This is a genomic window from Paenibacillus sp. FSL H7-0918 (genome assembly GCF_038007025.1).
Taxonomy (GTDB): Bacteria; Bacillota; Bacilli; order Paenibacillales; family Paenibacillaceae; genus Paenibacillus_AQ; species Paenibacillus_AQ odorifer.
Window position 1 is genome coordinate 1,898,753 of record NZ_JBBOWJ010000001.1, and the last position, 57,671, is coordinate 1,956,423.

Annotated in this window: 54 protein-coding genes, 3 pseudogenes and 1 riboswitch (2 of these 58 running past the window's edge); of the genes and pseudogenes, 20 read left to right on the forward strand and 37 right to left on the reverse strand. The window is 47.0% G+C overall.

The features are described 5' to 3' along the window. The 3 genes from MHI15_RS08605 to MHI15_RS08615 form a co-directional block, all read right to left on the reverse strand. On the reverse strand, window positions 1–255 hold the 5' portion of the coding sequence (locus MHI15_RS08605) for a helix-turn-helix transcriptional regulator (protein WP_341164332.1). Its footprint begins 765 nt before the window's first position; 255 of the gene's 1,020 nt are visible here — the first part of the coding sequence; its start codon is at window positions 253–255; the stop codon falls past the left edge of the window. A gap of 200 nt (window positions 256–455) precedes the next feature. After that, window positions 456–1,217 (reverse strand): SagB/ThcOx family dehydrogenase, encoded by a 762-nt coding sequence (locus tag MHI15_RS08610; RefSeq protein WP_076130854.1) that lies wholly within the window; start codon window positions 1,215–1,217, stop codon window positions 456–458. A 166-nt stretch (window positions 1,218–1,383) separates the two neighbouring features. Further along, window positions 1,384–1,608 (reverse strand): helix-turn-helix domain-containing protein, encoded by a 225-nt coding sequence (locus MHI15_RS08615; protein ID WP_019908812.1) that lies wholly within the window; start codon window positions 1,606–1,608, stop codon window positions 1,384–1,386. Between the two features lie 215 nt (window positions 1,609–1,823). Here MHI15_RS08615 and MHI15_RS08620 point away from each other — a divergent pair, with 215 nt between their 5' ends. The 13 genes and pseudogenes from MHI15_RS08620 to nagA all read left to right on the forward strand — a co-directional run bounded on the left by MHI15_RS08620 (window position 1,824) and on the right by nagA (window position 12,707). Next, window positions 1,824–1,991: a hypothetical protein gene (locus tag MHI15_RS08620; protein WP_169744806.1), complete on the forward strand. Its 168-nt coding sequence runs from the start codon at window positions 1,824–1,826 to the stop codon at window positions 1,989–1,991. A gap of 751 nt (window positions 1,992–2,742) precedes the next feature. Continuing rightward, window positions 2,743–2,916, forward strand: a complete 174-nt coding sequence (locus tag MHI15_RS08625) for a transposase (protein ID WP_341164333.1) — start codon at window positions 2,743–2,745, stop codon at window positions 2,914–2,916. 1 nt (window position 2,917) lies between these two features. Next, window positions 2,918–3,061 (forward strand): hypothetical protein, encoded by a 144-nt coding sequence (locus MHI15_RS08630; protein WP_341164334.1) that lies wholly within the window; start codon window positions 2,918–2,920, stop codon window positions 3,059–3,061. Between the two features lie 11 nt (window positions 3,062–3,072). After that, window positions 3,073–3,936, forward strand: coding sequence for an IS3 family transposase (locus MHI15_RS08635; protein WP_256715073.1), 864 nt, complete (start codon window positions 3,073–3,075; stop codon window positions 3,934–3,936). A 510-nt stretch (window positions 3,937–4,446) separates the two neighbouring features. Further along, entirely contained in the window at window positions 4,447–5,334 is an 888-nt protein-coding gene (gene efeO, locus MHI15_RS08640) for an iron uptake system protein EfeO (RefSeq protein ID WP_341164335.1), read from the forward strand. Between the two features lie 182 nt (window positions 5,335–5,516). Then, window positions 5,517–6,158, forward strand: a pseudogene (locus MHI15_RS08645) (Dyp-type peroxidase domain-containing protein). Continuing rightward, window positions 6,104–6,256: pseudogene (locus MHI15_RS08650) on the forward strand (iron uptake transporter deferrochelatase/peroxidase subunit); the annotation flags it as partial. The pseudogenes MHI15_RS08645 and MHI15_RS08650, both read left to right, overlap by 55 nt. Window positions 6,257–6,408: 152 nt before the next feature. Further along, entirely contained in the window at window positions 6,409–6,675 is a 267-nt protein-coding gene (locus tag MHI15_RS08655) for a Dyp-type peroxidase (protein WP_341164336.1), read from the forward strand. A gap of 479 nt (window positions 6,676–7,154) precedes the next feature. Then, the gene (locus MHI15_RS08660; RefSeq protein ID WP_341164337.1) at window positions 7,155–8,516 is read left to right on the forward strand and encodes an FTR1 family iron permease; all 1,362 of its coding nucleotides are present in this window, start codon (window positions 7,155–7,157) and stop codon (window positions 8,514–8,516) included. A 197-nt stretch (window positions 8,517–8,713) separates the two neighbouring features. After that, window positions 8,714–9,694 carry a LacI family DNA-binding transcriptional regulator gene (locus MHI15_RS08665; protein WP_076130419.1) on the forward strand — a complete coding sequence of 327 codons (981 nt, stop codon included), beginning with the start codon at window positions 8,714–8,716 and terminating at the stop codon, window positions 9,692–9,694. A 234-nt stretch (window positions 9,695–9,928) separates the two neighbouring features. Beyond that, on the forward strand, window positions 9,929–10,807 hold the full coding sequence (locus MHI15_RS08670; RefSeq protein WP_076219325.1) for a MurR/RpiR family transcriptional regulator: 879 nt from the start codon (window positions 9,929–9,931) through the stop codon (window positions 10,805–10,807). Continuing rightward, a complete protein-coding gene (gene nagB / locus MHI15_RS08675) occupies window positions 10,807–11,535 on the forward strand; it encodes a glucosamine-6-phosphate deaminase (protein WP_076219324.1) in 729 nt (242 codons plus the stop codon). Before MHI15_RS08670 ends, nagB begins: the two co-directional genes overlap by 1 nt. Then, the gene (gene nagA, locus MHI15_RS08680; protein ID WP_076130422.1) at window positions 11,523–12,707 is read left to right on the forward strand and encodes an N-acetylglucosamine-6-phosphate deacetylase; all 1,185 of its coding nucleotides are present in this window, start codon (window positions 11,523–11,525) and stop codon (window positions 12,705–12,707) included. The genes nagB and nagA overlap by 13 nt, the downstream gene beginning before the upstream one ends. A gap of 81 nt (window positions 12,708–12,788) precedes the next feature. Here the strand turns inward: nagA and MHI15_RS08685 are convergent, their stop codons facing one another. Next, window positions 12,789–13,823 carry a YhcN/YlaJ family sporulation lipoprotein gene (locus MHI15_RS08685; RefSeq protein ID WP_076281923.1) on the reverse strand — a complete coding sequence of 345 codons (1,035 nt, stop codon included), beginning with the start codon at window positions 13,821–13,823 and terminating at the stop codon, window positions 12,789–12,791. 201 nt (window positions 13,824–14,024) lie between these two features. Between MHI15_RS08685 and MHI15_RS08690 the strand changes: the two genes are divergently transcribed. Then, entirely contained in the window at window positions 14,025–15,092 is a 1,068-nt protein-coding gene (locus MHI15_RS08690) for a glycosyltransferase family 4 protein (RefSeq protein WP_339281393.1), read from the forward strand. Between the two features lie 76 nt (window positions 15,093–15,168). On the opposite strand, the gene MHI15_RS08695 is transcribed toward MHI15_RS08690, so the two are convergent. Genes MHI15_RS08695 through wecB form a run of 8 tightly spaced genes read right to left on the reverse strand, consistent with a single transcriptional unit; the run spans window position 15,169 to window position 22,127 of the window. Beyond that, on the reverse strand, window positions 15,169–16,206 hold the full coding sequence (locus MHI15_RS08695; protein ID WP_341164338.1) for a glycosyltransferase family 4 protein: 1,038 nt from the start codon (window positions 16,204–16,206) through the stop codon (window positions 15,169–15,171). After that, complete coding sequence (locus tag MHI15_RS08700) at window positions 16,203–16,925, reverse strand: glycosyltransferase family 2 protein (RefSeq protein WP_076141520.1); 723 nt, start codon at window positions 16,923–16,925, stop codon at window positions 16,203–16,205. Before MHI15_RS08700 ends, MHI15_RS08695 begins: the two co-directional genes overlap by 4 nt. A gap of 33 nt (window positions 16,926–16,958) precedes the next feature. Next, window positions 16,959–17,534: a class I SAM-dependent methyltransferase gene (locus MHI15_RS08705; protein WP_076141519.1), complete on the reverse strand. Its 576-nt coding sequence runs from the start codon at window positions 17,532–17,534 to the stop codon at window positions 16,959–16,961. 5 nt (window positions 17,535–17,539) lie between these two features. Beyond that, window positions 17,540–18,256, reverse strand: a complete 717-nt coding sequence (locus MHI15_RS08710) for a glycosyltransferase (protein WP_076130428.1) — start codon at window positions 18,254–18,256, stop codon at window positions 17,540–17,542. Next, the gene (locus tag MHI15_RS08715) at window positions 18,253–19,224 is read right to left on the reverse strand and encodes an NAD-dependent epimerase/dehydratase family protein (RefSeq protein ID WP_341164339.1); all 972 of its coding nucleotides are present in this window, start codon (window positions 19,222–19,224) and stop codon (window positions 18,253–18,255) included. Before MHI15_RS08715 ends, MHI15_RS08710 begins: the two co-directional genes overlap by 4 nt. Next, window positions 19,221–20,060 (reverse strand): dTDP-4-dehydrorhamnose reductase family protein, encoded by an 840-nt coding sequence (locus MHI15_RS08720; RefSeq protein ID WP_076195129.1) that lies wholly within the window; start codon window positions 20,058–20,060, stop codon window positions 19,221–19,223. The genes MHI15_RS08715 and MHI15_RS08720 overlap by 4 nt, the downstream gene beginning before the upstream one ends. Then, window positions 20,057–21,043, reverse strand: coding sequence for a polysaccharide biosynthesis protein (locus tag MHI15_RS08725; RefSeq protein ID WP_036679704.1), 987 nt, complete (start codon window positions 21,041–21,043; stop codon window positions 20,057–20,059). The genes MHI15_RS08720 and MHI15_RS08725 overlap by 4 nt, the downstream gene beginning before the upstream one ends. Further along, window positions 21,033–22,127 carry a non-hydrolyzing UDP-N-acetylglucosamine 2-epimerase gene (wecB, locus tag MHI15_RS08730; RefSeq protein WP_076195127.1) on the reverse strand — a complete coding sequence of 365 codons (1,095 nt, stop codon included), beginning with the start codon at window positions 22,125–22,127 and terminating at the stop codon, window positions 21,033–21,035. The genes MHI15_RS08725 and wecB overlap by 11 nt, the downstream gene beginning before the upstream one ends. An 81-nt stretch (window positions 22,128–22,208) precedes the next feature. Here wecB and MHI15_RS08735 point away from each other — a divergent pair, with 81 nt between their 5' ends. Beyond that, window positions 22,209–22,673, forward strand: a complete 465-nt coding sequence (locus MHI15_RS08735; protein ID WP_341164340.1) for a hypothetical protein — start codon at window positions 22,209–22,211, stop codon at window positions 22,671–22,673. A gap of 180 nt (window positions 22,674–22,853) precedes the next feature. Here the strand turns inward: MHI15_RS08735 and MHI15_RS08740 are convergent, their stop codons facing one another. The 4 genes from MHI15_RS08740 to MHI15_RS08755 form a co-directional block, all read right to left on the reverse strand. Beyond that, window positions 22,854–24,254 (reverse strand): glycosyltransferase family 4 protein, encoded by a 1,401-nt coding sequence (locus tag MHI15_RS08740; protein ID WP_341164341.1) that lies wholly within the window; start codon window positions 24,252–24,254, stop codon window positions 22,854–22,856. A gap of 171 nt (window positions 24,255–24,425) precedes the next feature. Further along, window positions 24,426–24,596 (reverse strand): hypothetical protein, encoded by a 171-nt coding sequence (locus MHI15_RS08745; RefSeq protein WP_179086339.1) that lies wholly within the window; start codon window positions 24,594–24,596, stop codon window positions 24,426–24,428. 53 nt (window positions 24,597–24,649) lie between these two features. Then, on the reverse strand, window positions 24,650–25,765 hold the full coding sequence (locus tag MHI15_RS08750; protein ID WP_076134266.1) for a CgeB family protein: 1,116 nt from the start codon (window positions 25,763–25,765) through the stop codon (window positions 24,650–24,652). 54 nt (window positions 25,766–25,819) lie between these two features. After that, entirely contained in the window at window positions 25,820–26,920 is a 1,101-nt protein-coding gene (locus MHI15_RS08755; RefSeq protein WP_076098583.1) for a CgeB family protein, read from the reverse strand. A 253-nt stretch (window positions 26,921–27,173) separates the two neighbouring features. Here MHI15_RS08755 and MHI15_RS08760 point away from each other — a divergent pair, with 253 nt between their 5' ends. Continuing rightward, window positions 27,174–27,926, forward strand: a complete 753-nt coding sequence (locus MHI15_RS08760) for an AAA family ATPase (protein WP_341164342.1) — start codon at window positions 27,174–27,176, stop codon at window positions 27,924–27,926. Between the two features lie 329 nt (window positions 27,927–28,255). Here the strand turns inward: MHI15_RS08760 and MHI15_RS08765 are convergent, their stop codons facing one another. From MHI15_RS08765 to MHI15_RS08820, 12 genes and pseudogenes are all read right to left on the reverse strand, one after another. Further along, window positions 28,256–29,170: a phosphotransferase gene (locus MHI15_RS08765; protein ID WP_076280494.1), complete on the reverse strand. Its 915-nt coding sequence runs from the start codon at window positions 29,168–29,170 to the stop codon at window positions 28,256–28,258. Window positions 29,171–29,196: 26 nt separating this feature from the next. Beyond that, window positions 29,197–30,102, reverse strand: a pseudogene (locus MHI15_RS08770) (IS1595 family transposase); the annotation flags it as partial. Between the two features lie 176 nt (window positions 30,103–30,278). Further along, the gene (gene wsfD / locus MHI15_RS08775; protein WP_076187161.1) at window positions 30,279–31,694 is read right to left on the reverse strand and encodes a glycan biosynthesis hexose transferase WsfD; all 1,416 of its coding nucleotides are present in this window, start codon (window positions 31,692–31,694) and stop codon (window positions 30,279–30,281) included. 8 nt (window positions 31,695–31,702) lie between these two features. Beyond that, the gene (locus MHI15_RS08780) at window positions 31,703–33,601 is read right to left on the reverse strand and encodes an LTA synthase family protein (protein WP_341164343.1); all 1,899 of its coding nucleotides are present in this window, start codon (window positions 33,599–33,601) and stop codon (window positions 31,703–31,705) included. Between the two features lie 206 nt (window positions 33,602–33,807). Beyond that, complete coding sequence (locus MHI15_RS08785) at window positions 33,808–34,974, reverse strand: hypothetical protein (protein WP_076307423.1); 1,167 nt, start codon at window positions 34,972–34,974, stop codon at window positions 33,808–33,810. Then, window positions 34,974–35,546, reverse strand: a complete 573-nt coding sequence (locus MHI15_RS08790) for an RNA polymerase sigma factor (RefSeq protein WP_076307424.1) — start codon at window positions 35,544–35,546, stop codon at window positions 34,974–34,976. Before MHI15_RS08790 ends, MHI15_RS08785 begins: the two co-directional genes overlap by 1 nt. Before the next feature lie 140 nt (window positions 35,547–35,686). After that, a complete protein-coding gene (locus MHI15_RS08795; RefSeq protein WP_076130441.1) occupies window positions 35,687–37,024 on the reverse strand; it encodes a 5'-deoxyadenosine deaminase in 1,338 nt (445 codons plus the stop codon). A 70-nt stretch (window positions 37,025–37,094) separates the two neighbouring features. Then, window positions 37,095–37,193, reverse strand: a riboswitch (purine riboswitch). Window positions 37,194–39,490: 2,297 nt separating this feature from the next. After that, the gene (locus MHI15_RS08800; RefSeq protein WP_076179672.1) at window positions 39,491–40,021 is read right to left on the reverse strand and encodes a GNAT family N-acetyltransferase; all 531 of its coding nucleotides are present in this window, start codon (window positions 40,019–40,021) and stop codon (window positions 39,491–39,493) included. 142 nt (window positions 40,022–40,163) lie between these two features. After that, window positions 40,164–40,604: a hypothetical protein gene (locus MHI15_RS08805; protein ID WP_139330222.1), complete on the reverse strand. Its 441-nt coding sequence runs from the start codon at window positions 40,602–40,604 to the stop codon at window positions 40,164–40,166. Then, window positions 40,585–40,887 carry a hypothetical protein gene (locus MHI15_RS08810; RefSeq protein ID WP_051491084.1) on the reverse strand — a complete coding sequence of 101 codons (303 nt, stop codon included), beginning with the start codon at window positions 40,885–40,887 and terminating at the stop codon, window positions 40,585–40,587. The genes MHI15_RS08805 and MHI15_RS08810 overlap by 20 nt, the downstream gene beginning before the upstream one ends. Continuing rightward, the gene (locus MHI15_RS08815; protein ID WP_036679724.1) at window positions 40,884–41,228 is read right to left on the reverse strand and encodes a hypothetical protein; all 345 of its coding nucleotides are present in this window, start codon (window positions 41,226–41,228) and stop codon (window positions 40,884–40,886) included. Before MHI15_RS08815 ends, MHI15_RS08810 begins: the two co-directional genes overlap by 4 nt. 24 nt (window positions 41,229–41,252) lie before the next feature. Further along, entirely contained in the window at window positions 41,253–41,540 is a 288-nt protein-coding gene (locus tag MHI15_RS08820; RefSeq protein WP_036679726.1) for a hypothetical protein, read from the reverse strand. A 195-nt stretch (window positions 41,541–41,735) separates the two neighbouring features. On the opposite strand from MHI15_RS08820, the gene MHI15_RS08825 reads away from it, so the two are divergent. Beyond that, window positions 41,736–42,251, forward strand: coding sequence for a GNAT family N-acetyltransferase (locus tag MHI15_RS08825; RefSeq protein ID WP_076142552.1), 516 nt, complete (start codon window positions 41,736–41,738; stop codon window positions 42,249–42,251). Window positions 42,252–42,317: 66 nt separating this feature from the next. Here MHI15_RS08825 and MHI15_RS08830 read toward each other — a convergent pair whose 3' ends face one another. From MHI15_RS08830 to MHI15_RS08845, 4 genes are read right to left on the reverse strand one after another with little or no spacing between them, the layout of a single operon-like run. Continuing rightward, window positions 42,318–43,049 (reverse strand): sugar phosphate nucleotidyltransferase, encoded by a 732-nt coding sequence (locus tag MHI15_RS08830; protein WP_076130445.1) that lies wholly within the window; start codon window positions 43,047–43,049, stop codon window positions 42,318–42,320. Between the two features lie 47 nt (window positions 43,050–43,096). Continuing rightward, the gene (locus MHI15_RS08835) at window positions 43,097–43,834 is read right to left on the reverse strand and encodes a glycosyltransferase family 2 protein (protein ID WP_076280559.1); all 738 of its coding nucleotides are present in this window, start codon (window positions 43,832–43,834) and stop codon (window positions 43,097–43,099) included. Then, window positions 43,831–44,751, reverse strand: a complete 921-nt coding sequence (locus MHI15_RS08840; protein WP_143763963.1) for a glycosyltransferase family 2 protein — start codon at window positions 44,749–44,751, stop codon at window positions 43,831–43,833. The genes MHI15_RS08835 and MHI15_RS08840 overlap by 4 nt, the downstream gene beginning before the upstream one ends. After that, window positions 44,748–45,590, reverse strand: a complete 843-nt coding sequence (locus tag MHI15_RS08845; RefSeq protein ID WP_249267796.1) for a glycosyltransferase family 2 protein — start codon at window positions 45,588–45,590, stop codon at window positions 44,748–44,750. The genes MHI15_RS08840 and MHI15_RS08845 overlap by 4 nt, the downstream gene beginning before the upstream one ends. 313 nt (window positions 45,591–45,903) lie before the next feature. Here MHI15_RS08845 and MHI15_RS08850 point away from each other — a divergent pair, with 313 nt between their 5' ends. After that, complete coding sequence (locus MHI15_RS08850) at window positions 45,904–46,053, forward strand: hypothetical protein (RefSeq protein ID WP_179088811.1); 150 nt, start codon at window positions 45,904–45,906, stop codon at window positions 46,051–46,053. Window positions 46,054–46,139: 86 nt separating this feature from the next. Here the strand turns inward: MHI15_RS08850 and MHI15_RS08855 are convergent, their stop codons facing one another. Both MHI15_RS08855 and MHI15_RS08860 read right to left on the reverse strand, forming a co-directional pair. Next, the gene (locus MHI15_RS08855; RefSeq protein WP_139330224.1) at window positions 46,140–46,355 is read right to left on the reverse strand and encodes a hypothetical protein; all 216 of its coding nucleotides are present in this window, start codon (window positions 46,353–46,355) and stop codon (window positions 46,140–46,142) included. Beyond that, entirely contained in the window at window positions 46,352–51,040 is a 4,689-nt protein-coding gene (locus MHI15_RS08860; protein WP_076219590.1) for a WIAG-tail domain, read from the reverse strand. The genes MHI15_RS08855 and MHI15_RS08860 overlap by 4 nt, the downstream gene beginning before the upstream one ends. 217 nt (window positions 51,041–51,257) lie before the next feature. On the opposite strand from MHI15_RS08860, the gene MHI15_RS08865 reads away from it, so the two are divergent. Continuing rightward, window positions 51,258–52,352, forward strand: a complete 1,095-nt coding sequence (locus MHI15_RS08865; RefSeq protein ID WP_341164344.1) for a YheC/YheD family endospore coat-associated protein — start codon at window positions 51,258–51,260, stop codon at window positions 52,350–52,352. 86 nt (window positions 52,353–52,438) lie between these two features. After that, window positions 52,439–53,230, forward strand: a complete 792-nt coding sequence (gene asd / locus MHI15_RS08870) for an archaetidylserine decarboxylase (protein ID WP_341164518.1) — start codon at window positions 52,439–52,441, stop codon at window positions 53,228–53,230. A 1,392-nt stretch (window positions 53,231–54,622) separates the two neighbouring features. On the opposite strand, the gene gpmA is transcribed toward asd, so the two are convergent. From gpmA to pdxR, 3 genes are all read right to left on the reverse strand, one after another. Beyond that, window positions 54,623–55,366, reverse strand: coding sequence for a 2,3-diphosphoglycerate-dependent phosphoglycerate mutase (gpmA, locus tag MHI15_RS08875; protein ID WP_076141983.1), 744 nt, complete (start codon window positions 55,364–55,366; stop codon window positions 54,623–54,625). Between the two features lie 780 nt (window positions 55,367–56,146). Beyond that, complete coding sequence (locus MHI15_RS08880; RefSeq protein WP_036679782.1) at window positions 56,147–56,932, reverse strand: helix-turn-helix domain-containing protein; 786 nt, start codon at window positions 56,930–56,932, stop codon at window positions 56,147–56,149. Window positions 56,933–57,186: 254 nt separating this feature from the next. Then, a protein-coding gene (gene pdxR, locus MHI15_RS08885) for a MocR-like pyridoxine biosynthesis transcription factor PdxR (RefSeq protein WP_341164345.1) crosses the window boundary here: on the reverse strand, window positions 57,187–57,671 show its end. It continues 1,021 nt past the right edge of the window; the window shows 485 of its 1,506 coding nt (coding positions 1,022–1,506); its start codon lies off the right edge, out of view; the stop codon is at window positions 57,187–57,189.

Consider the following 57,671-nt stretch of genomic DNA (forward strand, 5'->3'; position numbering starts at 1 on the left):
GAATGCCAGCTCTGTACGCGGAGTGCTAAAATTGCCCTTCGCTTCGATATCCCGATTAAAACAGAGATTAAAATCTGTCATCTGGATATACCCATGGCTAAGCAGGCTGCGGCAACTGCCTTCCCCTATTTCGACTGGAGGTTTAATCTCAAAATGAGCCCCATCAAAACGATAATTATAATCCACCCCTTCACATGTAAGCGTCTTATGGGCATCAATCGTTTCTGCTTCTTTCAGTCCATTGCTTCGCTCCATGCACATCCCTGCTTCCTCTTACTTTGGGTTAATTATATATGCAATGAGAATGATTATCAATTAAACATTACGATTTCCTCTTCGTTCAGACTGAGCAGTTGGGCAAATACACTGGATTATAATCAAAAAAACCTTTCCCACCCCGAAGGGTGAAAAAGGCTTATATGTCTCACTTCCGAAGCCGTATCTAGCCTTCATAGCTACTCTCGTTTCTTCCCAACTGCCCCAAGATAGATAACAAACTCTTCATCGCCGTCTAATTCTAAAATCTCATCTATCAACTTTTGATCATAGATTCCAATTGCGCAAGCACCTGCACCGATGGATTCGCTGGCTAAATAAAGGTTCTGGCAGACATGTCCAACATCGATGAGGATTTTTTTGTGAGCAGAAATATCATACTTCCATTCGGAGCGGTAGGGTGTGGTACTCCAGGCAAACAATACAGAAGCCTTTTTGGCAAAGTTAGGGACAAAGGGCTGATCCAAAGTAATAGCATCAATCTTTTGTTCAAGTTGATCTAATTCAAACATAAATAAGAGCTTATGTTCCACAGGCAGGTATCTATAGATCCCTTGCCCAATACCCTCTACACGCATAATCATTAAATAGGTTTCAAAGGTGTGCGTCGCCCCACTGCAGGGTACAGTCCGCAGCGTAAGTCCGTTCTTATTCATGCCGCTAATCCCTTGGGTAGCCCATAATAAATAGGATAACTCCTCCAGACTAACAGTATCCTCAGAATAGAACCGTGTACTTCTTCTTTGATCTATACAATCAAAAATATTATCTTTACTCACAACGTCTTTGCTGACCTTGGGCAAATCAATAATTAGTGAATCTGAATCAAATGGCTTAACAATTGGCGGTTGTGCAATTCCCTTGATCTTATCTGTTTTGATATGTTTGAATTCATGAAAATTGGATTTCAGAAAATTTCTTTGTTGTTCATATCTGGTCATAACAGATCCTCCTGAACTACCTTAATAGCTCTAATTTATCATGTCATAAAAATCATACGGTGATCTAACTCACTCTTCAGTTGTTTTGGTGAGTAAACAAAAAACCTTCCTTTGCCCCGAAGGGCAAAAGAAGGCTTAAACGCGTCACTTCCGAAGACATGGCCAGCTATATTTTCAGCTCCCCAAGCTTGATCAGCTCGACAACCGCTTGTGAACGGCCTTTAACGTTTAGTTTTTGCATTACATTGGAAATGTGGTTTCGAACTGTTTTTTCGCTGATAAATAATAAGCCAGCGATATCACGAGTCGTTTTGTCCTGCACGAGAAGCTCAAAAACTTCGCGCTCACGATGAGTCAACAGAAATTTGCTGTGGTGTTCGTTCCCCTTCAATGGTGTCACCCCTCCTTGCCCTGGGTTTGTTTGGTATAACAAGGTAAAGGGATACAGTCAAAACATATTATGTAGTGTTGATGTTAATGGTGCTGTCACAATTATAAAATGGGCTTAGTTCATTCAAATGCAAAATCCTGAAATTTTCATGAATAAGAACATCTTTTTTCAGGGCAAACTACGGTTTGTTGTTCCTTATTAAAGGAGGTGTATGTATGAGCCATTCAAAAAACAATCAACCTACCAAAGCAGAAGTACAAACAACGAAATTAAACAAATTACCACTCGTAGGTAAATTCGAACCCGAATTTTCTGCAGAGGAAGCTGCAGAAGTGTTCGAAAACCAACCCTCTGCAGATCATGAATCCCATAATGAACGATAAAAAGCGGATGACGCTTTGATCTTATTCTTAAGCAGATCAAACCTTTAAAGAATGGAACTGTCACATTAACAGCTTAATTAACTATAAATGAGACGGTTCCCTTCATTTAAACATCGTAAACGACTTAGAGCAGCGATTCGCCATTAATGGGAATCGCTGCTTTATGTTGTAGGCTGTTGGCTGCCCGCTTCTATACTGTATTCATCAGCCCCAACTGAGGCCTTCGGACCCAGATGGCGTTATTTGCAAATTTATCGCCTTTTGAGCGAAGTTTCGGACTCCAGTGACACTATTCCTTAGAAACAGGCTCATATAGGGTACTTTTCAAGCCAATAGCGACTATGCGGTCCGATAGCGACTCAAATATCGAATAATGCTGCAATTAGTGTCATCTGGGTCCTTTAGTTACTGCTTATGCGCAAAAGTTTGCTGGGGCGGTTATTGCTGCGTTCACGCAAAGGTTCGCCGGGGCGGTTACTGCTGTGTGCGCACAATGGTTCGCTGGGGCTTTACTGTGCATACACACACTGGTTCGTTAGGTCGGTTACTGCTGCGTGCGCGCAATGGTTCGCTGGGGCGGCTACCCGATCCAATTGTGTATTCACCGCCCCTACTGAGGCTTTCGGACCCAGATGGCGTTATTTGCAAATTTATCGCCTTTTGAGCGAAGTTTCGGACTCCATGAAGCTAGAATAAAAAGTGGACAGTAGTTAACAGACTGGCGATAATGAGTCCACGGAGGTGTGTTCACATGGGAGAACATCGACAACAGTATAACGAAGAATTTAAAAAACAGACAGTGCAGTTCATTCAAGGGCAAACAAAGACAGTGGGCGACTTGGCGGAAGAGCTCAACATCCCAAAAAGTACCCTGCATCAATGGATGAGCCAGTATCGAGAACTAAAGAATGAACCGGCAAGCTAGCGTGGATCGAGTACGGGAACTCGAGGCACAGTTGAAAGAAATGAGCCGTCAACTTCAAGAAAAAGATAACAAGATTGCCGATGTGGAAGAGGAATTAGCGATCGTAAAAAAAGCAGTGCACATCTTCAGCAAACCAAGGAACTGAGATTCCAGTTTATTGAAAAACATCGCTCCGAGTTTCTCTTGGAGAAGATGTGCATGACCCTACATGTGTCACGGAGCGGGTACTACAAGTGGCGGACAGAAAAAACCAGTACGCATATGCTTCGTAAGGCTGCGATAATGAAGCGAATTCAGTATCATTTTGCAGACCATCAAAAGCGGTATGGGAGTCCGAAGATCACCCGCCTGTTACATCAAGAAGGTTATACCGTTACCGAACGCACGGTGAGTGTGTACATGCGACATATGAAGCTTCGCTCCATTGTCTCCAAAACGTATCGCGTACAGACCACCGACTCCAATCATGACCATCCGATTGCCCCGAATACGCTGAACCAGCAATTTAAAATACTCAAACCCAATTCAGTATGGGTTACCGACATTACGTACATTCCTTGCCGGGGAGGGCGCTTGTACCTGGCTAGTGTGATGGACCTTTGCACGCGCGAAATCGTGGGGTGGCGCTTGGAGAACCATATGGAAACCAGCTTGATTTCGGGCGCTTTACAAGATGCTTACGAAGCTAAACAACCGGAAAAGGGTCTATTACATCACTCCGATAGAGGTTCTCAATATACTTCTCATGAATACACGAAGCAGTTGAAAGCGTATGGCATGGAGTCCAGCATGAGCCGCAGAGGTAACTGTTATGATAACGCCTGTATCGAGTCGTGGCACAGCATTTTGAAAAAGGAGCTCATTTATTGTAATCCACGATTCAAAACTAAGGAGCAAGCCTACCAAACACTTTTTCAATATATTGAGTTTTACTATAACCGCAAGCGAATGCATGGCGCGCTGGGGTATCTTTCTCCAGTTCGTTTTGCTGAGCAATTGACTAGAATGTCTGTTGCGTGACTGTCCACTTTCTTGACAGAGGTCCACCAGTGACACTATTCCCTAGAAACAGGCTCTTATTCGGTACTTTTCAAGCCAATAGCGACTATGCGGTCCGATAGCGACTCAAATATCGAATAATGCTGCATTTAGTGTCATCTGGGTCCTTTAGTTACTGCGGACGCGCAAAGGTTCGCCGGGGCCATTACTGCTGCGGACGCGCAAAGGTTCGCCGGGGCTAAAGCTGAGTTCGTTGTTGCCGAATATGCGAAGAGAATAGTTGGGCCGATTACATACTACTGTGTACGTTCACTTGTTCGCTGGGGCGGTTACTATTCTACTTTTTCAATTGTAATCGGATACATTGCTACAAACTATACTCCCACACCTGGGAGTTTTTTTGTCGTGCAATTATTACAATGAGATACATCACATTTTTATATTGACAGTAATTGTATACGGACTTATGATAAGTCCAGTATAATTGATAACGATTATCATTTAGATATAAAAAAAGGGGTGTTTTTTTTAATGAAATTTACTTATGCTGTCTCTGCAAGTCTACTTGCGGCCTCCATACTGTTCACCGGATGTGCCAATAATAACAATTCTACAAATACTGCTGCCAACAGCACTACAGCCACCAATGCACCGGAGACTGCTGCGGCTACCAATGCGCCGGAGACTGCCAGCGCTGACTTCACGTCAGCTATAGATCAATATCGCACATACGTCATCCAGCAATGTGATGAATTTGTGAAGCAAACAGAGAGTTTCACCAACGCTGTAAAAGAGGACAAGATTGATGAGGCTAAGGCGCTCTACGCTCCTGCCCGCATGTATTATGAACGGATTGAGCCTATTGCAGAAGCACTTGGTGACTTGGACCCAAACATCGATGCCCGGGAAAATGATGTAGATGCGGCAGAATGGCGCGGTTTCCACAAGCTTGAGAAAGCACTCTGGCAGGACAATACAACTAAAGACATGACAGAAGTTGCTGACCAATTGCTGAAGGACGCACAGCTGTTGCGTGCGAAAGTTGAGACCGTTGAGATCGACGCGAATCTGCTCGTAACTGGTGCTGTTGAGCTTTTAAATGAGGTCTCCTCCTCCAAAGTAACCGGAGAGGAAGAACGTTACTCGCACACAGACCTGTATGATTTCGTCGCAAACGTTGAGGGTGCACAAAAGATATACGAGCTGTTAAAACCAGAACTAGCTAAAAAAGATGCCGAGCTTGAAAAAACCATTGGTGAACGATTCGCTGCCTTGCAAGCCGAGCTTGCCCCCTTCAAATCCGGAGATGGATATGTTTCCTATGAAGAGCTGAAAGAAGATGAAGTACGTAAACTGAGTCAGAATTTGGACGCCTTGGCTGAGCCATTGTCCAATATGGGAACTATTCTAGGAGTGTGACCCTCATGAATAAACATAACAAGTTTACTGGAGTACCAGGTAATCCTGAAAGTCCCGCTCTTAATGATCAATCGAAGAATGATCCTATATTTGGTAAAAAATTAAGCCGCCGCGATATGCTGCGGCTTACTGGCGCCACTGGCCTTGGTCTTTTGTTAGGGGGCGGAGGTGTCGGTGGAATTATGGCTGCGCGTAATGCTGTAGCTGAGCCAACGAAAGCCGCAGAAGGTGATTCCAGTTCCATTCCTTTTTATGGGAGCCATCAGGCGGGGATTTTGACACCTGCACAGAACTTTATTTATTTTGCTGCCTTTGATTTCACCACAACCAAACTGGCCGATGTGAAAAAACTAATGCAAGCATGGACTACTGCCGCTGCCGCTCTTACTACTGGCGAGCTTATTGGTGACGTGAATGACAATCCCAATCTTCCGCCCTCAGACACCGGGAAGCGGACGGGCTAAATCCTGCAAGGTGTACGCTGACCTTTGGTGTTGGCCTCTTCCTTTTTTGATGAAAGATTCGGCTTAGCTTCGAAACGCCCAGCCCTATTGGCCGATCTTCCGGCATTTGCGGGTGACAATCTTGATCCGAAATGGTGTGGCGGGGATATTTGTGTGCAAGCCTGTGCGGATGATCTGCAGGTCGCATTCCATGCGATCCGCAATCTGGCTCGTATCGCCCGGGGACTGCTGTACTGCGCTGGACACAGGAAGGTTTTCAACGCACTGGAGCAGCGGATCCCAAGGGGGCTACGCCACGCAATCTTTTGGGTTTCAAAGACGGCACGGGCAATCCCGATACAACCGATAACACTGAAATGAACAAAGTGGTCTGGAACAGCAGCAGTGACGGTCCTTCTTGGATGAGCGGCGGCACTTATATGGCGGTACGCCGGGTACGTCTGCGTATTGAAGTCTGGGATCGTTCTTCGCTAAGTGATCAGGAGGCTACCTTCGGGCGTTATCGTCACACCGAGCTCCACTCGGAGCTAAGGATGAATTCGATGATCTGGATCTTTCGGCAGCGGACGCTTCCGGGAAACCTGTCATTCCGGCGAATTCACATTCCGCATTGGCGCATGGTGACGGTACAGTCAAAATGCTGCGCCGCTCCTACTCTTTTTCCAGCGGTTTGGACGTCACCACGGGACAGCTTGATGCAGGTTTGTTATTCATTAGCTTTCAACGTGATTTAATGAAACAATTCGTTGCCATTCAGCAGCGCCTCTCTAAGACTGATCTCCTGAACGAATATATGACTCACACCGGCAGTGCGGTATTTGCCTGCTTCCCAGGTGTCCGCAGTGGCGGCTTTATCGGGGAATCACTACTAAGCTAAATTTATGGCTGTCCATTATTGAAGGGGGATTATCCCGATGTTATCTCTTACGCATCCTAAACGGCAAATGCCAAAGGTTGCCTTGCTGATTCTGTTTGGCTTTTTGTGTATGCTTTTGCTCTCCAGCCCCGCGGGGGCGGAGGGCGATGGCACGGTCGACGAGCTCCTGCCGCCGGTCGGCAGCGCGCTCGTCGAAGCCGCCAGAGCCGCTGGGACGCGGCCGCGGCCGATGTAGAAGTGTTCGCTGCGCTGTGGCGCACCGCGAACACAGGCACGCCGGACCCGGCACTCGCCGGTTCCGCTGCTGCCGTTGACGCCGCGCTTGCAGACGCGACGAAAGCCCTTGCGGCGGGCGGCGGCGAGCCCGCCAAAACCGCACTGTCCACGCTCGCGAGAAGCGTGGACGCGTACGTCACCGCCGCCTCCGGCACGGCGGCGGTGACACTGGAGCCGCCGGACGCGAGACGGCGGCGAAGCTTTTGCCCGCGGCGGAACGCACGCGGGATGCGGCGCGCAGGGCCGACTGGAGCGCGGCAGCGGCAGCGTACCGCGACATCGTCAGCGGATGGAAGCCGGCGGAGCGCAACATCCGGGCGGACGATTCCGCCGTCTACAGCCTGCTGGAGACGCGAATAAGCCTGCTGCGGATTGCGCTGCAGGCTGAACCGCTTCGCGAGGCATCGGCGAAATCGGAAGCAGAAGCTCTGTATCAACTGCTGGCTGATTACAGTGAAGGCAAAACCATTGACGCTGGGGATACTTCCAGTGAACCAGCTTCTATAGAGGGACTAATCAGCTACCTGAACAAAGCATCCTCCGCTGCCAAAGACAATAACAGCACAGAAGCCGCTAACATCATGGAGCAATTCATCGTAGCCTGGCCTTCTGCCGAAGGGCAAGTCCAGATCGCCTCACCAACAGTCTACAACAATATCGAAAATGAGAGTGCGGCTGTCACAGGTTACCTGCTCTCAAATCCGCCTAAACTGGATCAAGCTTTAACCATCATGAACAATATGCTTAGCGAACTAACGCCTTTGGCTGGTGAAACCACTTATAATGCTTGGGATGCCGCTTTGATTCTCTTGCGCGAAGGGCTTGAGGCTATTCTCGTCTTGTCAGCTCTTCTTGCTTACCTGAAACGTGATGGGAACGCCAAAGCGCAAAAATGGATCTGGTCCGGTGCAGCTGTCGGCCTCATCGCAAGTATCGGATTGGCTGTTGTGCTCACTTATACCATTTCTCGGGCAGCTTCCGGGGGAGCACGGGAGATGATTGAAGGAATTACTGGTCTTGTCGCAGTAGTTATGATGCTCACAATCGGACGCTGGTTACATAGCAAATCAAACACTGCAAATTGGAACAACTACGTGGGTAGGCAAGTTGATGGCGCGCTGGCCAAAGGAAACCTTTGGTCACTGTCCTCCGTTGCAGCGCTTGCTATTTTACGTGAAGGTGCAGAAACTACAATTTTTTATGTGGGCATGGCTCCATCCATCAAGCTGTCTCAATTACTGCTTGGGATTGGATGTGCTCTGATTATTCTTGGTATTGTAGGTTATGCAATTATTGCCTTGAGTGCAAAATTACCGATTGCCGCCTTCTTCCGTACAGCTACAATTCTAATTTATTACCTAGTATTCCGCTTTCTTGGGGAGAGCATTCACTCGCTTCAGGTTGCCGGCAAACTTCCTGCACATGTACAAGAGGGCTTGCCTTCAATTAACTGGCTTGGCATGTATCCCACTTGGGAAACCTTGCTTCCACAGCTGCTTGTCCTGTTGTTTATTGTGTGGGAGCTGTTTCGGAACAGATCGCCAAAGGCTTCACGAACAGCTTAGTTTTATTAATACAATAGATATACCGGTCCGTCACGCCCTTGTGGTTACGCCGGTTTAGTCCGGTAATCTCTTGCATTTACAGTCTAATTTATGAAATGGATTCCATAGCAAGCTTTTTATTTGGGAGGTAATTTGCGGACAATATGATAAAATAAAATGACTATACACAAGCACAAAAGGGAGGCTGTTGTACTCTAATGGCTAATATTAAAGAAATTGCCCGTATGGCTGGTGTTTCCGTGACAACAGTCTCGCGGGTGCTCAATAATCACCCTTATGTAAGTGAAGTCAAACGAACCGCAGTCCTAAATACTATTGAAAAATTAAACTACACGCGTAATATGAACGCCGTGCATCTGATCACTGGGCGGACTCAAGCTATAGCTGTTATTATTCCGTATACCAACTTATTTTATTTCTCAGTCATTATTGCAGGCTTGGCTCAAGAAGCACTGCTGGCTCAATACCGGCTCGTTCTCTGCCAAACCGATTATCGTACGGAAGAAGAAATTAAGGTGCTTGAGATGCTGCGGAACAAAGAAATTGACGGTGTAGTTATGGTCTCTTCAACAATGAGCTCAGAAGCTATTGAAGAATATACAGCTTATGGTCCTATTGTGGTATGTCAGGATAGGGGAGAACGCCAATTTTCTTCTGTATATATTGAGCATTATTCTGCTTTTCGCAGTGGCCTTCAATATTTGAATGATAAAGGTTACCGCCATATTGGCTACTGTGAAGGAAGACCACACGGCAGCAGCAGCTCTATCCGCCAAATTGCCTTTAGAGACTTTCTAGAAGCTACAGATCAGCCTTACAATGATGAATGGATGATCTATAACTGTCTGACCGAAGAGGACGGTGCCCGCGTACTTCACCAACTGCTGCAGATGAAGAATCGTCCTGATGCCCTGATTATTTCAGCAGGCGATCATATAGCGGCTGGTTTAATCATCGAAGCTTGGAAAAAGGGTATCCGCATTCCTGAAGATTTGGCCGTCATTGGATTTGATGATCAGCCTATCGGCCGAACGTTAGGTCTGACCACTGTAGATAATCAGTTAACTGAAATGGGCATATCCGCTTTTCGGATTATCTATGATCAGATCCAGCGAAATGATGGACAACCCGTTCACCGCAAGCTTGAGTACCGTATTATAGAACGCAATACAGTATAGTATAGTATCCTTTTCATCTTATATCTCAGTAATTACATCATTTTAACGGTCCACTTTGCAGCCTTCTGCGAATAGACCGTTTTTTATTTTTGCATATTCCCCTTTAGTATTCATTTTTATCCCTTGCTTCCGAATGGAATTTGTTTTATCCTAAATATGAAAATAATTTTCTGCATTTAGTTAATAATCATAAAAATAATTTCAATACCCCATTGAAACGAGGTGGATGAATGGATGTCCCCAATACTGCATGCACTCGAGCATGAGAAGGCCAAGCTCTCTCAAATGGAACGAAAGCTGGCTGAACGAATTCTCTCCTCACCAGGCGAAATCGTTCATATGGGCATTACAGAATTAGCAGAACAATGCGGAATAAGCCCGGCAACGATCACACGTTTCTGTAAGGTGCTTCATTTTAAAGGCTTTCCGGATTTCAAGGTGAAGCTGGCAGCAGAAATTGCTCATAGTGATGCCGCGCCGCAGGATGGTGGCTCTTCTTATCAAGATATTGTAGCCGGCAACCCACTCTCCGTGATTGTGGAAGCGATGCAGACGAACCATCTGACCTCCATCCGGGATACTACCTCACTGTTAGATCTGGAGCGATTGCAGGCAGCAGTTCATTTATTGTGCCAAGCACGCCGCGTTGATCTATACGGGATGGCGACCTCTTCCATTGTCGCTCAGGATTTCTATCAGAAGCTGATCCGCATAGGCGTAAATTGTACTGCTTTTGCTGATTCCCATATGCAGATTACCTCTGCTTCATCACTCTCCGAAGGTGATGTCGTATTTGCAGTATCCTATTCGGGAGAGACTCCCGAGACCATTGATGCCTTGATGTGTGCGAAGGCTAGCGGAGCAAGCACTATCGCACTAACCTCTTATGGCAGCAGCACCTTGGCTACTCTGGCGGATATCCCCCTATTCTCCTCATCTTTGGAGAAAGGCATGCGCCGGGGAGACATGGCCTCACGCATAGCTCAGCTTCACATCATTGATATTTTGTTCACTGGAATGGTCAGCACCCGTTTTGGGGATTTTATTCCTAGACTGGAGCAATCTTATCTCAATGTCCAACAATACCGAAACAAACGAGGAGGACAATCCTAATGAATATTCTAAAGTTCCATAGTGATGAAGATTTCGTACAAACGGGTGCGAATCTTATTGCCAGCCTGCTGCAAAGCAATCCTAAAGCCGTGCTCGGTCTTGCAACCGGAAGCTCCCCAGTTGGGGTTTATGCCAAATTAGTTGAAATGCACCAAAAAGGACTTGTGAGTTTCTCTAAAGCAACTTCCTTTAATCTGGATGAGTATATCGGCTTGCCTGTCGACCATCCACAGAGCTATCGCAGTTTCATGAACGAGCAATTATTTAACCATATAGATATTGATTCAGGACAGACACATATCCCTAACGGAAACGCAGCGGATATGGAAGCAGAATGCCTTGCATACGATAAAATGCTGGAAGAAAACGGACCCGTTGACTTGCAGATTCTCGGTATTGGCAGCAACGGCCACATTGGATTCAACGAACCCGATGCTAACCTCAGCAGCAAAACCCATGTCGTCGACCTGCTTGAAGATACCCGGGAAGCAAATGCTAGATTCTTTGACAGTTTGGATGAGGTCCCTCGGCAAGCGATCACAATGGGCATTGGAGGCATCCTAAAAGCACGCCAAATCCTCTTATTAGTTCGTGGTGCTGGCAAAGCTGAAGCCATCCGCAATGCTGTTGAAGGCCCGATTACAACCCAATGCCCTGCATCTTTGCTGCAGAGCCATCCAAATGTAATCGTTCTCGTAGATGAAGGAGCAGGCAAATGGCTGAAATAAATAAAGAACTAGAACAGTTGCTGTTCGGTAAGGTACTGACTCCCCAAGGTTTAATTGAGCACGGTGTGATTGCCGTATCTGGAGAGCAGATCCACTATGCTGGCGATGCGGCTTGGCTTCCAGAGCGTTACGCGCATTGGCCTGCCAGTGGTCAAGCAACGGATCTTCTGATCCCCGGATTTGTAGATGTACATGTTCATGGTGGAGCTGGCCACGACTTTATGTACAGTGATACTGAATCGCTGAATGCCATCACTAAGTTCCATAGTTCCCAAGGAACAACAACAATGCTGGCTACAACCATGACCGCTTCCAAGTCTGCTATTGACCAAGTATTCTCCGAAGTCAGCGCTTATCGCGCTGCTGAAATGCCTTACACACAAATCGCAGGCATGCATTTGGAAGGACCCTTCATCAGCCCGAAATGGTCCGGCGCACAAAATCCAGAGCATATTGTTCCTGCCAATATTGAGTGGCTAGCACAATGGGAGAACGATTATCCAGGAATGATCCGGCAAGTCACGCTTGCTCCGGAACGTGAAGGTGCCCTCGAAGCTATTCTCTGGCTGCGCAAGCACGGTATAACTGCAGCGCTCGGGCATACGGATGCCTCCTTTGAAGAGGTTATTGCCGCAGCAGATGCTGGACTTAACCAAGCCGTGCATATGTTCAATGCGATGACACCCCTACATCACCGTAAGCCTGGAGCGGCTGGAGCTATTTTGTTCGATAAGCGCATTCGCGCAGAGATTATAGCCGACGGGATTCATGTTCATCCCGCAGCCATTTCTATATTGACCCGTCTCAAGAAAGAGAACAATTTATTACTGATTACTGATGCCATGTCTGCAACTGGACTTAGTGATGGTGAATATACAATCGGTGATTTACCTGTACTCGTTCAAGATGGCATCGCTACCCTTAAAGATAATCCCGCTGCTCTAGCTGGAAGCACACTAACGATGATTCGCGGCTTCCGTTATCTGATCCAAGAGGTAGGACTCACCTTGGAAGAGGCCTCCCGCGCTGCAAGCCTTACGCCAGCGGCGTCCATTGGAATGGAACGAAGCATTGGCTCCTTGGAGGCTGGAAAACGCGGCGATATCCTACGCCTTGATGCTGAATTTAATATTCGCGGCGTATGGATCGGCGGACGTCCAATCACCACTTAATAAAATTAGCTCCAAACAAAAAAGCAACAATTCTCTCCAGATGGTGAGATTGTTGCTTTTTTATTTAGATCACAAAAATCATTAATAATTACGAGTTGGGAAAATTCGTTCAACCATGGTGCGGAATTCATCCACAAATCCTTTTATCGGATGACCGGCACGAGCCTCTTCAGCATAAACATTGGCGCGTTCCACGAAGTCAGGATTTGCTGATACGTATACATCCTTAATTCTCGCATCATGTTTTTTAACTTCCGCAGCAATTTTATCTTTAATTGCTTTGGTAACTGTTTCTGTTTCTCTTGTATTTATGGTGTTATTTGTGTTATTCGTGCTATTGGTGTTGTACATATGCGTCGAATTACTTCTGTAATTCGTATCATGGGTACTAGGAGTGGTACTGCGCATGCCCATTCCCATTCCAGTTCCCATACCTTTTCCCATCCCCATATCTACATCATGTTTCGAGCCATTGCTGTTCAGCAGAGGACCATTATTATAAGTATGGTTTCTTGTCGTACCTGTTCCCATAGTACCTGTACCTGTTCCTGTTCCCAACATATCCGCTCCCAAATTACCCATGCCATTGATTCCATTTCTGGTTGCCGGTCCAGTACTTGTTGTACCAGGAACTGTATTTACAGTACCTTTTAAGGCTCCGTTCATACCATTGGTTACGGCTCCAGTATCATTCATTCCATCACGGCCAATTTTCACTCTTCCTGTACCAGACATTACGCCAGTCGGTCCGTAATTGTGAGGAGTGGTTGAGGATTTTGCCCGATACGATGGAGTCCCTTTGGCACGCAGGCCAGCAGTTGCATCGTTTAAAGTTACTGCTACATACGCGCTTTTCCCTGCAAGCATTACATTCGCTGAGCGGACTTCAGGCATTGCAGCAATCCGGTCTGCAAGCTCCTGACTAACTTCCATCTTAGTGATGTTATGCGTGCCACCGCGTACGGAATTCACACCAATACGCCCATCATTTACTCCCCGGACACTATTGGTTTGCACATTCGATTTTTCTGCCGTATTGGTTCCACACCCTGTAATACTCACCAAGCCGAGAAGCAATGCAGCTGAGACTGACATACTGATCTTGGATCGCAACATGAATTCATCCTCCATCTCTAATGTTGTATGTGTGCAGTGTACGATCGTTAGGATGACCTTCTGAAGAACAAGCTATCCTGAAAGGATTTGGAACTATGCCGCTTTGACCGTCACCCGCGAGTGCAGATTGGCGTATCTTATAAACAGTAAGCCATATCTCAACAAGTCGGTATTACTCCGCAAAAGTCAGGAGGCTTGTGCATGAAAGTTCTATTTACGTTTTATGTACCGAGTGGCGGGGTGGAGACATTAAATAAGCTGCGATGTGAAAGTCTCCAGCGAAGTGGGATCGAATGCCATGTTTTATATCTAATGCCGGGTTCAGGCCAGAATACGACCAATTTTCCGGTATTTGTCTCATCTTCAGATGAAGAAATTAAAAATTTGCTGGAGACCCATAATTACGATGCCATTATTGTTACATCTGATTATTTATTACTGAAACGTCTGCGTGAACTCGGTTACCGCGGTATTATGATATACGAATCTCAAGGCCTTGGAAAACGCAGTCATGCGGAAACTCTGATCAGAGATGCCGTCCCTTATTTACGTTCTTATTGTAATGCGGTACTAATCCCGCCAACCGATCATTTATTGGAGCTGTTTATTGAAATCTGTCCCTGGCTGCATCGTTATGTAATTCCGAATATTGTTGATGTCCAGTCCTTTCAGCATATCCCTGCTGAACCTCCCGCTAATCCGGTTATCGCTTGGGTAGGCCGGCTAGAGAGCAATAAAAATTGGCGGGAATATTTGAGAATCGCCCATGATATTCGCCTTTATAAACCAGATATTCATTTGTGGATGTTCCATGATCCTAATTTAGCCGCAGAGGATCAGAAACAATCCTTTCAGGAGGAGCTACACGCCCTAGGGCTGAATGATCGTCTAAGTACTTTTACCAATATTCCTAATCATGTAATGCCCATTTATTATTCCTCGATCGCTAATTCGGGTGGATTCCTGTTAGCTACCTCCATTACAGAAGGATTTGGATATGCTGTTGCCGAAGCGATTTGCTGCACTTGTCCAGTACTTAGTACAGATTCCGATGGTGTCAGATCCTTTATTGTTCATAATGTCACGGGTAAATTTTACCCGCTTGGCAATATTCCAACTGCCGTCAACGAAGGACTGGAGCTTATGAACAATATTCCTCTGCGAGAGGGTCTCCGCCAGCAAGGAAGAGGATATATGGTCTCACGCTTCGGAACCGAGAAGTATGCGCAATCTTTTCGTGAAATGATGAATTCCTATGCCATCTTCTAACCGATATCATGCAAAAAAACCTTCAAGCCACTTCTCACGTGGTATTGAAGGTTTTTTATATTTTAAGGACATATTATTAAGAGTTCCTCGCTACGATCTCAAACAACGCATTCTGAAACAATTGTGTGCTTTTTTCCCAAGTGAAACGTTGTGAATCCTGTTCACCCCTACGAGCAAGCCGCTGGCGCAAATCAGGGTCTTTGATCAAGGTTATGATATCATCCGCGAGCCGATTCTCAAACCGGTAGGACATTAAGCAGTTATGGCCATGCCTGCCATATTCCATATTCCCACCGGAGTAAACAGTAACGAGCGCTGCTCCACAACGCATAGCCTCGATGCCTGGTAGCGATCCCGTATCATACGTACTTGAGCTTACAAAAATATCGCTCTCACTATAATGGTAACAAAGCTCAGTATCATTTGCAGGAGTCCTTATATGATATCGTTCGTCCGCTAATAAAGTTTGCAGGGTAGTCGACTCAGCAAATTCACCAGGAGGAATGATCAAATAAAGTTCAACTTCTGGATGAAGTCTTCTGACCCGATTTAACTGTTCAAGCAAATAGTCTTGTTCACGATGGCCTGAGAATCCACCCTCTGGCTTTCGCATAACCGCGGAAACTACAAGCTTATTTTCAGGTTCACGAATGTTCAAATTTCTAAAAACAGGATTCACACCAATGGGCACGATTGTCCCCTTAATCCCATGATTCATCTGGACGATTTCTTGCTGCCAACGGGATAGTACAAGCAGATTGCTGGTTAAACTATAGGATGCAAAAGAACGGCTATTGTCAGGTAAAAAAGTGGGCTCGTAGCAAAGCGCTAAACGAATATGAATCCCTTTTCCCTCATTACTTGCCTGCTGCGATACCTCGACTGTGGTATAAAAGTTGGAGACAATCACGTCCCCCACTGGAAAATCGCTGGCCGACAAATCACCATCTGCCGCATAACGCAATTCACAATTTATCTCGTATTCAACGACACCATCGCTGGGCAAGAGGATCGTAATTTCATGACCGATCTCTGACAGACGATTAGCCAGTTCTGCCAGCATCCGTTGTGCTCCGCCCCTAGATAGAGTTAGAACAGGAAATATTAATTTCATTCCCCTCTCTCCTTTAGCAGCAGATGCGATAGAACCCCATGATGGTTTGCTTGTACCTGTTCTATCTCTCTTTTCTGCGCCTCACTATAAATCACTGAGCCCATCTCTTGATGCACTCGATAATCAAGCTGCGGATACTCAATATAAGACCAGCTAAAATGCGGTAAAATACGCAGCCATAAATCATAGTCTTGAGTATATAACAACATTTCATCGAACGTTCCTACAGCACGAAATATATCCATATGAAGAAGAACTGTACTCCCATTCACCGGACAACCCAACATCATAGTCTCAATAAAATGGGCTCTGCTGCTAAAAAGCATACTTACCGTATCTGAGATCCGTTCTCCCTGCTCATTTATATAATAATAGGCTGTATAGTTAAACAAAGTACCCGTACTTTTGAGCTTTTCTATTTGGTTTTTGATTTTATCCGGGTGAAATTGATCATCTGCACTGAGCCAGGCAAAATACGTTCCGGTAGCCACTTCTATCCCTTTGTTCAAAGCAGAAGCCGTCCCTCCATTACTCTTTTGTATATAAATGATTCTGTCACGGAAGGGGGCCAACTTCTCCAGCCATAGGGTAGAACCGTCATCGACTACAATAAGTTCTATATTCGGATAGCTTTGATCCAAGACACTTTGGATGGCGAGATCCACATACGAACAGTTATAAAATGGGATGATCACCGATACTTTAGGTTCTTCACTCATACGCGCTCACCTCCTTCACCCGGAGCTCAACTTTTATACTGTTTTACAAGCAAGCAGGGCATCTACTGGTGCATGGCCCTCCCCGAATGCTTCACGAAACGATGGGTTTTGGGCATGATGGAAACCTTTAAGTACCGTTACCTCATACCCAAGTGCAATAAAATCCTCCGGCTCCCATCCGCTCCGATGCTTTTGAAAATACTCTCCCTGCAAATGATAATGATCCATACCCTCCTGTGGAAAAAAGCCCCGAGGGGTAAATACAACTACTCGGTTATTGGCGATTCTTTCGGCCATCCCTAGCAGAGTCTTCGCTTCATTTTTATTAAAGTGCTCTATTGAATCAATAAAGGTAACCGCTGAAAATGTTTTGGGGAGGAATAATTTATCCATATGACTGGCATCTGCATGTACCGGAATAATATGAGGTGACTTATATTGACGATGCAGCAGGTACGGCCTGTGAATTTCTAATCCAAGCACTACTGCGGCTTCATATCGTTCAAGCAGGGTACCGGTGCCGCTGCCGATATCCAGAATACTCTGGCAGAATTTCAACTGTTCCAGTAAGACTGGCAGAAAGTCATTCACTTCAATTTCCCGGTACATTACCTTCAGCCCCCCATAGAAGAAATCAAGTGCTGCAGCGAATTCTTGTAGCGGGCATTGGTCGCAGCTGCCTCTGCCATAATTACATCAAAATATTTGATCGTTCCCATGCCCTCATGCGTCCGGTAAGCTGTGAGGGATTGATTCAACATCACCGGTGGATATCCGTTCAGAATGGCGCGGAACCATAAGTCATAATCATGGGTGTAAGGAAGTGATTCATCAAAAAGCCCGATGGCTCCAAATACCTCTCGTTTAAACATCACCGTACAGCCATTAATGGGATTACCGTGTAAAAAACAACGTAAGTAATCCAGGTGACTAGGAAACAATGGCGCAGCATTCAGCTGAACCAGCTGCGATTGAGCGTTAATATAATTAAAGTTGGTATAGGAGATTAACAAGTGGTTCTGCTCCATGAACAGAACCTGATTGTTGATCTTATCCCGATAAAATAAATCATCCGAGCTAAGCCAGACCACATAGTCACCCGTTGCATTCAATATGCCGTGATTCAGTGCGGAGGCGGTTCCCCCATTGCCTTTGCCCAAATAATGAATTCGGGAAAGATACGGTGTAATTAGATTGCTATGGGCATGCGAGCCGTCATCGACAACAATGATTTCGTAAGGTTCCCAAGACTGGGAGAACGCACTTTGCAGGGCGTGCTCAATATAAGGACAATTATAAAAAGGAATCACTACCGAAACCTTCGGTCTCATAACAACCTCCCCTCCCCGCTAACTCGGTAATAATTCAAAATATCCATTAACGATTGGTTAAGCCCAATTTCCGGAAGCCAGCCCAGTGAAGTCACATCAGCCTCAGGGGTTGATGCTTCTGAATAAACCTTCTTATCCGCTGTGGCTGCGATCTCTGAAATAGCCCGTTCAGCATCTGCAGGTCCCCAGTCCATTGGCACTGGACCTACAGAATGACTGAGCAACTGCTCCGCGATCTCCCCGAGTTCCCGCTGCTTCCCCGAATCGATGCGATAGATGGTTCCATTTGTACCTTTACGCAAAATGTAATCATAAGCTCTAACGGCATCTCTTACATCTAAAAAATCACGCAGCGCATAACGAGAAGAGAGCTTAAATGGAGGTATTTCCTCTTCTGGCTGGCCTTCACTTCGGACAATGTGCTGTGCTAATAAAGAGCAGAAGCCGGTGGAAGGACCGGGACCAATCAGATTACAGGGCTCAGCCAGCAGAACCGGCTGTTTAAATAAGGTGCCCCAAGCGAGGGACACCAGCTCTTCTATTGTTTTGCTAAGACTGTACGGGTGTGGTGGCCCAGCCACCACACCCGGTTTGAACTTAAGTCTGGAGCCAGCCACTAGAATCCGACTGCTCGGCAGGCTTCGCATGGCCTCCAGTAAATATAAGGTGGCCATCACATTGGTCTCCATATAAAGCAAGGGATTAAGCCATGACTCGGGTACGGAGTTCTTCCCAGCCAAATGAAGGACAGCGTCCGGTGTAGTTTGCTTGATCATCTCAGCTACTGCTTTCCGGTCACTTAAATCACAAATATATATCTTTACTCCTTCTGGAAAAAGAGTGGAGGCAGCTGTCGATTGCGGCCGCAATACAGCGATAACCTCAGCCCCTCCTGCCGAAAATAATCGAACGGCATGTTGCCCGGTAAATCCACCGGCTCCGGTAATCAGAAGTCTTTGACCTGTCATAAATACATCTCTGACTGTTTCATCCAGTCAGCCAGTTCCTGCAGCATTAAAGGATATGAAGGCAGCGGCAAGAGGACATCCGCTCTTGTATTCACTAGTGTACGATCCTGAATATGTTCATCCTCAGGGATGATCTCCACATTTTCTTTATGAAAAGCCACCTGAATATGCTGAAGCAGCTCATATTTACTTACCGGCTCTGGATGCGCTAAATGGATTAGCCCCGATACGGGGGAATCCAGCATTACATCCACTGCTTTGGCTAATTGGAGCGTTGTGACCCCGTTCCACATCACCCGCCGGTATCCTGAAACTTTACCACTCTGCGCCAGGAACCAATCCATCAGACCAATACCGCCTGAGCGGATTTCGGGACCAATAATGGAAGTGCGAATCGTAAGATGCCCGGGTTTTTGCACCTCACCGAGACTTTTCGAAATTGCATATACAGAGGTTCCATCAGGAGCATCCTCTTCGGTGTACCCTCCGCGTGTTCCTTCGAACACGCAGTCGGTACTGATATGAATGAGCCTTGCCTGAACATCCTCCGCCTTTCGCCACAAGTGATGAGGGAGAAAGCCATTCACGTGGTAAGCCCCAATTTTGTCACGCTCCGCGAATTGATTGAGAACCCCCATTGCATTGATAATGCAATGAGGGGAAACGATATCGACCAGCTTCTCAACTCCGGCTATATCATTCGCATCTACATACAGCCCGCCAAGATCGCTCTTATCCCGGGTTGTATGGAAGACGTGATGCTTGCCCTGGCGGCGAAAATAATCCGCCAGCATATGCCCCGCCATACCGTTTCCACCTAGGATAAGCAGCTTCATTGCAGGAACCCTCCCCGGATCAAGATGCTTTTGATCTCTTCCCGATCCATCAGATTCGTCTCTGAACTGAAGCTATTGAAAGAGACATGAGGATAAGCGCTATAATGTGCCTTTAATTCCGGCATGTTCAGCGTAGGGAGAATTACTAGATACTGTTCATCGTAGACAACGGTAGTTAAGCTTTCGAAATCGCTCATCAGAATCTCGTGGATTTTCTCCCCCGGACGAATCCCGGTCTCAACAATACTCACATTGGACTCTCCGGAAGCCTCAATCAGCACCTCAGCAAGATCGATAATTCGGCAGGTAGGCATAGTCATTACGAAGATTTCTCCACCCAAGCTAACCTCAGAAGCTTTAAATAATAACGTAATAGCATCGCGTAGGGTAAAAAAGAAGCGGGTCATTTTCATATCCGTAATGCGTACCTGACCCTTATCCTTAATCTGCTTCATGAACAAATGCACTACGCTGCCGTTCGTTCCGAGCACATTACCTCCGCGTACAGTAACGAACCGGGTGTTTGAGCCAATCAGATTGGCATAAACGAACAATTTTTCCCCGATCGCTTTGGTCATTCCATAGAAGTTGGATGGGTTCGCAGCCTTATCGGTAGAGATGTAAATTGCTTTCTCAACGCCATTTACAATGGCAGCTTCGATCACATTTTGAGTTCCCACTACATTGGTTTTGAGTGCTTCATAAGGCTGATCTTCACAGACTGGAACATGTTTGAGCGCCGCCAGATGAAAGATATAATCAACGCCACGGCAGGCTGCAATCAGCGCATCCTTGTCACGGATATCGCCAATGATAAAGCTGAGACGTTGATCTTCAAACTCCCGGCTCATCGCCACTTGAGCGGATTCACTGCGGGAGAATACGATGATTTCCTTAGGATTTTGTGGCAGAAGTTGCCTAATCAGCTCATGCCCCCAGGAACCAGTTCCGCCTGTGACCACAATCCTTTTATTATTGAACATGCAGGTTCCCTCCAAGCAAGAATTTAACTACCTTGACCGAAACATCCGGAGTCATGTATCCTTCCGGTGCCTCCCAATCCCGATTGAGCGCCGTCATCAGCTTGACGCTGCGCAGAATACTTTTCTGATCTACACCTGAGACTACATTGCTGCCACAATCCACTGTTTCTGGACGTTCCGTCGTTCTGCGAATCGTAACTGTTGGCACTTTCATCAAGCAGCATTCCTCCTGTACAGTCCCGCTGTCGGTGATGGCACATAAGGCGTGCTGTTCCAAATAGACAAAATCAAAAAATCCGAAAGGTTCATGAAATTCAACTAGTGGGTTCATTGGAAGGGAAAATTGCTCGGTAAGTTTGGAGCGAGTGCGAGGATGAATGCTGCATATTAAACGAATTCCAAAATGCTCAGCCACTGCGTTAAGACCCGACATAATTTGTACAAGGGACTCTGGATCATCTACATTCTCAGCACGGTGGGCCGTGACTAGGAAATACTGTCCTGCGGTAAGCTTCAGCTGCTCCAGAATGTCGCTGGTCTGGATTTTGTGCTCAAAATGGGTCATGACCTCATGGATCGGATTTCCTGTTAACACGATACGCCTGCTGGGGAAACCTTCGCTGATTAGATGTCTTTTGCTCTGCTGCGTATAAGGCATATTAATGGTCGAAACGGCGTCGATGACACGGCGGTTTTTCTCTTCTGGTACTTGGAGGTCATAGCAGCGGTTGCCCGCTTCCATATGCACCACCGGAATTCCCATACGTTCAGCCAAAATCGCGCATAACGCGCTGTTCGTATCGCCCAGAAGCAAAACGCGATCTGGCTGTTCTTTTAGTAAAATGCTTTCTAACCCTCCGAACATGGCGGCAAGCTGGCCGCCTAGTCCTGCTTGTTTATCCTGCAGCACATAATCCGGTGCCCGCAGTCCCAGCTCAGCAAAGAAAATGCCGCTGAGACTGGCGGTGAAGTTCTGGCCTGTATGCACCAGGATGTGCCGCTCAGCATGTTCGTCGAGAAGCGGAATGATTACACTGAGGCGAATGATTTCAGGCCTCGTGCCTAAAATCGTCATGATCTTCATGAGTTCACTCCCCTGCCTGTTTAATTATGGTCTGACTTGGCTCAGTCAGCGGACTGTGCTCTGGTTGCTGGATTGAGCTCATTGAGCGGGAAATGTACCGTTCATTTGGCTCAAGTTGCTGGATTGAGCTCATTTAGCGGGATTTATACCGTTCATTGGGCTCAGGTTGCTGGAATGAGCTCATTTAGCGGGAAATGTACCGTTCATTTGGCTCAGGTTGCTGGAATGAGATCAATAAGCGGGATTTATACCGCTCATTGGGCTCCGGTTGCTGGAATGAGCTCATTTAGCGGGATTTATACCGCTCATTGGGCTCCGGTTGCTGGAATGAGCTCTTTTTGCGGGATTTATACCGTTCATTTGGCTCAAGTTGCTGGAATGAGCTCATTTAGCGGGAAATGTACCGTTCATTTGGCTCTGGTTGCTGGATTGAGATCAATAAGCGGGAATTATACCGCTCATTGGGCTCATCTAGCTAAATTCGCTGCATTCAAGGGCATAACTGCCTCTCTTTGCGCTCAGCTTGCCGAATTCGACGCATTCTAGGGCATTTATGCCTCTCTTTGCGTTCAGATTACCGAATTCGACGCATTCTAGGGTAGATTTGCCCCTCTTTGCACTCGGCTAGCTGAATTCGACGAAATCTAGGGCATATATGCCTCTCTTTGCGCTCAGCTAGCTGAATTCGACGAAATCTAGGGCATATATGCCTCTCTTTGCGCTCAGCTAGCTGAATTCGACGAAATCTAGGGCATATATGCCTCTCTTTGCGCTCAGCTTGCCGAATTCGACGCATTCGAGGGCAAATATGCCTCTCTTTGTGCTCAGCTTGCTGCTTCGCTGCAATCGAGGCAAAGCCGGCGACGCTGCGGGTAAATCAGGCTGGACAGCAGGTGGTTCCACCACCACCACGCTGTCAGCCTCGCGCACCGCAGGTGCGCTGCAATAGCGGAGGTTCCACATCTCCGCAAGACCCTGCAGGCGGCTCCGATAAGCCGCCGGACCATATACGGCGTCGACGCGCTCCCGCGCTTGACTGCCTAGAGTTAACGCCAATCCCGGCTGCGCCAGCATGACGTTGACTCTTTCTGCCAGCGCGGAAATGTCCGATGCTGGCACGAGATTTTCGCCGCAGCCCGCTGCGTGCAGAATTTCCCGCAAGCCCCCAGAGTCGTAAGCGATCACGGGCTTTCCAAAAGCCATTCCTTCCAAAGCAGTCATACCGAAGCCTTCGCGGATCAGACTAGGAACCACTAGCACATCCATGGCGCAATAGGCAGATGGAAGACATTCAGCATAACCAACAAATTTAAACCGGGTGTACAGTCCCTCAAGCTTTACCTTGCGGACACAACGCTCATAATAGCTTTTATCGCCAGCTGACCCAATGACAACAAATTTCGAGCTTGGATGAACCGCGTGCACAAGCACAGCCATTTTCACAAAATGTTCTAGACCTTTTTCTTTGTTGATAAAAGAAGAAATATAACCGATCAGCTGTTCATGCGGTTTAACCCGCAATTCCCGCCGCCGTTCGCTCCGAAGCTTGCTCCAAGCCTCAATCATCATCTCTTTATCATTCCAAGAGGGAGGCAGCTGGATCACTTTTTCCGCTCTCACGTCCTCTGGAAAGCAAGCTGCAGCTGTTTGTGAAATAGCTAGTATCTCATCACTATTCCGATGAATCAGCCCTACACTAATAGGTGTATATTCATTGTCTGTTATCGTCTCTGATATTTTCCATATCACCGGAATGCCCAGTGACTTTGCAGCCATTGCTGGCAGAGCATGCACACAGGTACTTGTAATAACAAACGCCGGGCGCAGGGAATTCAGCCAGTCTGTTAATTCGTGATACTCCCTGCTTTCCTGGAATTTCTGAGCATCTGCCTCCAACCCTGCATAAGGAGTGTACATTCCATATAAAAGAGGAATCGAAAGCAACTGTACACTTATTCCACAGCTTCGAGCCTGAGAAGTCAGCTTGCCGTCCTGAGGCGCAACGAGAATACAATTAAAGTACGGAGAAAGCTCCTGAGCGAAAAACAACAATAGCTTCTCCGCTCCCGTAATACTGCGTGTATTGGATACATGTGAAAAGAGGACGATTGTAGCTTTGTCAGCCATGGCGTTTCGGCGCTCCCTAACGAGGGGCCTGGAGCAGCCATTCACCTCCTTAAAAAATTTACAAACTTTGCGCTAAGTTCTATCCTTCGCAGTAAAACTCTCTTTGAAAATGGTCGCTCCTGTGACTCGCAACATCGCTTCCGCTTCGCTCTAGAATCTCGTCAGTCAATTTCAATTCGCTCCCGAGCTTCGCCCCTTCACTTCCACTCTGCTCTCGAATCTAGCCAGTAGCTTCCGCTCCGCTATACAAGCCCGCTCCAGACGTTGCTTCTTTTCATCAGGCCACAGGCATAAGCTGAGGTTCGGTTCTACAGTATATCGGGGAAAAACAGATGCCGGCACGACACCTGTCCCCTGGTAAGCGCACATTTCCGTTCCATTTCCGGGCATATGACCTAGCCATAAATTACTGTTAACAGCTGGTGGATACGTTTGGTGTAGGTGTGATCCTTAAGCGTCCGTTCAAAAGCGCGCAGGGCAATCGCACGGCGTTCTTCCTCATGAGTCAGGTAATAACGGATTTTATCCATCATTTCTTGAGGGCTTGCAAAAGTCTCAATTTCTTCACCAGGTTTGTAGAAAGATCCCATATCATCTCTGGCATCCACTAATTGCAGCGTACCCGTAGCCGCGATTTCAAAAGTACGCGGATTAGGAGATACCGCCGGAATCGAAAGCGTATTGTTGTTCACTACTTCATCAATGTGCGAGCGGTGGAGGTTAATGACGATTTTGGATCCGCTGTAAGCTACCGCTGTTTCCTGTGGTGACATCCACTTGCCAATCTCAATTCGATCTCCATAGAGTGCCGCCTCAGGCAGACGGTCCCACCAGATGCCGTTAATCACCGTGTTATAGTTCATCAAATCCGGAAGAATCTCACGGAAGAAATTAACCCGGTTCCAATAGGCAGAGCCAATAAAACTAACTTCGCGATTCAATGGTGAACGTGTTGTAGTTGGACGGTAATGCTCGCGGTGAGCGGCAAAAGGAAGATAATGAACTTCAGGGCAGCCAAGTCCCTTATAAAAATCAATACAATTACGCTCAAGCGTGAACACAAAATCGTAATGCGCCACAATTTTAACTGTAAAATCAGTGTAATAAGGATCATCTGTAAGCCAAATAGCTGTCTTAATCCCGCTAGCCCGAAGAACGGAGATCTGCTCAAGTGGTAAATCCATACCATCCAGCACAAGTACCAGATCCGGTCTTTGAGCGGCGGCTAACTCCACTAAGTTTTGACGCACATCTGTTATCGTGACTTGTGTGGTTAATTTTTGCAGCGCGTAGAGGACTGCATCGTCTAATGGAGAGTAGGGATATCCTTTACCAGAAGCCACATACATTACATGAATATTCCGTACAGGAAATACTTCTTCTGGCCGACCATCTAAAATCGCAAGCCGTCCCCGTAAATATCCCTCATCATATCCGCCCTTAAAACCACTCAGACGACCACGAAGCTTTTCTTCCTCTGGAGGTGTCAGTGGTAGCGGTGGTGCAGGCATAATAAATTCATTGTTGTTTATCATCATCCTCGCTCCTTTATCCCGTTATAGATTTCATACACTTGAAGCAATCACATTCAGCAAATGAGGCAAACGCGCAGTGAATGTATGGTTCCGCATGGTTGTCTGTAGTCCCCGTAAAGCGTAAATTCGGCGCTCTTTTTCATGCTTCAGATAGTACTCAATCTTCTCCTGCAATTCCTTAGCAGAGCCAAAAGTATCCAAGTCATAACCTGGCCGATAATAATTGCCCAGATCCTCACGAACATCCGTAAGCTGCATAGTACCGCAGGCACTGATCTCATAAGTACGTGGGTTGATAGAGCGTGATGGTAAACGGAAGCTATTCCGGTTATCCTGCCCCTCCTCCCACGGACGGTGAATATTAATGACTAGCTTTGCACCACTGTAATAGTTCGCAGTTTCCTCAGGTGGGATAAAGCCATTGCTAATAAAAGGAGCAAGCTGGTCATAAGTCGCAAGCCGTTCCCAGAAGCCGCCAGCGATCAGCACCTTCTTATCCTTTAAATAGGGGGCAAGTTCATCAAACAGCGCTGTCCGATTATGAAATGCATTGCCTATAAACACAATGTCGTACTTATACTGCGGTGCCGTACGGCGCGGATAGAACATCTTTGGATTGACGCAAAGCGGTAAATAATGAACGGATGGAACTCCAAAGGATTGATAAAACTCCACACAACCGAGCTCATGCGTAAAGACGTGATCATAATGCCGGCAAATCACTGAAGTATCCTCTGTAAAATAAGGATCATCCACAAACCAGATCGCAGTCCGAATGCCCAGCTTTCTGATTTCTGTAATCTGTTCTAAATGATTTTCCGGAAAAACATGCAGTCCATTCATAACCAGCACTGCCCCGGGCATCTCCCGAGCCGCGGTCTCCAGCATAGTTTCTGGAGTGCTTATCACAAGCTCACTTACAAGCTGCTGAAGCGCCTCAATTACCCCAGTATCGATTGCATGGAACCCTTGAGGAACATACATTAGCTTAAATGGCCGACAGGCTTCGACCTCTACAGTACTCCGACGCTGCACAGCCTCACACATGCCAAGACGATATCCTTCGTGATAACCGTCGCGATAATCTCGCGGACGCTTGTGTTTTCTCCTTTTCGCTTTCACGGCCTTCACCCTGCCCCGTTGTATTCTCAAGACAGTATAACTATATGCGGAGTCAGCACTCGCCTCATGGACATCTGTCATTACTAAAACTAAATTGGCAGATGTACCCTGTCTTTTGCCCGGCTTGCCCGAACCCCGTCAGATTTCATCCACTCGCTGGATGCTGTTATACTATAAAGGTCTAGCTAGAGGCACTAAACTTGTCATCTCTGTCCAATCTGTCCGAAGATGATTACTTTTTGAAATTCACAAGGGGGGAACTATGAATAACACCACGTTGTATTTGCGACACGCGGAGCTGCTGCGTGATCTGGTGCCATCCTTTCAAACCTATCCATTTCATCTGCCTGCTGTTCGAACGCTGGATCGCCTGACTTTTCAAAAACCAGTGACCTTTCTTGTTGGAGAGAACGGCACGGGCAAATCAACCTTGTTAGAGGGAATTGCTGCTGCTTGGGGCTTTAACCCTGAGGGTGGAACGCTAAACTTTTCTTTTAACACTCGTTCCTCGCATTCGAATCTTTATGAGTATTTTAGAATTGCTAGAGGGGTTAGACGGCCGAAGGACGGCTTTTTTCTGCGTGCGGAGAGTTACTATAATGTGGCTTCTTATATTGATGAGTTGGATGAACAACCCGGTGGCCCACCGATCAAAGACTCCTACGGAGGCAAATCTCTGCATGAGCAGTCCCACGGAGAGTCTTTTTTAGCTACATTCGTTCACCGTTTCGGCGGCCGCGGCCTTTATATCCTCGACGAGCCTGAAGCAGCGCTTTCCCCCTTACGTCAAATGTCTCTGCTGGTGCGTATGCATGAGCTGGTCGGACAGGATTCACAGTTCATTATCGCAACTCATTCCCCCATTCTGATGTCCTATCCCGGTGCTGAAATTTTTCTCTTGGAGGGGGAGGGAATACGGTCCGTCGCCTTGGAGGAAACCGAACATTATACCGTGACCAAACCGTTTATGAACGATCGTCAAGGGATGTTGCGTGAGTTATTTGAAGATGAATAAGCATACACGACTTCGACGTCCCTTTAAGGACGGTAAGCGTTTAAGCGAGAAATATAAGGATAATTTACAACATGGAACATATAAATTCTTATATTATAGGCTATGTTAAATTCTAATGTTGATATTTGACCATAAGAAAACCGCCTTCGTCGTTGAAAAGGCGGTTTATTGCTTATCGTGTCCCGTTAGCGCAACGACTTACTCTGTTGAATTTCGTGTTCCTCAACATAAAGCGGCATCAGAGAAGGCGGATCGTACCTTATCGCGGCCTTTAAACGACAAAATGGTGCCGATAGCCATAGCCCCATAGCCGCAACGAAATAATAAGCCTAATCCGACAGTGCCCGCATGATGTTGGATTTCGCCTCTGCCGCAATTGCTTCATTCCCGTCATCGACCGCTTGCATTAAGATCAGTATGGGGATGTATACCGCGATTAGCCGCGCCAGCAGCTTCGTTTCCTCGTCCGCTCCTCCGTACGTTTCGAAAAACACGCCGCGAGCGTAAGGTGGTAAAAAGCTATAAGCAACGCTCAAATCGCAAGCCGGATGGCCTACGCTCAGATCGCCCCAATCAATGATGCCGGAAACGATCCCGTTCTCATTCACAAGCATATTTTTGAAATGAAGATCGCCATGTAGCAGTGCATTCACCGCCTCGACACGGTCCTTTTGCAGCCTGCTAATATACGCTTCGATCACACCGGACTCCTCCGGCGACAAGTGTTCAACCACCTTCGATAGAAAGCCCTCCAATTTCACTTTGCGCGATGCTATGTCCGTCAAGTTTCGATGATCTTGCTGAACTCCGCACTCCAGCGCCGCCTGCACCGGAAACTCATGCAATCTCCGCAAAAATTTCGCCAGCGTCTCTGCCGATAAAGCCCGGCGTTCTTCCGTCAAACCGATTGGGAAATCTCCTAGCACGTAGTCATAGCCAAGAAATGGTGCCGGGTATTCGTCACTTGCTTCGCCATAAAACAACGGTTTCGGATAGGGGATGGTTATATATGTCTCCAGCTTTGGCAGCAGCTTCCCTTCCATACGAATCGAGCCAACTGCAATCGTTCTTCTTGGAAACCGGAACACGTACTCGTCACCGATGAGAAAAACCGTATTGTCCCAGCCCCAGCCCAATCGCTTCACTTGCTTCGATGACAGCTGAGGGAATTGTCTGCCGATCAGCGTCCGCGCCTGCTCTTCGTTAACCTCCCACTCCGCATCCCATACATTCGTTCCTCCCATGAATTGTCTGCCTCCTCGTTCCTTACGTTATTTAGATGTTTACATTCCCTAAAAGTGAAGCGATCCATCCATTTCTTCAAGCGGCTGTGGTAGCTGTTTACGTTTTGGATATGGTACACGCCTTTCACACGTTGTTTTCCGTCGGACTTGAATCGGTAATGAGTCATGCCTTTTGAATTCGCATAGGAGCTAAATGCCCTCCATGAATCAGTGCATAACACGTTTGAGTCAGATAGATGACCACCAATCGCTTCGTCTAATTTTGTAATCCGAATACGTCCACGCCCAAGTCCGCCAGAGTAAGTCATTTTCTGACGGTCACGGGCAACCAGCACGCACACTTGATCGTGGCTTATACCACGATATTTCGCTTTGCCGCCACGTTTACGTGGCTTGCGTTCGGTAATATTCCGCTTGCCCCTTTCCGAGTAAAGAAAGTAGGTCTCGTCCATTTCAACAATATCTTGAAATGCTTCGGTTGGAATCTGCTTCAGAGCGGAAAGAATCTTATGCCGCCAGTAAAACAAGGTGACATGCGTGACTTCATCGTTTAACTGCTCTGCACATTTTCTCAGAGAAAAGCCCTCAATCATGCATTCGATAAAACGAACCCACATATGAGGTCGCCTCATTCGTTGCAGAGGGGTGTTCGTAAGGTCATTGAATGTTTGGCGACAGGACTTACAACGGTAACGTTGACGTTTAACCTCTCCAGTGCGTGTTCTTACAGCCTACTTTCCAAATCGAACAACAGAATGGTTTTTGCAATGCGGGCAAACAAGTCCATCTTTATGCTTCTGCTCTTGAATTTCATCAATCGCTCGAACTGGAAGTGCCACTCCCTTGGTTCGGGACTGCAAAAAGTAGATAAGTTCTCGCTTACCATTATCGTCCAACGTATCAGCAAGCTTTTTCAGTTCCTTTAAATCCATGGGCAAATCATCTCCGAACAGTTATATCGCCTTATTATAGAACACTTGTTCGTAATTATCAAACATCAACAACAAAGTTTAACATAGTCATATTTATAAAAAAACAGCAGGTCTCCAAATCGAAAACTTGCTGTTTGCTTTGTGTTATTTTGTGTTTGATAGGTGCTTGCTTGAAATTAGCGTCTCGCAATCCCCGTCAGCTTGTGTATAATCCATCCAAACATGACTACAACCATCATATCGAAGCACACATTAAACAAGAATAAATGCTTACCGATGTCAGCCCTTCCGTCCCCAAGAATCGGAACCAAGAAGGAGAAAATCCCTATTAGCCCTAGCAGCATCAGCAGCTCGCCGGCAACTTTGCCACGAATATCTCTGCTGCGGAAATACTGGAACAAAGCTCCCGCAAAATACACCAGATAGAATATGGAGAGAAATCCGAGCGTGTGCGGAATATGTTTGTTTTTGAATTGGCTCCATGCACTGTAAGTATAGGATAATGCACCTGCTGGTTTATTCTCGCTTTTCTCGTAGTTTCCTAGATAATACGGGCGAATCGCCATGCTGTTACTCGCAGCATATTTCATATTATCTATCAACCGGTCCGGATGCTTCAGATAGAAGAACAATACATCTTTATGAGATACACGGTCATAGAAGTCCGGAACCAGCGAAGGATCATCCTGCTTAATCACTGTATCGGTCTGAAAATAATTTGTACCCGCCAGTACCTCCAGCCGCTCCGGCAATCCGAGATCCTGCAAGTCTCCCTTCACATCCGGCGATTCGTTTAAGATCCCAAAAAACACCGTTTGATACAGATTAATATGCTTCAGATCTTTTGGCGCTGCCACATACAAAACGATGGATACAAGAAAGATGGCAATCGAAAAACGTAAAGCCAGCTTCCTCCATTTGCCCTCTCCGTCAAGCATCATAAACCGCAAGAAAATCAGAGCAAAGGCAATCCCAATCGGTGCATTCTGGATTTTGGAGGTGACCAGAAACAGAATTGCGATAAAAAACAAAGTTAATCCTTTAGTGGTTGGCTTCTCTTGGCTGGTTAATCTTAATCCTAATGCAAATGTCAGCAGCATAAACACCATCGACACTGGTTCTCCAAACAAGGAGTTGAAATAGGCCACATACCCGATATCGTAAAACACAAATAAGATAGCTGCTCCCAACAGCAGCCCTGTAACATAAGAGCCACGAGCATTATACTTCACCAGCAGCCAAGTTGCCGCCAGTAAAAGAAGCCCATAAACTGCACCCAGCAAACGAACATCAAAAAAGCTGCCATGGATGAGCCCGCCGATCAATCTCGGCACAAGTACTATTAAAATCTGTGAGGAAGGATAAAAACCTCTAAATAAATTTTCATAAGCAAAACTGGAATGACTAAAATTGAAAAACTGGTCGGCATACGATGCTCCAGTGTCATAGTAGTTCAGACCGATGGTATTCATCATACGCAAAAAATCTCCGTTATCGGCAACACCAATAAAAGGCCCTACGAATAGCAAATAAATAATGATACCGCAGCCGGCAAGGCCTACGAGATACTCCGGTTTCCAGAACTTTTTCATGATTCCCCCTATCTCTGTGGTAACAGCTTCACATATTCGTCGGACAAATTCATTAGCTTCAAAATATACTCATAATCAGTCTGATATTTTGTGAAATCCGATACTGGCTTAAGCGTATCCAGCGACACAGCTTTACCATCAGCAAAATCTTTACCAGGCACATAGAGAATATCATCATTAAAGAAAGAACCAGAAGGCAAATAATACCGCATTCCTAACACATTACGATCAATGTTCAAGAGATCATGACCAAATGCTGTATAACCTTCTTCTTTTAAAGAAACCCCCAATAGGTTAGCTATCGTAGGAAGAATATCCAACTGTCCACCTGTTCTCTCTACTACCTTCCCTTGCTCCATTCCTGGTACATGTACAATCAATGGAATATTAAAGCGACTGATCCGGGAATCGTATGGAATCCCCAACGCACTTTCTACTTGCTCCGGTAGCACATCCTGCGGCTGCAAGCCAAAATGATCGCCATACATCACCAGCACAGTGTTATCCCACATTCCATTTTTCTTCAAACCCTCTATTAAAGTTCCAATGGCATAATCAGTATAGTTAATAGCAGTCAAATAATCGCCAAGCATCGTGTTTTTTAACTCATCAGGCACTGAAATCTTCTTAAAAGAGTCCGGAATTTGGAAGGGATGATGGCTGGACGCCGTCACCATTTGTGCGTAGAAAGGAGTTCCTTTCTTCTGCAGCTCTGCCAATTTCTCGACACCCGTAATATAAAGCTGTTCATCGGAAGCACCAAACGCATTAAAATGATCATTGGTAAAATAATCTTTATCATAATAGCCGTTAAATCCAAGTGCAGGATATAGCTCATTCCGATTCCAAAAGCCCACTTGATTCACGTGAAAGGTGTACGCCTCATATCCTTTATCTCTCAGCAAACGTGGTAGGCTCGGCAGTTCTCTGTCCCCGAATCCAGTGGACATTGCCAAGGTCCCGATTGGATAAATCGACGTGTTGCTCATAAATTCAGCGTCAGAAGTATTGCCCGGACCAATCTGCTGGTAGACATGGGGGAAGTAAAATCCCTCATCTGCCAACTTGTTCAACACTGGAGTCAGCTCTTGACCCTTCAGGGATTGATGCAGCGGGAAGTTTTGGAAAGCTTCCATTTGGATGACAATTACATTTTTGCCCTTTTGCGAGCCAAAATAATCAGGTGCTGTGCCCGCGGCCTTACTACTATAAGGATAGGAAGCTTGCAGTTCATCAATCTTTGCGATGGTATCCTTAATATCTCCGGTTCCAATGAGATTGTTATCTTCCTTGACCTTAATTGCGGCAACGACCTCATAATTCAGGAATCCGGCACTTTCTGCCTGCACAAGCTCATTTGTAATTCCCCGCGCAGAATTGACAGAATTGGCCGATAAAGCAAAACCTCCAAGAATAGCCACCAGAATCACCATCATATGTGCCAATCGTGTGTTCCGGGAGCTGAATCGCTCACGCTCACGCGGATAGGCTTTTCCATGCTTCCATCTGCGGATCAAGACATAGATTGCCATGATCACAAAATCAGCGAAAAATAAATAATCAATAGTCTGTATCGTTGATTCTACGCTTGCCTTCACTTGAAACACCTGATTCAGTTCATATAAAGCCAGATACGTAGGAACAGAACCAAAGTGATTGAAATATACACTGGCTGCGAACAGCAGCAGCGATAATATCCCGTTAAATGTCCAATAGACAGCTGTTCTCACCCGCGAAGGAGTAATGACTGTCAGTATCCCCATGATGAAGAGGACTGGAGCAACATCTGCTGCAATCCACTCCCAAGCAATTCTATCAAAGAACAGCACTCTCAGCAGGAGCAGCTTCAACCATAGCAGCAGGACAACAATATAGAACTGAGCTCGATTCGGCCCGTGCTTTTTCACGTTTTAATCCCCTCTTACCTTTTCATTTGTTCTGATTATGAACTCTATTCATCTTTTCTGTAAAATATCAGATTGTTCTAGTATAACAATACTTACTTTTTTTATCAAAAATGTGCACCTTTCGCTCCCACTACAAATAGGGAAATCCCACGCCTTTTCGGCTGTGGAACCTCCCTATTTAAGCCTATTATGTTATGCCTTTCAATCTAAGACTGGCTTGCTGGCAAATCCTCTTTTACCTTCCAGATCGTTAAATCACTATCATAATATACAGTGATCTCAGGACTGCCAAGCTTATGAAAGGTGAGATTCCCGGGCTCCTGATCTCTTTTAAGCAAGCTATATTCGCTCACATCAGCAACGCTAAATATCTTAGTCAGCAGAGGTGCTGCCTTCTCACGTAGGCGATCCCCATCAATTAGAGACAACTCCCGGTCTAATACCGTTAGTTGTTTGGGATCTGTTTTATCACTAGCACGAGGATTTGTATCACTAATCTGCTCAACCCTTCTAGTAACAGTATCGAACGTAACCGAAACCTTTGATCCGTATTGCAGCGTAAGCGTATCCTGATCCTTGTCCATAGCCCGAAATACTAAACTAAGCTCTTCATCACCTCCGTTACCTCTCAACACCTTCAATGCCTCTTCCCCAGCTTGACGCATCTCTTCTGAAACCGTCGAGGCCTCAAGCGTGGCTGATGCGTAATCGAATTCACCATTTACAAATCCGATACGCCATTTCTCCGCCCTAAAGTTATTCTCAATTTTCACGCCAGAATGTTGTGTAACATCATATTCAACGTATCTGAGCACTTCATAAGCTGAATCATTCGCATAACCCAGTTTGCCCTTGATCTCTTCCGCACGGGTATTCATTTCAGCGTCGATCTCCGCAGCTGTCAGAATCCTACTCATCTTCGTTTGCACCAGTTCTCCTGTCTCATAATTGATCCAGATATATGCGGAGTCCTCACCTTTCTGGTAAGAGTAAAATATCTGCTGTTGCTCCTTAAGCCATTCCCGGTGATCTAGCGGATAAGTCTTTCCAAGTAAACTCTGCATCACCTGATCTGCGTTCCGCTGTAGCTCAGCCTCCGTGAAATGCGACGAAACCTCAGTTTGCGCAGGGTTGCTTGAATCATTACCGAGGAACCTTCCGTTCAGAAAGAATACACCTAAGCCCAAGAATACAATAAAACTCGCCACAGCCAACAATTGCACAGGCAGTCTTTTTCCTGAGTAAGATTTCGCTCCCTGTTGATCTTCTTGAATTCGGCGAATGACGTTGTCTGCATGCCTCATAGTAAACTTTTCATTTCCAAAAGGTCCTTTTCGGGCCTGAGCATACCATTCCGGTTTATGATCCTCCATCATTCTACCCCCTTTAATTTGTTCTGAATTTTTTGCCGCGCTCGGTGCAATCTTGATTTTACCGTTCCGTGACTCAAGTTCATCAGTTCAGCTATTTCTTTTATAGAGAGCTCATATTTCAAATCCAGGACCAATATTTCGCGCAGCTTTGGAGACAATGCCATAATTAGATCCCATATCTCACCAATGGACTGATTACCCAAATACTCCATCTCCGCAGATCGGGCTACGCCAAGAGGTTCGATAGTTTTTTCCCGCTGCTTCACATCAACCGTGGACAATGGCTGTACACCACCCCATAAGCCCGAACGAAAAAAGCGCGATTTCCGGTGCGAAAAAACAGTATTCCTGGCAATCGTAAGCAACCATGCTTTAAATGAAGAATTCCCCCGGTACGTTCCAATCCGGTAATAACATTTAATAAATACTTCTTGAGCCAGATCATCGGCTTGTTCAGAATTTTTGGTAAGATAATAGATATAATTCCATATATCCTCTCCGTAACGGCTCATGATTTCTCTTAGTTGCTGTTCATTCATCGTCTCGCTATGCTGAAGATCTTCCAGTTCCAATTAGCTTCACCTCACTTAATACGACCTCATAAAAGGCACTTTAGTTCCCTTATGTTCATATTTTCTCATAAAAAAACAGGGGGTCCAGTGATGATCCCCTGCGAATGATAAGATATCCGAATCCGAATCGACCTTTCCCCTCAAACGATCGAGGTATGCGTGAGTAATCTTTTAATAGAACGGTTAGCTTCATTTAGTACAATTTCTTTATCCACAGTCTTTAGCAAACCTCTTTCCATCACGATCTCCCCGTCGATTATCGTTGTCTCCACATCTGCCCGCGTAGCGGAATATACAATTCTAGAGATGGGATCTACGTCGTAAGAGGGGAAGGTATGAAAATTGTAGAGATTCAGGAGCACTAGATCTGCTTTTTTGCCTACCTCGATACTCCCGATCTTATCCTCCATCCCTACGGCCTTCGCCCCACCAATAGTAGCCATACGGAATACACTGCGGGCATCCATGGTTGTGGGTCCGTGATGAGGCTTTTGAATAATCGCCGCCAATCGCATCTCATTAAACATATCCAGATTGTTATTGCATGGAGCGCCATCCGCTCCCAGACTAAGAGAAACATGCTCATGAAGCATCCCTGGTGTGTCCGCAATTCCGGAGGCCAATTTCAGATTGGAACCCGGGCAATGACTTACATGCACCCCTCGATCCCGCAAAATCCGCCGCTCCTCAGCATCCAGCCACACGCAATGCGCCAGTATAAGCCGTTCATTGGCTAATCCTAGATGATCCAGATAGACGATGTTACGCATGCCAGTCATGGCCTGCACAATCTCAATTTCCCCTAAATTCTCAGACGCATGAGTATGCACCTTCACATCGTATCTTGCGGACAGATCTCGCACCTCGGTTAATAAAGGCTCTGTACAGGAAATCACAAAACGTGGAGAAAATGCATACTGAATCCGACCGTTTCCATAACCATTCCATTTTTCCAGTAGATCGACACTTTCCTGCAAAGAAGATGCGGTATCCTCCTGCAGCGCCTCAGGCACATCTCCCCCTTTTTGATCCATCATCACCTTGCCGGACAAGGCCCGGATTCCACTTTTAGCTATAGCCTGAAACGCAAAATCCGTATGATGGACAGTCTCCATATCCACAATCGTCGTCGTGCCGCTGGTGATCAGTTCGCCGATGCCAAGCATAGCCGAATAATAAAGGGATTCTTCATCATGCGCGGCCTCTAATGGCCAGATTCGTTTGCGCAGCCAATCCATCAGCTCCAGATCGTCCCCTTTACCACGGAATAACGTCTGGCATAAATGAATATGAGTCTGGATAAAACCCGGAATTAATGTACGGTTCGTAGCATCAATGATCTGTTCGTCGCCCTGCGGGATCAGGCCAGTGCCGATTTCAACAATGAGATCATCCTTAATCCGGACATCCCCGTGTATTATTTCCTCTTGCTTGTTCATCGTAATGATTTCGGCATTTTTGATCAAAATATTTCCCATAGCCCTTCTCCCCCTCATTGAGTTAATTCCAGTACAACCTCACGCATGTAGCACAAAAAGGCCACAAAAATATGCCTGAGCATATTTTCGTAGCCAGAAATTTACGGTTTCCGGTAGAGACCCTTAAACCAATTATTAAGGATATACGAAAAAAGGCTATTCATTTGTAATTTGAATAGTCCAATAATAATCTAAAGACAGGTTATATGTCAATATATATGACATTTAAAAATCGATTTCGTTTTATTAATACTGTTTTATAAAAGTGATTTAGTATTTTATGTTATGTTAAATAACATAATTCGATTTATGATCACGATTATTCTGTTTGAAGAAAATTTCGATCACGATACCCTGTACTTTGCGTCAGATTTACTGTCAGGAAAACATAAAAAAAAAGCTATCCGAGAGCTATTTCATGGCTTAAGAGACAGCCGTTTCGTTCGATTAGTCGGCCATTTCGCACGATTAGGTCGACCATTTCGGACAGTATCTCTGCTTACTCTAACGCGTTGTGCTAAACCACTGCCTGCATATAGCGCAATATGATAAACTGGTCAGAGCCCGCTAGTGCATGCCTAGCTCTATTCATCTAATTGACCTATGCCGACCCTACTGCTACTCAACTGCTACTCAACTGCTACTCAACTGCTACTTCTGCACTGCTTCGGCTTCTACACTACTCCTACTTCTGCGCTTCTACTTCCTCCCTGCGCCTACTCCGTTGCTACGTCTACTGATACTGCTTCTGCTTCTGCTTCTGCTTCTGCTTCTGCTACAACTACAACTACAGCTCCTACACTACTCCTACTTCTGCACCACTACTTTCCCCTTGCGCCTATTCCACTGCTACCTCTTCTTCACCGCTACTTTCCCCATGCGCCTACTCCACTGCTACATCTACTTCTGCTTCTACTACTCTACTCCTACTTCTGCACGCACTTCTACGTTCCCCTTGCGCCTATTACACTGCTACGTCTACTGCTTCTGCTTCTACTACTGCCCCTACACTACTCTTATTTCTGCACTTCTACGTTCTCCTTGTGCCTACTACACTGCTACGTCTACTGCTTCTGCTTCTACAACTACAACTACAACTACAACTACAACTACAACTACAGCTCCTACACTACTCCTACTTCTGTACCACCACTTTCCCCTTGCGCCTATTACACTGCTACGTCTACTTCTGCTACTACTACACTACTCCTACTTCTGCACTTCTACTTTCTCCTTGCGCCTATTACACTGCTACGTCTACTGCTTCTGCTTCTACTTCTACTATTGCCCCTACACTACTCTTATTTCTGCACTTCTACGTTTCCCTTGTGCCTATTACACTGCTACGTCTACTGCTTCTGCTACAACAACTACAACTCCAGCTCCTACACTACTCCTACTTCTGTACTTCTACTTTCTCCTTGCGCCTATTACACTACTCCTTCTTCTTCACCGCTACTTTCCCCATGCGCCTACTCCACTGCTACATCTACTTCTGCTTCTACTGCTCTCGCTACGTCTACACCACAGGTGAATCATAATCCTCCATACTTTCGGACCCAGATGACGCTATTTGCACATTTATCGCCTTTTGAGCAGGGTTTCGGACTCCTGTGACGCTATTCCCTCGTAACAGGCCCATATGCAGTGTGTTTTATAGCAATAGCTGCGCTGGAGTCCGATAGCATCCCAAATGTGGGAAAATTCCACGTTTAAGGTCATCTGGGTCCGTTACTATCGAGTCACACTCAGCCACTGATGCTTTCGGACCCAGATGACACTATTTGCACATTTATCGCCTTTGGAGCAGGGTTTCGGACTCCAGTGACGCTATTCCCTCGTTACAGGCCCATATGCAGTGTGTTTTATAGCAATAGCTGCGCTGGAGTCCGATAGCATCCCAAATGTGGGAAAATCCCACGTTTAAGGTCATCTGGGTCCGTTACTGTCGAGTCACACTCAGCCACTGATGCTTTCGGACCCAGATGACGCTATTTGCACATTTATCGCCTTTTGAGCAAAATTTCGGACTCCAGTGACGCTATTCCCTCGAAACAGGTCCATATGTAGTGTGTTTTATACCAATAGCTGCGCTGGAGTCCGATAGCATCCCAAATGTGGGAAAATTCCACGTTTAAGGTCATCTGGGTCCGATAGTGTCGAGTCATACTCTGCCACTGATGCTTTCGGACCCAGATGACGCTATTTGCACACTTATCGCCTTTTGAGCAGGGTTTCGGACTCCAATGACGCTATTTGCACATTTATCGCCATTTGAGCATGCTTTCGGACTCCAATGACGCTATTTGCACACTTATCACCTTTTGAGCAGGGTTTCCGTAAGCGCAAATGCTACCTAATCAAACAAAGTTTTTGATTAGAGAAAGGTGTTATTTTCACGAAAAAAGAGGATATCCCAGCAGCCATTTGATGGCTCATGAGATATCCTCTGGTTCTCTTGCTATGTTAAGCTTCCGAATTTCCGTGCTTTTCTAGAACCTTCTCGAACACCGGAAAATTAGCGGTGCGCCCCGGAAAAGTTACTTCACCCCTGCGATCATAACCTAACTTGGGATATAGGGCGAGTGCCCCAGTGTTCTTAGCATATGTATCCAGACGGATACTGGAATAACCATTCTGGCGAGCATATTCTTCTGCATAAGTGCTAAGACGGCGTGCAATTCCCTTCCCTTGCACTTCGGGATGCACAGCCAATCTATGCATAATTAAATGAGGCCCTTGCGTTTCAGTCCAGTCAATCTTCCCATACTGCTCAGATTGGTGCTCGTCCAACACTAGAATGCCGGCCACCGCATTGTTCTCCTCACATACCCATAGATTGCCACGTTCAATATCAAGGGAGATGATCTCCCGGTTCGGATAATGCTCGTCCCACTGATCGCTGCCACCTGCTTGCATCACCTGTACGCATTTGGCAATCAGCTCCATAATTTCATCAATCTCATCTTTGCGTGCTCTGCGAATCTCAGTACCCATGAATCATCCCTGCCTTCATCTTAACCTCATATTATTTTCACTTTCATTATGAAGTTTATCACATCGGCAGCGCAGCAAACCAGTCCGCACGAAAACCCCAAGACCCGCTCACGGACGGAGCGGATCTTGTCATCTGTGTCTCCTAGCTGAATTCCAGCTTATGCCCGTCCTCGAAGCCCTTGGCGAAACCGGCGTCGAACCCCACGTTGTATGCTTCGGTGTAGCCCTGTTGAAAGGCGTCTGCCGGAGGCGTTTCCGGCGAAACGCCCAGCTCCGGGGGGAGCGGAATTACCTGTGGAGCAGGCGGAGCCTCGCTCACGGGTACCACAATCACCGGTGGCTGCGCAACCCTTACTTTACGAACAAGCTTGCGACGAAGTCTTCTTTTCTTGCGTAGCAATAGGCCTTTCTTTGACTTCCCATAACGAGCAGTTTTTCGGGCAAGAACTCTGCGGGATTTACGGGCTAGCCCTTTACGAACTTTTGCTTTCCGCGAGAGCAGCAATGTGCGTCTACGGGTTCTGCCTGAACGTAGCGTTCTGCGGCTTTTTTTCTTCATGCTTCTACTCCTCCTGTGCTCCATGTTCTCTGGAGGTTCCTACGGCGTATGCCTTGCTCAGCCATGGCGCAGCAGGAATTCCCCGTTTAGGACGATGTAGTGAAATCCCGGACATCATCCGGCACATCGCACTCTGATACCCACTTAAAATCCTGATATTGTCGCTCAATTTGCGGGCCGTCAACTCAGATTGCTCCGTCAATTCGGCGATGCTCTCCAAGATGGCCGCCAAAGCAGCCTGACTGCGCGAAATGGAGCGAATCATCTCCAGCTTGACGGCATGTTCAGAGAGACGGTCCCCGCTCATTTGCTGTCTTCTCCAAAACTAAAGCCATCACCTGACATGTCTCCAAAACCTTCCCCGCCACCATCGTCTTCACCACTGCCCAGCACTGCTTTTAAATTGCTGTAGAGTCCGTTCTCCAGTTTGGTCAGCCCTTCGACCATCTCCACGATGACCTCGTGTATAGAGAGGGACTCCTTCAGTTGCTCACTGTGGGAATCAAAGGCTCTAGCGTGGATATGATGCTGTGCCCACTGCTTTACCTTTTCAGCTTCAACCGCCTTAGCTTCCAGAATCAACGCAACGTTCCACTGGATGGCGGCGGTGGACTCCAGCATTTGCAGATAAGCCTTTTCTCTGCTCATCTTCCGCCTCCTGCTCCTATAGCGTTACTCTTCTTCTTGACCGTTCAATTCCTTAATCACTCTGCCTACCCCATCAGCCATCGCTTCTTCCAGATCTGCAAGTGCATTCAAGTAAGCAATAATGTTCTTGTTTACCTGAGTTGAGCTTTCGATCATCCCGCTGATCCCATCAAAATCAGGCTCGGCATCTGGCAGATCGTGGACAATTTGCGACATACGGACAGCCACATGGCGCTCAGCATCTAGAATCCGCGCCATCTGTTCGTGCGTATGGGCCATGTGCTGCAGGACTTTAGTTATTTTACTCTGCACCTTCATGTCTCCTTTGCTCAAACGCCCTGCTACAGCATATGCGGCAGGAGCCGGGACGGTGCCGGGATCCTCGACAAGTTAAGGCTCTATTCGTGACTGGAATGACATAAAAATTACGTTATTGCTAAGTACATTTAAAAGGATTAAAATGTGAAATGCACAATCCTGAGTTTACCAAAGGTTGGTGGGGAATATATGAAGCTTGAAAGCAAGCGTATCGATCTAATACCTTTAACTGCCCCAGAGCTCACGCTAGCAATAAATAACTATTCGGAGCTACAGCAGCAATTAGGCTTAGCTGCCATCAGTGCGGCGCTTGATGATGAAATGCAATATGCTATGCAGATCAGGCTAAAAAAGGTGCAGCAGGACCCCGACCATTACCTATGGTTAACGAACTGGGCCATCATCCATCGGGAAGATCAATGTATTATAGGATTCATTATCCTTAAAGGTTACCCGAATGAGAAAGGCGAGGTTATTCTAGGGTATGGGATTGATGAGAAATATAGAAGAAAAGGGTATGCAACAGAGGCACTACACACAATTAATGCATGGATTTTCTCCCATCCCCAAGCTGTCTATGTAATCGCTGACACTGAAAAAGATAATACAGCCTCCCACAAAGTATTGGAGCGTCTAGGCTCTGAGAGATACAAAGAAACTGAGGATTTAATCTGGTGGAGGATTTCTAACCCTCGAGCTCTCTGAGTAACGTGTGATTTCAAAGCCCTTGCAGCTATCTATAGTAGGATTACAACAAAAAAATGCACTGCCTTATGGCAGTGCATCTTTTAACTTTTCCCCCGCCTCGTGTAAAGACTGAAACGTTCCCGCATCACTCCACCAATCCTTAAGCACATCATAACTAAGTCTGCGATCAGCGGCGTATATATTATTTACATCGGTAATCTCCAGCTCCCCCCTCTTGGAAGGCGATACCCGCCGGATGATATCAAATACAGCTTCATCGTACATATAAATACCAGTTACACAATAATTGGTCTTCGGATGCTCAGGCTTTTCTTCGATATAAGCAATCCATGCCGCATCTTGACTATCAAATACAGGTACACCGTATCTGCGCGCGTCCTCCACCGGCTTCAGCAACACCTTTGCAGTGCCCGCTGGCTGACGAAGATAACTCTCCACATAAGGCTTCAGATCATCCATAAAAAGATTATCCCCGAGCAATACAACAAATCGTTCCCCTGGGAAAATGAACCCTTCTGCTAAATCAAGCGCCTCGGCAATGCCTCCGGCAGCTTCCTGAATTTTATAGGTCAGAGATACACCAAATGCAGCACCGCTGCCTAAAAAATCCGTGTACAGGCCAGCAGACTGCTTGCTTATGACCAGAAGAATGTCGGTAATTCCTCCCCGGCGAAGCCGGTCTATGCCGTAACAGACCATAGGATATTTGCCGACCGGAAGCAAATGTTTGTTCATAAGCCGGGTCAGCGGTTGAAGTCTAGATCCTGTTCCGCCCGCCAGTATGACTCCTTTCACTTACTTTCCTCCTCTTTATCTACGTCCTTTGCCTTCGGATCTGCACTTCATATAAAATTAATAGGATCTACATTCCATTTATCTATAAAGATCTTGCGATTTCGTTCCACCAGTTCTTGCAGTCCGGTATTGTAAACTTGCTTGAAACTTGCACTTCCTTCATGGTGCACCAAGCAATCCCCGGCGATAAGCAGCCGATATCCCTTTATCCTGGCGCGATAACAATAATCATCATCTTCGTAATGTCCAGGTGAGAATCTCTCATCCAGTAGACCTACGGAAGTTAGCAGTTCTCTTTTGAATAAAAAACATAATCCTACCAGCCGTCTCGTCTCCAGCCATTTCTGGGGATTTGGAAGGTTCACCCTCTCAGCAGCCTGATGAAAACCTATCAGACCTTCATAATCGGTCTTCACCTGTTGACGTCCACTGGCATAGTTTGTGACTGGTCCAACAATACCTACATCAGGAGCACTATATAGAGCCCTCTTCAGATTAGTTAACCATCCTTGAGACACCACTACATCGTTATTCAGCAGCAGGACTTCATCACCTGACGCTAGCTGTAGCCCCAAATTGCATGCAGTTGGAAAGCCGCGATTGTCTGGCAATGAAATAAACGTTATATGATTCGCACGGCAATAGGTGTCTGTTCCGTCCGTTGAAGCATTGTCCACTACGATAATCTCATAAGGCGGCGGAGTGTAGGCACGAATAGATTCCACACAGGCCCGCAGCAAGGGCAGCGCATTGTAGGTTGGAATAATAATACTCGTCAGCGTCATATCCGATTCCTCCAAGCGGCTACCTGTCTGCGGTACTCACGCTGTGTTTCACTACTTAGCAGACCGCCAGCTTTTCGCCGGGAAAGAACCTCATGTAGAGCCTCAGCATGATCTCCTATGATCAGTTTTTCCACAGCATTTCCAACCCCTGTATTTGCCTTGCGCAGCCGATTATGTTTAATAACATTTACCGTTCCTACCTTCTCCACCCGTAACTTTTCTAATACAGAGCGAGCTTGGGCTTTAGGTGGAACCATTAATTCACGGTAGCCTATGGTCTCAAGCGCATGCCGCGAAAGCGCATGAGGAACAGCTGTCATAGAGCTAACCCCGAGATCGTACCTATCCAGAGCATAATTCAAAAACAGTTTGCTGCGGGTGACATCATCACATAATCCAAAGGAAGGCATCAGTGAGTCTAAATCATTAAGAGCTACATCAATTCCGCGATCTACAGCTGCCGTGAATGAAACGAGCTGAGAGGCCGGAATGACCATATCTCCATCCAGAAAAAGCAATATATCCCCGCGACTCAGCTTTGCACCGATAGCCCGGCCCACATCATGTCCGACAGACTCTGGGCAGTGTACTACAATGGCTTGACGATGTTGTCTAGAAATAGGAAAAGAGTTATCACTGCAGCCATTAAGTACGACGATAATTTCTGCAGGTTCAAGCCGTGCAACCTGATGCAGCAGACGGGACAAGGTCTGCTCCTCATTACGCGCGGAGATAATGACTGACAAAGTCCCGCGTAACTTCGGTAATTTCAGAGTCTCCTTGCCTGCCTTCGATTGCCGAGACAGAAGCGGGCGAGTAGCAGCGTTGGCTTTTACAGAGCGATTGGCTGACCTGTGACGGATTGGGCGTTTCTTTGCCGTTCGAGCTGCTGTGCCTCGTAAAGTTGCAACCATCATCTCACCATCTCTCTGCGCCGGGCTCCGTCGCCAAAGCCCGCTCTGTTCCCCCGATGTTCCAGCAAGAGGGATACAGCCTCCATATGATCCGCTGTAATCAACTGCTGCAATGGATCTATGCCGTCTTCCTTGCGCCTCACCGCATTTAACTTCCCTACAGGTACTTTGTGAGCGGCTACCACATGCAGTCCACTAAGAATTGCCTGGGCATGCGCCAGTGGAGGACGTGATAATGAATCGCTCCCTAGAATATCAAGTGCTCTGCGGCTGATTGCGTGCGGAACTGCCGTCATCGAACATCCCTTCAGATCTGGACGGCCAAGCAGAATATTCAGTGCATGTTTAGACAGCACCACCGGATGGGGGGACAGCTTCCGGACCGGACCGGAATAATCATTAAGCGCTATGTCCACTCCACCACTAACAGCAGTGACGTAAGGACGCAGCCCCGAAGCAGGTATCACCAAATCTCCATCTGTAAACAATAGGATTTCTCCCTTGGCTGCCTCAGCTCCCACACTACGGCCAGCGTCGTGTCCAAGCGGCAACTCATAGGAAATAACACGCGCACCTAGCGATTGTGCAATCCCTGCCGTTTGATCAGTGGATCCATTCACGACCACAATTACCTCGCAGCGCGGGTGGACCCCTCTGGCTCCAGATATCACTCCCGCAATGGTCTGAGCTTCATTCATGGCTGGAATAATAACCGAAACATAGGGATTAGGATGGTTAACTATAGGGACTACAGCGACTTGCCGCACTGGGCGTGAAGTCCGCCGCTTCATCCGAGAGACCCGCCGCCCTGTGCGGCGGGCAGAAGTTCGTTTGGGCTTCATGCTCATCCACCTTCCTTACAGAGCCAATTCTTCAGGCTGAGGGTTACATCACAGTTTATGTACTATAACGCACAGGGTAACGGCAATTGTCTCCTGTCGTTCTGAAAACAGGACAAATGTACTCCCCACCAAACTTCGGCTTAGATACATTGCGCATAGCCAGCTGCCGCGGACACAACCTGCGGCGGTAACGAACGCAGTAATGCAGCAGGGGGATTAGGTTACGACGCTATCGGACACAGCCGAATCCACATCAGGTAATTGTACTTTAGCGCTATCGGACACAACCGAATCCACAGCGGATGATTATACTTTGGCGCTGTCGGACACAGCCGAATCTGCAGCGGATGATTATACTTTGGCGCTATCGGACACAGCCGAATCTGCAGCGGATGATTATACTTTGGCGCTATCGGACACAGTTGCTCCTATTCGCCGCATTATCACACTTTTAGATTATTAACGGACTCCATAGCAGCTATTGGCATCAAAAGAACCCAATAAGGCTCTATTTCTATACAATAGCGTCACTAGAGTCCGAAACCAGCCTCAAAAGACAACAAACCTGCAAATAACGCCATTTGGGTCCGTAAGTAGTAGCAGATGTTTAGAGTACCAGGCTATCGGACAGAACCGCAGCCACAGCGATTGATTAAACCCGGCGATGCTGACAAGTACCGTTCCCCACCAAAAAAACAGAGCAGCGATCTCCAATAAGGAGATTCGCTGCTCTGCTGTTTTTAAGAGGAATTGCTTAAGGTTCAATCAAATACACGATCATCTGCTGCCGGTTTAGCTAAGGGAGCACCTATAGCAATCCAAGAGATAACCCCATAGAAATGCGGAGTTTCGCGCAACCGCACCACTTGAATCACTGCTTCTCCATTGGCTCTGCTCTTTAAGGAAGCATAGAAGTAAGGCTGATTGGTCATGGCAACAAGCACATAACCCGTATGCCCAAAGCTCTCATCAAACGATACGGTCACCTCTACACTCTCTGCATCCCCATTGAACATAAATGCTGTCATTCCAAACTGCTGTAGTGCTTCTCGCTTCCCAGCTGTCTGAATCGGACTGAAGGACAGATGATCTGTATTTACAGAGTTCGGTGCCAGATGAGTCCCGTTTACTGCACCTGGGGAAATATGATATTCCTGAACACTTTCTTCTTCCAGATGGCGGGCTTGAATCGCAAACGAAGAGATTTTGGATGCTACTACTGCTTCATCCTGAAGCTCTGTTGTCCCTACTGCACCTTCTGTCAGATGAGCGGACTCGATGCTGCCTTCCTTCAGCTTAGCTCCGTTGATACTGCCATCCGGGAGCAGGGCTGAGCTGCGTGTTTCATCCGCAAGATGCTCTAATTTGATGATGCCAGGCTGCAAATGCCGATCTGCCACGATCTTGTCAGCAAGATGCTCTCCGTAAACACTCCATGGTTGTAAATGTGAAGAACTCACGGAGCCTTCAGCGAGTTTTTCTTCCGTAATGCTGCCATCCGGCAACAAATCCGCACTGCGTACCTCTTCTGCCAAATGCTTCAGCGTGATGCTGTCCGATCGAATATGGCGGCCATCCACCGCATCCCCGGCCAAATGACCTCCAGAGACGCTGCCTTGGGCTAAATGGAAAGACTGAATCGTCGCAACTTCAATCTTCTCGCCTGTAATACTGCCTTCCGGCAATAAATCAGCGCTGCGCACTTCTTCTGCCAAATGATTCAGAGTAATGCTTCCAGCACGGATATGGCGGCTATCTACCGCATTCCCCCCTAAGTGTCCCCCATAGACACTGCCAGGAGCCAAGTGGTAGGCAGTAATAGATCCACCCTCCAACTTTTTACCGGTAATGCTGCCATCCGGCAGTAACTCGGAGCTGCGTACCTCATCCGCTAGATGTGCTAGCTTGATCTCACCTTTTCCAATATGGAGACCTTCTACTGCAGACGGACTCAGATGAGTTCTATCTACACTTCCAGGCACTAGATGAATTGCTTCTACGGAGGCTTCCGCCAGCTTCTCCCCAGTAATGCTTCCGTCTGGCAGCAGTTCGGAGCTGCGTACCTCATCCGCCAGATGCGCTAGCTTGATCTCACCTTTTCCAATATGGCGTCCTTCTATTGCAGACGGACTCAGATGAGTTCCCTCCACGCTTTCAGGTACAAGGTGATTTGAATTTATGGATGCTTCCGCCAGTTTCTCCCCAGTAATGCTACCGTCTGGCAGCAAATTGGAGCTGCGTGTTTCTTCGGCCAAATGAGCCAGCGTGATCTCACCATATCGGATATGACGTCCTTCTATTGTGTCCGGACTCAAATGACTGCCATCTACGCTTCCAGGCACCAGATGATTAGAATTTACGGATTCTTCCGCCAACTTCTCCCGAGTGATGCTACCGTCTGGCAGCAAGTCAGCGCTACGTGTTTCTTCGGCCAGATGAGCTAACGTAATCTCACCTTTTCCAATATGGCGCCCTTCGACAGAACCTGAGCTTAGATGAACGCCTTCCACACTGCCAGGTACTAGATGATTTGAATTTACGGAAGCATGTGCCAGCTTTACTCCAGAAATACTACCGTCTGGCAGCAATTTGGAGCTGCGTGTTTCTTTTGCCAAATGAGCCAGCGTGATCTCACCGTATCGGATATGACGTCCTTCAACTGTGTCTGGTCCTAAATGGCTGCCATCCACACTGCCAGGCACTAGATGTATAGAACTTACGGATTCTTCCGCCAGCTTCTCTCTAGTAATACTACCGTCTGGCAGCAGATCAGCGCTTCGGGTTTCATCGGCGAGATGAGCTAGGGTAATCTCACCTTTTCCAATATGACGTCCTTCGACGGAACCTGAACTCAGATGTCCGCCTTCCACACTTCCAAACACTAAATGAATAGAATCTACGGATGCTCCCGCCAGCTTCTTCCCGGTAATACTGCCTTCAGGCAGCAAGTCGGAGGTATATGCATCTGCAGCGAGATGAGCAAGCGTGACCTCACCCGGTAGGATATGTCGACCTTCTACAGAACCCGAGTTCAAATGGCTTCCGTTCACACTTCCAGGCAGGAGATGGTTGGAATCTACCGATCCTTCTGCCAGCTTCTCCCCAGTTATGCAGCCGTCTGGCAGCAATTCAGAGCTACGTACCTCTTCCGCCAGATGAGCCAGCGTGATCTCACCCGGTAGGATATGACGGCCTTCAATCGTATCGATACACAGATGGCTGCCGTCCACACTACCAGGTGAAAGATGCTGAGAATCCACGGCACCTTTTACCAGCTTAGAGCTATTAATACTGCCCTCTTGGATTTGAACTGCAGAAATAGAATTCGGAAGGATATGACCATTCCCGATAGACAACGGCCGGATATGCGCCCCACTGACACTGCCAGGATTCAAATGTCTACTTTGAACAGCACTTTCGCTTATGGTTTTCGAACTCACAGCATTTACCGACAAATGCTCCGCTTGAACTGCTGACGCCGCCAGTTTACTGGATTCTATGCTGCCGTCTGCCAGCTTAGCCGAAGTGACTGCTAAATCACTGATTTTATCCGTTGAGACACTTTCCGGTGAAAGCTTCAACGAGGTCACTGCATGATCGGCCAGATGATGAGGCTGCACGGCTCCTGCTGCCAGGTGAATTTCTCTCACCGCAGCGGAAGCCAGCTTATCTCCTGAAACTGAGCCCGACTGAATCGCAGCGGAAGTCACACTATTTTCACCAAGATGTCTTCGTTCCACGGCTCCCGTGGCCAAATGATCCTTATTTACCACAGCATCCTGCAATACACGGCCGCTCACACTGGCATCCGCCAGATGTTTTTCCTCCACTGTACAAAAAGCGATATGTTCACCACTGACTACTTCACGCGCAATCGTGCTGCCAATCACTGCACCCGCTGCCAGCTTAGCTGCATTTACACTTCCATCTGCCAACTTGGCTGAAGTAACGCTCTGTGCACGAAGATGCTCCCCACCCACAGATTCTGAAGCCAGCTGTTCTCCAGTCACAGCACCGGAAGATAAATGTTGAGTCTGAATAGCTTCTTCCTTGAGCTGCTCCGAGCCGACCGCTTCCGCAGCTATATGCGAATGATTCACTGCTTCGCGTTCCAGATGAATAGAAGTTATGGCTTGCATAGCAATTTGCGGTCCGCGAATGGCGGATTTAGCAATATGTCTTGTGGTCACTGCTTCGTCTGCCAGCTTATGTGGGAGAATGCTTTGGTCAGCAATTTTGGACGAGGTTACCGCTTGCTCCACTAACTGCGCAGTCCCTACTGCACCCTCAGCCAGCTTTAAAAAAGAGATGCTGCGGTCAGCCAAATGCCGACTTGATATTTCGCCATCACCGATATGATTACCATTCACACTTTCTGGGCTTAAATGTACGCTTCTTACGACATCTGCACCAAGTTGCTTAGAACCTATAGCTCCATCAGCTAAATGCCCGCCTTCGATAATACCCGACTGCAGCTGTTCCTTACCGATCAATTTGCTGGCAAGCTGATCAGAACCAATCGCTCCCGGGGCCAGATGTCTGGCGGTTATCAAAGCGTCGCTAAGATGGCGGCCTTCAATGACAGCATCCGCTAGCTTTGAGCTGCTGATTTCACCATCAGCTATTTTATCGCCAGATACCGCTGCATCGGCCAGCTTGGAACGGTCAACACTGCCGTTTGCTAGGTGGCGGCTTGTGATGCTGCTGCTTCCTATTTTGTCACTAGTAACGGCTCCATCTTCCAGTAAATCCGCAGTAATAATCAAATCGCTTAAATGGCGGCTCTCAATAGCTTTATCTGCAATTTGACCGCCGCCTATAATCCGATCAGCCAGCTTCTCTGGACTAATACTGCCATTTTTCAGCTTCTCTCCACTGATCGAATGATCCAGCAGCTTACCGCCACTAACGCTTCCTTCTGCTAAATGCTCGCCCACTATCGATTCTGGTGCGATTTTTGCAGAAGTGACTGCCTTGTCCGCGATATTGATACTCTGTACAGCGTAATCTTGCAGCCAAGGTGTACCAATAATGCCGAACTTTAGCTTAGAACCGTCAATGGTACGTGGAGCGATTTTGGCTCCGGTCACCGCTGCATCCGAAAGATCATCTGTATAAACGGGCTGAAAACGTTCTTTCTCTGGAGGAGCGAACCATACGGTTTCAGGAAGATTATCCGCCTGTTTCTGAAGCTGCGCTTCCTCTATAAGCTCCGGCTCCAATTGTAGAACTGGAGCAGAAGTTGGCTCCTCTAGAACGACTTCAGCTATTGCTCCCCCACTTACCTGAACTTCCGCGATCTCTGCTTCACTGACTCCGTCACTGTTATTCCCCGAGCTTCTAGAGCTGCTTTTGGTATCCAGCATACTCAGTTCCTCTTTATTGGGATTATCTACAAAATAGAGTCGTTTCTGTGGACTGCGCGGCTGCTTTTTTTTGGAACCCCTCACAAGCAGTCTCCTCCTTCCATCTAATGTTTCTCCTAGGCATCATATGCAGCGGTATGGGCTTATGACACCCTTTTGCGATGAGGCCTTCATAAGATTATGTATAAAAAAAGGCATCTGCCTTCGCGCATTCGTCCACCCTGACACGCGGGTACAAACATACTATGACAAGAGTAGAAAAAGCAGGGATCATGTAACCGATGAAACAGGAGGAACAAACATGGGGCATAAGCTCGTTGGAATATTACTAAATGCCGATATGCACCGGGGCGTTCCCCGGCTAAAAACAGGACAGGAGTCTCTATCCAACTATGAAGAGGCCGCGGCGGCATACGGTTTAGTCCCTTGCTTCCTGAAGCTCGCGGACATCGATACGGACACAGGCTTTAGTGCCGCCTATATAAAGGGAGTTAATGGATATAAAAGCGTAGTTGTTCCTACGCCTGCTGTTATCCATAACCGGGCAATATACAGCAAAAACAGCCCTGGAATGCAGCGTCTGCTGAAGCACTATCCCCTGATTTTCAATACATGTAATCGATACGGCAAAGATGAGATCCATCAGCTGCTTGAAAAAAATACGGAGCTTCGCGAATATTTACCCGTAACAACGAGAGTCTCAGGCATAAAAGAAATGATGAATCTTTATCCCGATCTCATTCTTAAACCTTGCCGGGGAAGTATAGGGAATGGGGTCATGCGGCTGGTCCGCAAGGGAGCTCAGCGTTGGACCTTGAGCTACCTCTCCCCTTCGATGCAGCGCTGGAGAAGTATTCCCGTCAATCAGGCGGCGTTGCCACAAGCGCTCCGCGCACGCCTAACCTCCGTGCCTTATCTTGTACAAGAACGTATTCCCCTTGCTGAGATTGGAGGACGTCCCTTTGATCTACGCGTCACCGTTCAGCGCGGCTGGGGAGGAGATTGGCAGGTCACTGGGCTCTTCGCCAAACTGGCTGCCCCAGGAGGCTTTGTCTCCAATATAGCCCGCGGAGGAGAAGCGTTAAGCTCCTCCCTCGCGCTCGAAAAGGCCTTTTCAAGATCCACAGCGGCCCACATCCGTATGTCTGTCGAAATACTTAGCCTTGCAATCGCACGGTGTCTGGAGCAAGACCTTCCCGGACTGGCCGATATCGGACTGGATATAGGCATTACTAAGGACGGACGACTCTTCTTCATAGAGTGTAACGGTCGTGACCAACGCTACGGATTTCATAAAGCCGGCCTTACGGAAATTTGGAAAGACAGCTATCGCAGACCTATGGGATACGCGCGTTTTTTAATAGAAACGAACAGTACGGTATATAACAGTTATTGATTTGTCTCCTATTCTATGTCAATATAATGCAGAGCAGAGACGACCCGTATACAACCGTACTGCTGCATTATGGAAGGGAGATGGGCATGGTAAAACAATTGCTACGGCTGATGACCGAGCTATCCTCACACCGGTGGATTTCACGGTTAATGGGATCTTTTTCTCATAGTAGAATCAGCCGTTTTCTTATCCCGGCATTTATTAAGACTTATCAAATCCCCTCCGCTCAAGCGGAGAAAAATCCTGGAGAATATCTCACTCTTAATGAGTTTTTCAGCCGCCGGCTGAAGCCGGGCATGCGGCCTATTGCAACCGACGCTGACGCTTTGGTTAGTCCCGTAGACGCAACGATTACTGCTATGGGTGACATTAACGCCGGTACGATTATGAATGTAAAAGGGCAGGATTATAAGATCGAGGATCTCCTTAATCACTCCCCGCATCTGGAGCTGTACAAGAAGGGTTTTTTCTTCGTTCTTTATTTGAGTCCTACCGATTATCACCGGATTCACTCTCCCCTTACCGGACAAAAGGTGGAGAGCGATTATATTCGCGGACGGGCCTATCCTGTCAACGATTTCGGAATGCGACATATGAAGGGTGTCCTGAACCGCAACGAACGTCTCATTACGTATATTGCCGGGAGTCACGGAGAAACCGCGGTAGTAAAGGTAGGCGCAATGAACGTCAGCAGTATTCGTTATACGGATGATACCGCTGCCGAGTGGCAAATAGGCGATGATCTGGCTTATTTTGAGTTTGGCTCCACCGTAGTGCTGCTCACGGAAAGCGGTACCTTTACCCCGAGACCCAAGCTTGAGGTCAACTCAAAGGTAAAAATGGGCGAACTACTGGGAACGTTGCATCGACCTTTGTAGGGAGATTAAGGCGAATTCCCAGAAAAATTAGAGGGTGCCTCAAAAGCCATGAAATGGCTGCTGAGGTGCCCTCTAATTTTGGGGACTTCGTGTGGAGCACAGTTGCGGAGGCGAACGCTCTAGCTATCGTCCAGCTATCATCTACCTATCGCTAGCCAACGTATACATATCGTCTAGCCATCGTACACCTATCGCTAGCTATCGGACCCAGCTGACCTTATACGCGGCTTTTTCGCACATTTGCAAATCTATCGGACTCCACCGCAGCTATTGGCATGAAAAACACCCTATTTGTGCGAGATCTTAGGCAATAGCGGCGCTGGAGTCCGAAACTCCGCCCAAATGGCGATAAATGGGCAGATAGCGGCGGCTGAGTCCGTAAGCATTTGCAGAGCTTTGGGGGAGGTTGCTCGAGCGTTAGTTGAGGGCTAGTCGAGTGTTGGTTGAGGGCTGGTTGAGAGCTGGTGGAAGGTGTGCGCTCGCCGCTATCGGACCCAGCTGACCTTATACGCGGCTTTTTCACACATTTGCAATTCTATCGGACTCCACCGCAGCTATTGGCATGAAAAACGCCATATTAGAGTCGATTCTCGGGCAATAGCGACGCTGGAGTCCGAAACTCCGCCCAAATGGCGATAAATGGGCAGATAGCGGCGGCTGAGTCCGTAAGCATTTGCAGAGCGTTGGTGGAGGTTGGTCGAAAGTTAGTTAAGGGCTGGTCGAGCGTTAGTGGAGGGCTGGTCGAGCGTTAGTGGAGGGCTGGTCGAGCGTTAGTGGAGGGCTGGTCGAGCGTTGGTCGAGAATTAACGGAAAGTTGGTGAAAGGTTAGCCTCAGCGCTATCGGACCCAGCTGACCTTATACGCGGATTTTTGACACATTTGCGATTCTATCGGACTCCACCGCAGCTATTGGTATGAAAAACACCCTATTTGCGCTAGATCTTAGGCAATAGCGGCGCTGGAGTCCGAAACTCCGCTCAAATGGCAATAAATGAGCAAATAGCGGCGGCTGAGTCCGTAAGCATTTGCAGAGCGTTGGTGGAGGTTGGTCGAAAGTTAGTTAAGGGCTGGTCGAGCGTTAGTTAAGGACTAGTCGAGCGTTAGTGGAGGGCTGGTGGAGCATTGGTCAAGATCTACGGAGAGTTGGTGGAACGTTAGCATTCAACGCTATCGGACCCAGCTGACCTTAAACGCGCCATTTTCGCACATTTAATTGGTCACAAACACACTAATAACAAAAAGGACAGCCCCAAGGCTGTCCTTTTATCTTTTCATGTAACCCACCTATTACACCTGATGCGCTTATTTAACCTTTACGCCCCGTTTTGCTTATTACTTTACACCCGTCATACTCAATACACCTGCTACGCCTATACGCTTATTACACGCCAATTACACATGTCCCTGCTTAGCAACATCAAGCGCCTTGGCCGCTACCTGTTCCGGATCGCCTAGATAAAAGCGACTGATAGGATTCATGTCCTCATCCAGTTTGTACACGAGCGGTACTCCGGTAGGGATATTGAGCTCCAGTAATGCCGCTTCATCAATATCCTCCATAAATTTAATCAATGCACGCAGCGTATTGCCGTGGGCTGAGATAAGCACCCGTTCTTTTTTACGCAAAAGAGGTACGATCCGGTTTCCCCAGAAATCGCCTACACGATGTACAGTGTCCTCCAGGCTCTCTCCACGCGGGATATCTCCCGGACGAACACTGCTGTAGCGAATATCGTTTCTGGCATACCTAGGATCATCAAGCTCCAGCAACGGGGGTCTCACCGATAAACTCCGCCGCCAGATATGCAGCTGCTCATCTCCATATTTTAGCGCTGTCTCGCTTTTACTTAATCCCTGCAATGCCCCGTAATGGCGTTCATTCAATTTCCAAGACTTTTGCACGGGAATCCACAGCAAATCCATCTCATCCAGTACATAGTTAAGAGTTTTAATCGAGCGTCTGAGTACCGAAGCAAAAGCCAGATCAAATGTATACCCAGCGTCCTTCAACAGCTTGCCAGCAGTCTTTGCCTCTTGGATACCCTTCTCAGTTAAATCCGGGTCACTCCAGCCTGTGAACAAATTCTGTACATTGTACTGGCTCTCACCATGACGTATAAGTACGATTTCGTACATTTTCTCTCTCTCCTTCCAACTATGGACCTTATATATTCTACCGACGAACAACATTATGCGAAACGTATCGCAGAAAGCTCTCACCTTAGTAATAACCCAATCGTAGAAATAAATATCTACCGCTACCTCATAGTTAGGCCAATTAAACATCCTCAAAGGTACGTGAATGAGGCGTGCATGGAGCGTGAACGGTGTGTGGATATTGCGGTAAATGAGCGTACGCTTCATTGCAGAATGTGCAACAGAAAATCTTAACTTTCACTTGAAGATACATTACATTGTACTTCGTGCAATAGATTATCGTGATAATCTCTAGAAAGGCTGTTTCTGCTGAATTTGAATGTAAGATGTGTCACAGAATTCAAATTCGACTGCTATTAGAGTCAATCTATTGTACAAAATACAACGTGAGGCACGATGAAATGCCCATCAGTTACTCTAATCTTCGACTTAAGTTCATTATATATATCATTTTCTAACAACACAAAAAAACCGGATGCCTCACGGCCCCGGCTATTTATATTTTTAGTCATATCAGGCGATTCTATGCTTGCTTGTTCAGTTTAGAACCAGCTATCCACGACAAAAGTATTCGCCTGCTTTAACCGTTTTAAGCGGTTTCTAAAAATACCTCCGCCTCCACTCTTACAATCCGTGTTGCAAATTCTGCGTCTGATGATCATGCCAAGAGTCTCCTTCCAAGAAGTTATGTAAATTCTCTGTAAACTAAACTGCAAAGTATTTACCCTTGGTTGATCAAACTGAAACAAAAAAAGTGAATCAGCGGATCTCAGATGGACTTTTTCCGGTATATTGCTTGAACTGGCGGCTGAAAAAGAAAATGTCACGATATCCAAGCGCATCTGCTACCTCAGTAACATTCATTCCCGCGTACAGCAGTAAATGCTGAGCACGCTCAATCCGGGCTCGGATGACATAAGACTGCACAGAAGAACCCGTAAGCTCCTTGAACTTAATTGAAAAATACCGCGGTGAAAGCCCCGCACGAGCAGCAAGATCCTCTACTCGATGTGCAATCCCCGGATGCTGGCTCACATAGTTCGCTATTTCGTGAATGATTTCTGTCAAATGGTTGCTAACATAACGTTCTACTGGCTTCACACGGTCCTCCCTCAGCAGATGAATCATCAGCTGCTTCAGTACAAGCTGCCCTTCTTCTTCAGCGGCGTAAGTATCCACCAGAAATAGTCGAACGTACCTAGCAAGCAGATGTTCAAATTCAACGGTTTCTGTAAGCTCACGATAGGGCAGCGGAATATCCGTCACCTCTTCGGAGACATCAAAATGAATATATGTAAGTACAAGTGGCTTTTGCGGATTATGTGTAGCACTTGTATGGTCACCCGGACGAAAAAGGAAGCAGCTTCCCTTACCTACTTGAAAGGGTTCATCGTTACGCACAACCGTCCCTTCCCCGCTCCATACATAAAATAAATCATAATTTTGCAGCGACTTCTCTCTTTTTTGCCATTTCCAGCCCGGCTCGCATACAATCTTAGCCAGAGCCGGCAAAATAACAAAAGAGGACGGCGATGCATGCAGCATAACGTTCCCTCCTAAAAGTTTTGTTAGCATAACCTACTTTGAACTACTTCGCAAAACTTGCCTCGTAAGCATCCGCTTTGTTTTGTTAGCAAAACTTGCCTCGTAAGCATCCGCTTTGTTTTGTTAGCAAATCTGCTCTTTCTGACTTCGCAGTGTTTATATAGTTTTGTTTAGCTTAATCTACTCCGAGTTTCTTCGTCAAAATTCTTAAGCATTCGGTTAGTTTTGCATTTCATCTTCTTTATCATACCTTGTCATGTTGCATTTTGTACATCTTCCCACGCCAGATGCAGGCTTGTTATCCCTTCCTCCAGCTCCACGGCATTCAGATGGGCAAAAGAAAAACAAGCGGCCGGCGCTCCCGGTGATAGCTGATATAACGCGGCATCTCTAAAATCCGTGCCGCGCCTAAGCGCTGCCGCTCGGAAAGCTACAAACTCTTCGCTGCTGCGCAGCCAGCGGGCATATACATGCAAGCCCGCATCACCAGGCAGCAGCTCGAAGAGCTCCTTAAGCCGTTCCGACAGCAGCGTCCTGAGGATGCGTCCGCGTTCACCATAGATGCGTGTCATCCGGCGCAGATGACGGCCATAGCCGCCTGTATTCATGAACCGCGCCAAGGCTCGCTGCTCCAGCAGCCCTACCGGCAAGGGCTCATATAGTGCCTTGGCGGCGATAGTCGGCTTTACTAAAGGGGGCGGAAGCACTGCAAAGCCGAGCCGCAGGCCTGAAAACATCG

Bases quoted from the DNA above. Each gene is read 5' to 3' on its own strand.
- MHI15_RS08845 (WP_249267796.1), bottom strand. From the start codon at position 45,590: ATGAAGCCCAAACGAACTTCTGCCCGCCGCACAGGGCGGCGGGTCTCT.
- MHI15_RS08625 (WP_341164333.1), top strand. From the start codon at position 2,743: ATGGGAGAACATCGACAACAGTATAACGAAGAATTTAAAAAACAGACA.
- MHI15_RS08760 (WP_341164342.1), top strand. From the start codon at position 27,174: ATGAATAACACCACGTTGTATTTGCGACACGCGGAGCTGCTGCGTGAT.
- MHI15_RS08800 (WP_076179672.1), bottom strand. From the start codon at position 40,021: ATGGGTACTGAGATTCGCAGAGCACGCAAAGATGAGATTGATGAAATT.
- MHI15_RS08670 (WP_076219325.1), top strand. From the start codon at position 9,929: ATGTCCCCAATACTGCATGCACTCGAGCATGAGAAGGCCAAGCTCTCT.
- MHI15_RS08610 (WP_076130854.1), bottom strand. From the start codon at position 1,217: ATGACCAGATATGAACAACAAAGAAATTTTCTGAAATCCAATTTTCAT.
- asd (WP_341164518.1), top strand. From the start codon at position 52,439: ATGGTAAAACAATTGCTACGGCTGATGACCGAGCTATCCTCACACCGG.
- MHI15_RS08750 (WP_076134266.1), bottom strand. From the start codon at position 25,765: ATGCCTGCACCACCGCTACCACTGACACCTCCAGAGGAAGAAAAGCTT.
- MHI15_RS08715 (WP_341164339.1), bottom strand. From the start codon at position 19,224: ATGACAGGTCAAAGACTTCTGATTACCGGAGCCGGTGGATTTACCGGG.
- MHI15_RS08880 (WP_036679782.1), bottom strand. From the start codon at position 56,932: ATGCTGCATGCATCGCCGTCCTCTTTTGTTATTTTGCCGGCTCTGGCT.
- MHI15_RS08620 (WP_169744806.1), top strand. From the start codon at position 1,824: ATGAGCCATTCAAAAAACAATCAACCTACCAAAGCAGAAGTACAAACA.
- MHI15_RS08805 (WP_139330222.1), bottom strand. From the start codon at position 40,604: ATGGAGCACAGGAGGAGTAGAAGCATGAAGAAAAAAAGCCGCAGAACG.
- MHI15_RS08710 (WP_076130428.1), bottom strand. From the start codon at position 18,256: ATGAGACCGAAGGTTTCGGTAGTGATTCCTTTTTATAATTGTCCTTAT.
- MHI15_RS08705 (WP_076141519.1), bottom strand. From the start codon at position 17,534: ATGTACCGGGAAATTGAAGTGAATGACTTTCTGCCAGTCTTACTGGAA.
- gpmA (WP_076141983.1), bottom strand. From the start codon at position 55,366: ATGTACGAAATCGTACTTATACGTCATGGTGAGAGCCAGTACAATGTA.
- MHI15_RS08825 (WP_076142552.1), top strand. From the start codon at position 41,736: ATGAAGCTTGAAAGCAAGCGTATCGATCTAATACCTTTAACTGCCCCA.
- nagB (WP_076219324.1), top strand. From the start codon at position 10,807: ATGAATATTCTAAAGTTCCATAGTGATGAAGATTTCGTACAAACGGGT.
- MHI15_RS08690 (WP_339281393.1), top strand. From the start codon at position 14,025: ATGAAAGTTCTATTTACGTTTTATGTACCGAGTGGCGGGGTGGAGACA.
- MHI15_RS08700 (WP_076141520.1), bottom strand. From the start codon at position 16,925: ATGAGTGAAGAACCTAAAGTATCGGTGATCATCCCATTTTATAACTGT.
- MHI15_RS08765 (WP_076280494.1), bottom strand. From the start codon at position 29,170: ATGGGAGGAACGAATGTATGGGATGCGGAGTGGGAGGTTAACGAAGAG.
- MHI15_RS08785 (WP_076307423.1), bottom strand. From the start codon at position 34,974: ATGGAGGATCATAAACCGGAATGGTATGCTCAGGCCCGAAAAGGACCT.
- efeO (WP_341164335.1), top strand. From the start codon at position 4,447: ATGAAATTTACTTATGCTGTCTCTGCAAGTCTACTTGCGGCCTCCATA.
- MHI15_RS08740 (WP_341164341.1), bottom strand. From the start codon at position 24,254: ATGGCTGACAAAGCTACAATCGTCCTCTTTTCACATGTATCCAATACA.
- nagA (WP_076130422.1), top strand. From the start codon at position 11,523: ATGGCTGAAATAAATAAAGAACTAGAACAGTTGCTGTTCGGTAAGGTA.
- MHI15_RS08685 (WP_076281923.1), bottom strand. From the start codon at position 13,823: ATGTTGCGATCCAAGATCAGTATGTCAGTCTCAGCTGCATTGCTTCTC.
- wecB (WP_076195127.1), bottom strand. From the start codon at position 22,127: ATGAAGATCATGACGATTTTAGGCACGAGGCCTGAAATCATTCGCCTC.
- wsfD (WP_076187161.1), bottom strand. From the start codon at position 31,694: ATGAAAAAGTTCTGGAAACCGGAGTATCTCGTAGGCCTTGCCGGCTGC.
- MHI15_RS08725 (WP_036679704.1), bottom strand. From the start codon at position 21,043: ATGTTCAATAATAAAAGGATTGTGGTCACAGGCGGAACTGGTTCCTGG.
- MHI15_RS08865 (WP_341164344.1), top strand. From the start codon at position 51,258: ATGGGGCATAAGCTCGTTGGAATATTACTAAATGCCGATATGCACCGG.
- MHI15_RS08720 (WP_076195129.1), bottom strand. From the start codon at position 20,060: ATGAAGCTGCTTATCCTAGGTGGAAACGGTATGGCGGGGCATATGCTG.
- MHI15_RS08810 (WP_051491084.1), bottom strand. From the start codon at position 40,887: ATGAGCGGGGACCGTCTCTCTGAACATGCCGTCAAGCTGGAGATGATT.
- MHI15_RS08835 (WP_076280559.1), bottom strand. From the start codon at position 43,834: ATGACGCTGACGAGTATTATTATTCCAACCTACAATGCGCTGCCCTTG.
- MHI15_RS08665 (WP_076130419.1), top strand. From the start codon at position 8,714: ATGGCTAATATTAAAGAAATTGCCCGTATGGCTGGTGTTTCCGTGACA.
- MHI15_RS08840 (WP_143763963.1), bottom strand. From the start codon at position 44,751: ATGATGGTTGCAACTTTACGAGGCACAGCAGCTCGAACGGCAAAGAAA.
- MHI15_RS08815 (WP_036679724.1), bottom strand. From the start codon at position 41,228: ATGAGCAGAGAAAAGGCTTATCTGCAAATGCTGGAGTCCACCGCCGCC.
- MHI15_RS08795 (WP_076130441.1), bottom strand. From the start codon at position 37,024: ATGGGAAATATTTTGATCAAAAATGCCGAAATCATTACGATGAACAAG.
- MHI15_RS08695 (WP_341164338.1), bottom strand. From the start codon at position 16,206: ATGAAATTAATATTTCCTGTTCTAACTCTATCTAGGGGCGGAGCACAA.